We start from the raw sequence: 57,671 nt of genomic DNA on the forward strand, positions 1-57,671 counted from the left end.
ACATTAGAAATTCTAAAACACTCGTATTATTGGTAAGCCCTTCCCCGCCAACTTGCAGCAATACTCTTGATGCTTCTGCCTTATTTACCTCAAAGGAATACCATTTCAAAGCAAGAATGACTGGTAGTAAAACCATCAACCCAACAAGTATTTGACTACTCTTAATTTTAATGCTCATCATTCTGGATCACTAAACGCCGGATTGGTAATAAAACTACTATCGGTTAAACAATGTAAAAATGCTTTTAGTGCCTCTTTTTCGTATTCGTCGAGTTGCACACCGCCTTGGAAAGCAAACTCTATCATAGGATCAAGTGTTGGACTTTGTTGAATACCTGTGGAATAATGGTTTATGACCTCATCTAAGGTCGCAAATCTGCCGTCGTGCATGTAAGGTGCTGTAAGCGCTATATTTCTTAGGGTTGGAACTTTGAATTTTCCTTCATCACTGGCATCTCCAGTAACCTCAGCTCTCCCTAAATCTGTAAAAGTGGCATCTAAACCATTGTTTCGGAGGCCTTCTATTTGCGCCATAGGTCCGCTATGACAATGTATACAATCGGCTCCATTCAAACTTTTAAACAGCTCGTACCCTTCCAATTCCTGATTGGTTATGGCATTGAAACGAGCTGCTTCGGTATCTGTTAAGACTATTCCATTTTCAACTTTATAGAGCAAGTCATATTCAGAATCTCCAGAAATCAAAGTTCTAATAAATTGCGCCATGGCTTTAGCCACGTGCGTTGAATCATAATCTGTAGTTCCGAATGCCTCAAAGAACATGGCATTGTAATTCACATCATCTTTGAGTTTCAACACAGCATTAGACCATGACTCATGCATTTCTATAGGATTGGATACAGGCTCTAAAATTTGTTCTTCCAAAGTCTTGGATCTTCCATCCCAAAAGAAAAAGTGTTGATAACCTAGGTTTACCAAAGCCATAGAATTTCTATTCCCCGCTATGCCATCTATACCTGTAGAAGTTACTTCTCCATCAGAAAAAGATAAATTTAATGCGTGACAAGAAGCACAGCTCATGGAATTATCTCCACTCAATTTTTCTTCATAAAAAAGATATCGGCCCAACTTCACCCCCTCCTTGGTCATAGGGTTATCGGCAGGAATTTCCATATCAGGAAAATGACTGGGTTCATTCAAAACATAAGGTGTAGGCGAATAACTCACCACTTCCTCCTTACAGGAAAACAAAAGAACTGAACTAAAAAAAAGAAAAAGAATTTGCTTCATTACTTGGTTAATGCACTGTTAAAATTTTCCACTGTTTTTTGTGCCAATGCTTCAAATTGACCACCTTCGTGAATAGAGTTCTCACTGTTCACGTGTATAGTATCTGTTGCGCCGAAAAAGAAAGTATGCATGTCTAGATATAAATATGCGCAATGCGTTGTATCATTAAGGGCTACGGTTTCTACATTTTCAAATTGATGCAAACGACCATTCCCATCCTTTCCAACATGATAAACAAACGAGTGGTCAAAATTGTCTTGTCCATCCGCAATCGTATCGGCCTTTCCTTCAATAGCAATAAAAATATATCCTGGATCCCATCCCCAGTGTAAACCATCGACATTAGCAATATTTAGGGCATGATTATTTCCAAAAATTGTAGGATCTGTGTGATTAAATTGGGAAGTTACCCCCGTATGAAAATCAAGTGTTTTCACTTCATTTACCAGACTTTTTGTATTAAACAAATACTCATTCTTACCCATATTAAACAAGGAAGCCTCCTTCATTAAACCGTAATTATTTACAGATAAGTTTGTCGTAAAAAAGGCGATTCTCTCAAATTTAAATGCATTACCATCTGCTCCCGTGTAAGGCACATTCAACTCCATTTCCTGTCCATTAAAAAGGGGAACAACTTTGAGTTGACAGTAATAATTCTTTGTGGTATTTACTTTGTCTTTACACCCCGCTAAAAGCACTATTCCGATTACGATAAGGGTAAATATTTTTGATTTCATGGCTTCCATTTATAGAATAACGATTAAAGATAACATTTCGTTCCCTAAGCTTGTTTATATTTAGGTCAAACCTTGGAAATATTTCAAATGGAGCAAGCATTAAAGTCAGCAGATTTAAAAATACTAAGTGCCTCAGCAGGTAGTGGTAAGACCTTTAATTTGGTACAAGAATTTTTAAAACTCACTCTCACGTATGGTGAAAAGGGTAAATTCTCAAGTATCATTGCCATGACTTTTACCAACAAAGCTTCCCTGGAAATGAAGGAGCGTATTATAGACGCTCTGGATTTACTTTCCAATGTTTACTCCACCGATTCCAATTTGCAGAAAAAGCGTCAATTATTATTGGAAACAACGGTAAACAATACCCAACTTAAAAAGGAGGAAATTGAAAATCGTGCGCGCTTGGTCTTGAAAGAAATCTTACATCATTTCGAAGAGTTCAACGTGTTGACCATAGACAAATTCAGCTTGCGTTTGATTAGAACTTTTGCCAGAGATTTGGATATACAGCAAGATTTCAAAGTGGTTTTAGAGGAAAAGAAACTGCTCGAACAAGTTGTTGATGAACTCCTTTCTAAAATAGGAACGGAAGACAATAAAAGGTTAACTTCACTTGCTGTTCGCTACGCCAAAGCCAATTTAGATGAAGGAGAAAAATGGAACTTTAGAAAAAATCTAATTGATTTCAGCTCTGTACTGATTAAGGAATCCAACCAAGCCTTTGTGGAGAAAGTTTTGGAAAAAGAGTACACTTCAGAAGAATACGACAGCATCAACGCGCATTTGAAGCACATTAAGTTAGAATTTGAAAATAAAATCACTTCTTGGATAGAACATTTTAATTCTTATGGCTTGAGCAAAGGTGATTTGCCCGGAGGTGTTAACGGAGTACTGGGTTTACCTGATAAATTGAATAAAATACTTGGAAGCTCTCCGCAACGTTTAAAAACATACAAAGCCGTTGAGGAAGCCATAGCAGGAACAAATTTAAAAGCTTCTCATGTTTTTCCAGACGCTTTAAAACAATCCATTATTGGACTTTACACGGACACCAATAAACTCGCAGATGAATATTTCTGCTACAATTTATTACGTAAAAACTTCTACAACTTGGCGCTTTTGAAATATGTAGGAGAACAATTGCAAAACATACGTAAAGACGAGAGTATCATTCGAATATCTGAGTTCAATGCAATGATCTCAAAATTGATATCGGAAGAAAACGCACCCTACATCTATGAACGATTGGGCACTAAATTCAGTCATTATCTATTAGACGAATTTCAAGATACTTCGCGTTTGCAGTGGCTAAATTTAATTCCACTTCTACACGAATCTATTTCTCAAGGTCATTTTAACTTAATAGTAGGTGACCCCAAACAAGCCATTTACAGGTTTAGAAATGGATTGGTAGAACAGTTTATAGAACTGCCTGAAATTTACAATCCAGATCAAGATCCAAAACTGGGTACCATTTCTCAGCAATTCAAAGTCCAAGGAGAGAAACTTCCATTGGAAGACAACTGGAGATCTTACAAAAACATCGTTGAATTCAACAACGCCTTTTTCCCAGAATTCATTGTACCCTTGCACGAAGATATGCAGGCTGCCTATCACGATGTAATTCAAAACCCAAAAGGAAAGGATGGCGGTTATGTTTATTTCAATCACTTCACAGAAAAGATGAACAATGCTGAATATGAAGAATTGGAATTACACAGCATACATCAATGGATAAGAGAATGTGAAGCAGACGGATTTAAGCGTGGTGACATTTGTTTATTGGCCAGAAATGCCAGTGACGGGAGACGTTGGGCGCAATACCTCACCAAACAAGAAGAAAACTACAAGGTTGTTAGCTCTGACAGTTTGGCCATAGGTGCTGATAAAACGATACAATTATTTATTGACTATTTAAACCTGAGAAGGAACTATAACAACCACACCAAACAAACTCAATTTGCAGTGAGTTTCATTACGCGTCAGCAACTAGACCCTTTGGAAGAACTACAAAGTTTCTGGGATGGTAGAGTAGGAAAGTTGAACATGGAAATGTTTGTTCAACACTATTTCGAAAGCAAGGAAAAACTCATTTTTAATTATGATAACCTCTACGATTTAGGTCAGCAATTTGCGCGACTTTTTAAAGTAGATGAACTCAACAACCCTTACCTCCATCACCTCATGGAAATGCTCCAAGACTTTGACGTAAATGAAGGTCCGGACATTCGTGCATTTTTAGATTATTGGCTTACTGGAGGAAGCACACAAACCGTCCAAATCCCAGAAAACGATGAAGCTATCAAAATAATGACGGTTCACAAATCGAAAGGATTAGAATTCCCGGTAGTAATGCTTCCCAATCTAGGATGGAAAATAAAAATGGATGAAAAAGTCTTTGTAGAAGATGACAAGGAAGTATACTATACTGCTCTGAAAAAGAAAGATGCTCCAGATTTTATCATGGACCATTACGAGGAGGAGAATTACAAGAAACTCATGGATGAGTTCAACTTACTCTACGTAGCCATGACCCGACCGGTTCAGCGTATGTACGCAAATGTCCGAAAAAATGCAGAAGGATACGTGGAAGATTTTGTCGCCAAACAACTGGGGGACATGCAACATTCTAAACTTGTGAAAAATGAGGAAGAGGGTATTATTCAATACAGCTTTGGTGAAAAGTCGTTAAACACAAGCTCTGAAGAAGAACAAACCAACCTCTTTCAACCCGAAGCGCTAAAAGATTATCTCTGGTTCCCTGAAATTAGCTTACAAGACAAGGAAGCTTTGGAGGAAGAAGATTTGAGTCGCGAAAGACGCTATGGTAATCAGTTACACTATTTATTATCAAAAGTCAACCAACTCGAAGATCTCCCAAAAAAACTCCGTGCGCTCAAAATACAAGGTCGACTAGAACAAGACATGCTTGACGAGCTTGAAAAAGATGCTACCAAAGCATTAACAAATTCAGATTACTTGACCCTCATGCAACAGGCAACAAAAATCATGAATGAGCAAGAAATTATTTTGGATAAAGATGATATCAGAAGACCTGACAAGTTGATTTTAACGGAAAACGGTGTAATTCTGGTGGATTATAAAACAGGGAAAAAGCAAAAGAAAGATGAAGCGCAGGTGAAGAATTATGCCTTTGCGTTAAGAGAGTTAGGCTTTGCTGTGGTTGAGGGGTATTTGTTTTATTTGAAGGAGAATGAGGTGAAAAAAGTTTGTTAAGATATCAGCTTGAATATCCGCTATTTTATCAGTCTTTAAACATTAGTATTTACGGGACTTAGAGGAGTTTTTACAAACTGTATAAGATAACTTTTCTACAAAACATGTGAGAAAAGCTTCTTCTATTTACTTCATAGCCCTGTTTTTGTTGACTTTCAACAACAGATAGAATAGCGGATATTCAAAATGGATTATTTTAAATCTACTTTAAACTTTAAGTAAGTCACAATAGGCAAATGATCTGACAAATCCCTAAATCCCTCCAAACCGTCACAAGTCTTTACCTCATCTAAAACAACTCCATTTTTCACCTTCATCTCACTACCCTTCCAAAAAAAGTTATCAAACTCATGATTTAAATACACACCATCCTTACACCTCATCTTTAAACTCGTAGGTTGATCATCCAGTACATTCTTGAAACCTTTATTGTAGAGCGGATGCCAAGCCACATCATCTTCATCTAAGTTAAAATCGCCGCAAATGAGAAGGTTTTGAATCTTTGTACTATCGGCAATCAAGAGTAGATGAACGACTTCTAATTCAGGTTTCTTTTTCTCACTTACTGCATGAAAAGTACTAATAGCGAAAGTATCTCGACCGTTTGTTAGGGTGAATACTCCCTGATAAGGTTCTCTATCACAAGCTTCATCGAGGTAAGGTAAAAGTCTTGGAGTACCAATTAAATCCAAGGTGTTGGATCTCCAAATAAAAACGTAACGTTCTGAAGCATATACAGAGCTACTGTTTGTTTTCTCACTCAAGGCAAATTGAAATTGTTGGCTGTCATTATTCAGAATAGACATCAATCTATGAACCGCGTCTACTCCACCTTCACCGGCAACAACTTCTTGAATAGCGATTAAATCGTGCGGCTTTAAAATGGCGGTTATTCGAGTTAATTCTTCTTCATTTTTGGTTTGACCCAAATCTTGAATATTCCAGGATAGAACAGAGATAGAGTCGTAAATGACAGGAGTCTCGACCCTTATGAAAGGAGACGAAACTTTACGAATTGCACAGGTATTGAGTAAAAACCCCACTACCAAAACAATGCTTATTCTCACGAAATACTTCATAGCCAAGGATGAAAATAATCAATTAACTAAATCTATAATCGGAGCGGTTGAGAAATTTTCTAACAGAGACAGAATACCTATTAATTAAGAATTAAGAAGGAAGAATTAAGAATGGAATTGTAGTATTTATATCAATCCTCTAAACAACACTTCAAACAGGGATAGTACTGGCAGCGCCTGCCGGCGTTTTACATTAAAGCTTGTGTTGGGTTGGGCGACCTAAGAAGCCTGACCTAACGCTTAGCTGAAACGAAAAACGACAAAGGACTAAAAGGGATAGCCCGACCCCAAGCTTCTTGGGGCGTTTGCCTTAAAACAAAAAAATCCGTGACCAACTGAATGATCACGGACTGCTGTAGGTTTAACTACAATTATTTTAAAGCTTCTAGCTTCTCTTCCAAAATTTTGATCTTTCCAAGAGCGTCTGCTTCTTTTTTCTTTTCACTCGCTACAACTTGCTCAGGAGCGTTGTTTACGAATCTTTCATTTCCTAATTTCTTTTGCACAGAAGTCAAGAAACCTTTCGTATAATTCAACTCCTCTTCCAATTTTTGAATCTCTGCTTCCACGTCGATATCATCTCCAAAAGGAACGTAAAATTCGTTACCATCTACGATGAAAGAGTAAGCATTTGCCAATTTCTCCTCAGAAAAAGTTAAAGTTGCCAAACCTCCCATTTTCACAATAACAGCGTCTAAAGCATCGCTTGCATTGTTATTTTTCTTGATCGATAGATCTAACTTGATCTTATTGGCGATGTTATTTTGCTTTCTGATGTTTCTCAACCCTCCGATTACTTCGAAGGCTACGTTGAAATCATTCAACAAGTCTTCATTTACAGTTTCTAAAGTTGGCCATTGTGCCAAAATGATGTCATCACCTTCTGCTCTTTCTCTCAACAAATGCCAAATTTCTTCGGCTACGAAAGGCGTAAATGGCTGCATCACTTTCAAGATTTGCTCAAAGAATGTTTTTGTAGCTTCTAATGTTGCTGCATCAATTGGCTGTTGGTAACCTGGTTTGATCATCTCTAAATACCAAGAACAGAAGTCATCCCATACCAACTTGTAAGTTCCCATCAAAGCATCAGAAATTCTGAACTTGTCATACTGATCATTGATGTAAGCCAAACGGCTGTTGAACTTCGCTTGGAACCACTCAATTGCTTTCTTAGAAGCCTCTGGCTGCTCCATGTCTTTAACCTCCCAAGAACTTACCAAACGGAAGGCATTCCATACTTTGTTTGTAAAGTTACGTCCTTGCTCACATTGACTAGAATCGAACGGTAAATCGTTACCTGCAGGAGAGCTTAATAACATTCCTACACGTACACCATCTGCTCCAAATTTCTCGATTAAACCGATAGGATCTGGAGAGTTACCCAATGACTTAGACATCTTTCTTCCTAACTTATCTCTAACGATACCTGTGTAGTATACGTTTTTGAAAGGAATTTGTCCGCCCATGTATTCTTTACCCGCAATGATCATACGCGCTACCCAGAAGAACATAATTTCTGGTGCCGTTACTAAATCATTGGTTGGGTAGTAATAGTTAATTTCTTCGTTATTTGGCTGCGTTAAACCGTTGAATACAGAGATAGGCCACAACCAGCTCGAGAACCATGTATCTAATACATCTTCGTCTTGCTTAAGATCTGCCTCAGTGATCGTTCTTCCACTTTTCTCTGTAGCTAACTTTAACGCTTCCTCTAACTCTTTTGCAACCACAAAATCATCCGCTCCCTCACCGTAGTACCAAGCTGGAATTCTGTGTCCCCACCACAACTGGCGAGAAATACACCAATCTTTGATGTTTTCCATCCAGTGCTTGTAGGTATTTTTCATGTTGTCTGGGTGGAATTTAATTTCTCCATCCATTACCGCATCCAATGCTGGCTTAGACAACTCTTTCATATCTACGAACCACTGTAAAGAGATTCTTGGTTCAATTACCGCGTCTGTTCTTTCAGAGAAACCAACTTTGTTAATGTAGTCTTCTACCTTAACCATGTAACCTTTCTCTTCCAATTCTTTGGCAATCTCTTTTCTTACCTCAAATCTATCTTTACCTGCGTAGTGCAACCCGTTTTCATTTAAGGTTCCGTTCGCATTTAAAATATCTATTGTTTCTAGGTTGTGTTTCTTCCCTAAATCGTAGTCGTTAACATCGTGAGCAGGAGTAATTTTCAAACATCCTGTACCGAATTCCATATCTACATACTCATCTGCAATTATAGGAATACTTCTGTTCGCGATAGGAACAATAACTTTCTTCCCGTGTAAGTTTGCAAAACGCGCATCGTTAGGGTTTACACAAATCGCAACGTCACCCAAAATTGTTTCTGGACGCGTAGTAGCAATCGTCAACCAATCGTCTTCTGTACCTTCTATCTTATAACGTACGTTGAACAACTTAGAGTTTACTTCTTTGTGAATTACCTCTTCGTCAGACAAAGCCGTTTGCGCTTCAGGATCCCAGTTAATCATACGCGCTCCACGGTAAATCTTTCCTTTTTGGAAAAGATCAATGAATACGTTGATTACCGACTCAGAATACTCCTCGTCCATGGTAAAGCTTGTTCTTTCCCAATCGCAAGAAGCTCCTAATTTCTTTAACTGATCTAAAATGATTCCTCCATGCTTGTCTTTCCATTCGTAAGCATGCTCCATAAACTCATCGCGTGTCAGGTCAGACTTCTTAATCCCTTCCTGACGCAACTTGTTTACCACCTTAGCCTCTGTAGCAATAGAAGCGTGATCGGTACCTGGTACCCAACAAGCATTCTTTCCTTGCATACGTGCACGGCGGACTAAGACATCCTGAATAGTATTGTTCAACATGTGTCCCATATGTAGGACCCCTGTTACGTTGGGTGGTGGAATTACCACAGTATAAGCCTCTCTATCATCTGGCGTACTGTGAAAATACCCTTTGTTCATCCAATGTGAATACCATTTTTCTTCTGCCTTGGTAGGCTCGTATGTCTTAGGAATTTCCATTTGTTAAAATATTTGCGGGCAAAGATAATTAAATTAAGGCAGAGAAGCCTATGGATTTCTGGTCAATATTAAAGCCCTTTTAAATAAAGTAAGATTCGAATGTTTTGGAGGCAAACGGCCGCGCTTTCCGCTGTAGTCCTTGTTGGTGTTTTTGTTCTTGTAAAGATTTGCCTTTTTAGCTTCCGGTGGTCGCTTAAAACGCAAATACAAGAAGTCTAAAAACACCCCCTGCGGGCTGTCGCTTCTATCGCTGTTTGATAAACACTAAGACTTCTTCTTAGATTTCTTCTGCGGAACAGGATCCTCTCCAAATCCACCCCAGGGATGACAACTTAATATTCTTTTAGCAGCTAGATACGAACCTTTAAAAGGTCCCCATATCTTTAAGGCCTCTACGGCATAAGAAGAGCAAGTCGGATTATAACGACATGCTGCTGGCGTAAGTGGCGAAATGAGGTTTTGGTAGAGTTTCACCAGGAGAATGAGGGGGGCAATTGCTATTTTTTTGAGAATATTCACAGTGTGGTAAAGATAGTGGGAATTTGAATTAAAAATTAGGGTTTGGTGAAAAAGTGAATCTGAATATCCGCTATTGTATCGGTGCCGACTTCCCCCTATATTACATTAAACCGGATAAAAAAAGTAGATAAAAATCCACTTGAATGAAAAAACTCATATCTAATTCTAGCCACATCCCATTAACAACACCTTCAAAACAAGGTTTTGTGGAAACGATAAAAAAGCGGATATTCAAAATTGACTTTTATTTTTCTTTTTTTCATCGTAACTTACATCCAATCAACCCCAAAACCTAATTATCATGACCAACCAAGAGTTCTACTCCACTTTCTGTTCTGAAGAAAAATGTGTCGATTACATCAAATCTTTTTACCAAGAACAGCTCACCCATTGTCCGAAATGTAAGCACAGCAACCTAACATGGAAAGCAAAATACAAAGCTTGGCGCTGTGCTTCTTGCTCTACCAAGACCTCCCTTAAATCCATTTCCTTCATGCGTGATAGCAATAAAAGTTTTTTCGAATGGTTAGAAATCATTCACATGTTATGCCATACAAAAAAAGCCAGTTCTATAGCTGAGATACACAGACATTCCAAACAAACTCGCTACGAAACAGTTTATCACATGGTTCAGAAAGTTCGAGCCGAAATGGGAAGGATTAATTTAAAAATGACTTTTCATTATCAAACGAAAGTCAGAGGACTCAAGGCTGTATTAGAGCAAAAGATTAATTTTCTTCATTTGCATATTCGTAAAACAGCGAATTCTTCCAATGATTTAATTCACTTGGAGTTGCCCGTAACAAGAGCTCTTTGTATAAAAAAACTTGATAAGAAAAGACGTTTAAACTATCCCTATTCAAAATTAATTGCCTTTTCTTTAAGCAGAAATCCTCCTCTGGTAACGAAAACTTTAAAAATTCAAGGCAAACACAAAAGATGGTTGAGGGTTTTGGCGGAGAACATGCAAAAACAACTCCGAGGAATTTTTCATTATTGCTCCGACCGTCATATACAAGCTGTATTAGATGAATATACCTTTAAGTATAACCACCGACTCAGTTTAGATCATACTATGCATCATTTCTTGGAGGAAAGTGGAGAAAACTTACCGACATAAAAGATTTTAGAATAGCACTTCAGCTATCCCTCAAAAAAACTTTTCTTCTAAATTTCTCTTTATCAAAGAAAAGGTCTATCTTTGCGGGCTCAAATAAAATGTTTAATTATGAATAACTACGAAACTGTTTTCATTTTAACTCCCGTTTTGTCTGAAGATCAGGCAAAGGAAGCAGTAAAAAAGTACGAAGAGGAAATTAAAGCTCTTGGTGGAAACGTTACTCACTCTGAGTCTTGGGGACTTAAGAAGTTGGCTTACCCTATCCAGAAGAAAACAACTGGATTCTACTTCATGTTAGAATTTGAAGGAGAAGGTAAAGAGATCGCTGATTTAGAATTGGCTTTCAAGCGTGACGAAAGAGTAATGCGCTTTTTAACTACTAAAATGGACAAGCACCACAAAGCGTGGGCTGACAAAAGAAGAGCTAGAAAATCTGCTAAGGCGGAAGCTTAATTTATTAATCGTATAAAAAGAGAATCATGGCACAAAATGATATCAGATATTTGACTCCGATTAACATCGAAATCAATAAAGACAAGTACTGTCGTTTTCAAAAAAGTGGAATTAAGTTTGTTGACCACAAAGACGCAGATTTCTTATTAAAACTAGTTAACGAGCAAGGTAAAATTTTACCAAGAAGAGTTACTGGTACTTCTGCAAAATTCCAGAAAAGAGTAAACAAAGCAATTAAAAGAGCGCGTCACTTAGCTATCTTACCATACGTTGGTGATCAGTTAAAATAAGACCCGGTTATTGTTGAATTTTTAAAAATATTGAACGATGGAAATCATTTTAAAGAAAAACGTTGATAACTTAGGGTACAAAGACGAAATCGTAACTGTAAAGAACGGATACGCTCGTAACTTTTTGATCCCTCAAGGATACGCTATCATGGCTTCTGCTTCTGCTGTTAAGGCACACAACGAAGTTTTAAGACAGCGTTCTCACAAAGAAGAGAAAATTAAAGAAGAAGCTGCTGATCTAGCTGCTAAATTAGAAGGTGTTAAAGTTTCTATTGGAGCAAAAGTTGGTGAAAACGGTAAAATCTTCGGATCTGTTAATACTTTACAATTGGCTGAAGCATTAAAAGCTGCTGGTGTAGAGATTGACCGTAAATCATTGAAAATTAAAGACGAGCCTATTAAAGAGGTTGGTTCTTACGAAGCTGAAGCTAACTTACACAAAGAAGTTAAGCAAGCTTTCACTTTCGAAGTTGTTGGTGAGTAATTCACTACTAGATGATATAAAAAAGGCTGTTCAATAGAACAGCCTTTTTTTTTGCCTTTAAACTTTTCCTATACAAAGAAATAGCCCTACCTAGACTAAACATCACACCTTGCCAACCTCTTCCTTTCTTTTTTCTATATGCCTATTTAGAATATAACACCCTCTCATTTTTCATTTGTAATGTGCACACCCTAATTACATTCACCACCGAGTTCTACTTATCCTCCAGGTAATCGATAACTAGGCTTTCATCTAATACCATCCTAACCTAAGTTAAAAACACCACTCTATCTCGAACCTATTCATTTGCTAACCAGAGAGAAAAAAGCCTAATAAAGCATGAAGAGAACCTCCTTTCACTCTATAGATTTCCTTTGCCCCATACATCATTCTATCCTATACCTAAGAATCAACATTCTTAGAAAGTATAAACACAAAAAAAAGGACAGCTTTCACTGTCCTTCGATTCTAAATTTCTTCTTCTTTTAAGAATTTACGATTTCATCATATTGATCTTGGAAGATTTGATCATCCTCGTACCAAGGTGCAATTTTATCCATCAATTCTTTTGCTTTCGCATTTTGACGCATTTGAACATAAATCTTTGCTGTTTCTACTATACCTATGCGCAGCATATCAAAATCTTCTTTCAACCAGCTATCTGTAGATTCTATATTTGCTAACAACTCATCCGCTTCTTTCCACTTATTTCTTGCTGTTGTTTTATCACCTCTGTGGTAACGTATAGCACCTTCCAAGTAATTCGCTCCGATTTCTTCTCTATCGAATTTGTACATTTTAATTACCCAAGCAAATGCTCCACGGTAAGAACCTACCTCAATTTCATTGGCTATCATTTCTACTAAGTACTGCTTTACTTCAGAAAAGAATTCTCTATGTTTTTCAAATACAGTTCCATCTTTATCCTTACGCATAAACTTACCTATATAAGACAAAGCGTCTTTAAATGCGTTTTCGTACTCTTCTCCTCTATCTGAAATAAAAGAAATATTGTAATAAGCCAAGGCTACATAATAATACGGTTCTGCATCATTTTTTGTATCGTCCTTTTCCGTATACTTTATTCCCTGTTTGATTAATTTCTCCCAGTTTTTATCGGCTTTGAGTATTAATAAATCTTCGTAAGTCTCTTGTGCAAATGTGCCAAAACCAATTGTTAATAATAATAGTGTCAATAATTTCTTCATGATACTTGTGTTTTCAACCAATATATTCAAATATTATGCCCTCCAAAGTGGACAGTCGGATTTTAACAAATCCTTAACAGCTTCTTTTTACGTAGAAAAGAGGCCTCAGTTTCAATTTATACTACTTTAATTGTAAATATTTTAACTTTTCCATTGAGAGAAGTTCCGTAAAGCTTCCCCTCCCACAAAGTTAATGTAAATGCGGCTTCTTTTGTCAATGATTTCCAATGCTTTCCTCCATCTTGCGAATAATCTATTCCGTTTCTTCCAGAACAATATAAAACCTCATTTGCTGCGTCGTAAACAACACACGACCTGTATCCCTTTGGCATTTTATCAGCCGGCTCCCAGGTTTTGCCCAAATCATTGGTCACATAACAAGACTTTTTTCCATTTCCCGGATTTGTATAATTACCACCTACTACAACATAATTACTGTCCGAAATTTGCACCATAGAAAAAGCACCACTCCCCTCTCCTTGCTCAAAAGGCATTTGAGTAGAACTGTAGCTCAGCTTCACATACTCCCCTTTTGTAAAGTTTACTTTATAAAAAACGCTTTTTGAGCCGCCGGTTACAAAAACAAAACTCGTGTCATTTAACATCTTCAAAGTACTCCCACTAGCTGCATAACCAAATTCACCTTCAGGGGCAGGTATCATATATTTCATACTTGACCAAGACTTACCGTAATCATGTGTACAATACAAGCTAAAATAGCCTCCAACTGGATCACCCATCATTACCCCAATTCCATGAGCGCTAATATCTAAAACATCTAGAAAAACAGAATCTAAGATAAAGGTATCTATGTAGTTAACGGCACCTCGTTGTACAGACATTAAACGTCCTGTAGCACCAGATTTCATCGTTATCATACCTTGTTCTGATCGATGTAAATCTCTAATTTCTGCCATTTCATCTTTCCCAAACTCCTGTATTAACTGCTTTTTCATTAAGTCATAAACATAGAGTCTACCATTGGATGATCCCATATACAATCCTGTGCTATCGACATGTAAGGCTCTGGCATAACAAGTATCTGCGCCCACCTGAATTTCTTCCATTGAAAGTAATTTTACTTGTGATTGCGCATTACCAAAACAAGTAAAAAGTAGTAAACTGAGTAGTAATAATTTTCTCATTTATATTTCGCTAATAGGTGATGAAATTTCTCTTTTTGCTTCATTTTTAAAGCTTCCAAATTGTCGGGAATAGTTCTTTTCCATCGCTTATGTGACCATATCCAAAACTCAGGATGTTCAAGGATGGTTGCTTCCATTTCGCGTGCATGCTTTTCCGTAATCTCTCCCCAATGCGTAGTTCGGGGTTCTTTTTCTAGAACTTTTAAAGACAAAGTATAAAATCCTCTCTTAGTTCTTTTCATTTCATAATAAACCACTGCCGTATTATAGCTTACCGCCAAATATTCTGGCCCATACAAAACAGGTGTTAAAGTACCTAGAAATTGCATCCAGTAACTTTTTAAACTATCACCAGGTGATTGATCGGCCAACAATAAGACTGCAGCTGGGTGATCCGAGTTTAAGTATTTCTCAAAACAAGCTTTCAATGCCTTATTATTGGTCACCGTCATTCCAAATCGCTCTCTTCTGGCATTCATTTTAACATTTAAAAAACCATTAGACAAAGGTTTACCAACACCGATCGCTTTATGAGAAAACAAAACATCTTGAATTAAAATAAGCCATTCCCAATTGTTGTAATGTCCGCCTACAAAAAGTACATCTTTACCTTCCTTATACAGGACTTCCATTACTTCTGGGTTTTCTACACTTACCCTTTTGAGAAGCGAAGATTTAGAAATCGAAAGCCCCTTCACCGATTCCATTAACAAATTTGAAAAGTAACGGTAAAACTTTCGACGCAGCTTGCTTTTTTCACGCTGAGACATCTGAGGAAAAGCCCTATCAATATTCGCATTGATTACTTTCTTACGATACGGCAAAACCGTTAGTAATAAAAGGTAAAGCAAATCTCCGATTCCATATAACAACCACAAGGGTAAAAATGAAAAGGGTAGAATAATTATATAATATGCAATTTTTGAGATCATAACCAGCTCCAAATGTAAAGAAATAAGCCTAAATCACTTTCTGTAGAAAGCTTTACTTTTTTCTTTTATAGCTCCGCTCATTTATTACTTTTGAAAGTGTGAAAAGTTTACTCAAAATATTCATCCCCCTAGGTTGGTTATACGGCACAGTAATGGCCATTCGTAACATCTTTTTCAACCTAGGCATATTTAAGGTCTATACCTCTAAGATACCTACACTTTCTGTTGGGAATTTAAGTATGGGCGGAACGGGAAAAACACCACACGTAGATTTTATCATTTCTCGTTTAAAAAACAAATACGACATCGCTGTTTTATCCCGTGGCTATGGAAGGCGTACCAAGGGATACTTGAAAGTAACTGAACACTCTTCTGCTGAAACTGTTGGCGATGAACCCTTGCTCTACAAACTCAAACACAAGGAGGAGATAGAAGTAGCCGTTTGTGAAGACAGAACTTCTGGAGCTCAAAAATTAGAAAAAGGTAATTATTCTCTATTGGTTTTAGATGATGCTTATCAGCACAGGAAATTGGGAAGAGATTGCAATATACTCATTACAACGTTTGAAGATCCATATTACAAAGACTATGTGGTCCCTGCAGGAAGACTCAGGGAATTTAGAAGAGGAAAAAAAAGAGCTCATATACTTATAATTAGCAAATGTCCGACAGACATTACACCTGCTCAGAAGAAGATGATTATTGACAAAGTAAAACCATCTTCTAAACAAAGTGTATTCTTTTCTCATATACAATACGGACCTATTTTACCGGTGGGGAATCAAGAAAATTGGACGGGTGAAAATTTCCCAGAAGAAGTGCTTTTGGTTACTGGAATTGCCAATCCTTTACCGCTCCAAAAAGAGCTCGAAAAGAAATTTAAGGTAGAATTAATGTCCTTTCCAGACCATCACAATTTCACGGTGAATGATCTAAACAAAATTCACACTATTTTTGATACCTTTGTGGGTCAAAAAAAGGCGATCATTACCACGGAAAAGGACATGATGCGATTGAAACAACCTCAATTGTTAAAAATAATCGAAACGCGTCCTTGGTTTTACCAAAGTATTACGATAGGCCTTGATGAAGAAACAAACTTTTTAAAGCAAATAGAAAAACATGTTAGCGCAAATAAATGAAGCGGTTAGCTTCCTTCAAAATAAAGTAGATATCCAACCTGAATTTGGAATTATATTAGGAACTGGATTAGGTGGATTAGTGAAAGAAATCAATATTTCGCACGAGGTATCTTACGAAGATATTCCTCACTTCCCTGTATCTACAGTAGAAAGTCACTCTGGAAAATTAATTTTTGGTGAACTTGGAGGTAAAAAAGTAGTAGCTATGCAAGGTCGTTTTCACTTCTATGAAGGATACACGATGCAAGAGGTTACTTTCCCAGTTCGTGTGTTAAAACAATTGGGTATACAACGTTTATTTGTTAGCAACGCATCGGGTGGAGTTAACCCTGATTTTGAGGTAGGTGAAATCATGATCTTAAATGATCACATCGATTTCTTCCCTGGAAATCCATTAATTGGTAAAAACATTGATGAATTAGGTCCTCGTTTCCCAGACATGTCTGAGGTATACGACAAAGAAATGATAGCGAAGGCGCAAGAAGTTGCTGCAGAAGAAGGAATTAAAGTTTCTACTGGTGTTTACCTTGGTTTAACAGGACCAACCTTAGAAACTCCGGCAGAATACAGAATGATTAGAACTTTAGGGGCTGATGCGGTAGGAATGTCAACCGTTCCAGAAATCATAGTTGCGCGTCACATGGATTTACCGTGTTTTGCGATTTCTATCATTACGGATTTAGGAGTTCCTGGAAAAATTAAAAAGGTAAGTGTTGCAGACGTAATAGCTGTAGCCAGCCGTCAGGAACCGAAGATGACAACTATCTTAAAAGAATTAATTACAAAATTATAAATCACTTATACTTTACGAGGTGAGAGAGAATTACGAAGCAGTTATAGGTTTAGAGGTTCACGCCCAAATGCTAACGAAAACGAAGGCATATTCTAACGACGTGAACGAATACGGGGCGATGCCCAATACGAACATTAGTGCAATTACTTTAGGTCATCCAGGAACTTTACCTGTAATGAACAAAAAGACAATTGAATACGCCATCAAATTAGGATTAGCGCTAAATTGTAACATTGCCGAAGACCAATACTTTGCTAGAAAAAATTACTTCTACCCTGATTTACCTAAAGGTTACCAGATTACGCAGGATAAAACTCCAATTTGTACGGGAGGTTCTGTTAAAATCAAAACTAAAGATGGTGTAGAAAAAGAAATAGGTATAACGCGTATTCACATGGAAGAGGATGCGGGGAAAAGTATTCACGATGTGGATATGTATGATACCTTGGTTGACCTTAACCGTGCGGGAACTCCTCTTTTAGAGATAGTAACCGAGCCAGATTTAAGATCTTCTGATGAAGCGTATGCTTACTTACAAGAAGTAAGAAAATTATTGAGATACTTGGAGATTTGTGACGGTAACATGGAAGAAGGTTCTATGCGTTGTGACGCCAACATCTCGGTAATGAAAAAAGGGAGCAAAGTGTTTGGTACCAAAGTAGAGGTGAAAAACATGAACTCTATGCGTAACGTTCAACGTGCTATTGAATTTGAAATTAATCGTCAAATTGAAGCCTTGGAAAATGGAGAAGAATTGTTCCAAGAAACACGTTCTTTCGATGCCTTAAACAACAGCACCATTTCTATGCGTTCGAAAGAGGCTGCCAACGATTACCGTTACTTCCCCGAGCCAGATTTACAACCTATACGTGTTACTGAAGATCAAATCAATGGAGTAAAAGCTGAAATGCCAGCTCTACCCAATGATTTGTTTGAAAAATACACAAAGGAGTATAAATTATCTGAGTACGACGCTTCCAACTTAATTGAGGCAAAACCTATTGCTTTGTTCTACAATGAGGTAACTGCTCACACAAAGAACTACAAGGCAGCTGCAAACTGGATAATGGGAGACGTTAAATCTTTCTTAAACCAAAGAGGTTTAGAAATGAAGGATTTCCCAATTTCGGCAGAGCAGATTGCGAAACTCATTGGTATTATAGATGAAGGCAAAGTAAGTTCAACTGTGGCTTCACAATCTATATTCCCAGCAATGTTAGAGGCTCCAGAAAAAGATCCTTTAGCTATTGCTCAAGAATTGAACTTAATTCAAGAATCAGACGAAGACAGTATCAAAAATTACATTTCACAAGTTATCGCACAACATCCGAGTGAAGTAGAGCGTTACAGAAATGGTGAAAAACAGCTTACTGGTTTCTTTATGGGACAATTAATGCGCCTTTCGAAAGGAAAAGCCGACCCAAAAGCTGCCAACAAGTTAATGCGAGAAATGTTAGAACAATAATGAAGAAAATAAATAGATTATTTCCTATTATCTGTACAGCTGTAATTCTTACAGCTTGTGCAGATGAAACTTCCAATACTGTTGATGCGGATACAAGCGCTCAAACGGAACAAGATTCAAAAGTTTCTACTCCAGCGGCAACGAACTCTGAAAACCTAGAACAGAATTTTGTGGTTTCAGGTAAAGTTGAAAACGGTATACATGCAGAAATGATAGTTGAAACAACCACTCCAAGAGGAGTCATTGTTTTAGGTAAATCATATGCCGACGAAGAAGGAAACTTTAAAATTACCGGAAACATTCCAGCTTTAGGCTTGTACCAATTGCGTTTGAATGAAACACAACCGAATTCACAAAAGGTAGTTCCTTTAAGTTTGGTGCCAGAAGATTCTGTTCACGTTGAGGTTAATTTTGATGATTTCAATAGTACACCAAAATACTCAGGTACTGAATGGGCGCCTGTATTGAATGAATATTTCGAACACTTATTTGGCTTTCTATCTTTCCAAAGAAACTTGAAAAACCCGCAACAATATTCAGAAGATGAATTATTAAAAATGGTGGTTAAGGAAAGTAAACCTATGGATGATTTTTGTGTAAATTCTATTCTAAAGGATAGTGATAACCCAGCCAACATCATTTTAATTCAGCAGGTTTACCCGAAAGAATATTTAGGTGGTTTTCAAAACTGGGACCCTAAAAACTTAGATGTTTTGAAAGCGATGCAAGATGGATTCATGAAATCTTACCCGCAAAACCCATTGTCTTCTGCTATTGGTCAACAAGTAAATCAAATTGAAAGTGGTTATAACGAGTACCTTTCTTTTGAAAAGATGAAGGTTGCTCCAGAGATCGCTATGCCAGACCCTAATGGAATAGAGAGAAGACTTTCTGATTTAAGAGGAAAATATGTATTGATAGACTTCTGGGCATCATGGTGTGGTCCGTGTAGAAAGGAAAACCCAAATGTTGTTCGACTTTACAACAAATACAAAGACAAAGGATTTGATATATTTAGTGTTTCACTTGACAAAGATGCTGAAGCGTGGAAAAGAGCCATTAAAGCAGACAACCTTAGTTGGGATAATCACGTCAGTGAATTGAACTATTGGAATTCTTCAGTGATACAGACCTATAAGTTTCAAGGTATACCTTTCACGGTTTTAGTAGACAAAAACGGTGAGATTATTGCTAAAGGTTTGAGAGGTCAAGCCCTAGAAAATAAACTGAAAGAACTTTTGGATTAATAACTTAATAAAACGATTACATCAGAATGACTAAAGTATTTATCGCATTTTTACTCTTCGCAACAACTCTTGTTAATGCTCAAAACACGGGAGCACAAGCTTCGAACATACACATTGAGTTAAGTGGTTCAATTTTTAATTTACCACATGACACCCTCTATATATCTCAATTTATGGGAAGAGGATACCATGATTATGACAAAGCAGTTGCAGACAAAAATGGAAACTTTAGTTTTTCAACGGATTTACCCAATCCTGATTACTACGTTTTACGTATTGGAAACACTTCGCATCTGAACATTATCTTTAAAGATAACGACTCTTTAAAAGTTTATGGTGACGGTAAAAACATTCTATTTTACTCTAACATCATAGGCTCTCCAGAAAGTACACACATGAATGAATTTTTGCGTACGTATGAAATATGGAAAAGAGATAAGGATAGTGCAGCGATGCTCATACAACAGTTTCCTCAACAGAGAAATGTTATTCAAGAACAATTGAATCAAAGGTATTTACAGTTCACTGCAGAAAGATCTAGATTCACGGCGAACCACAGAAAATCTCCAGCCTTAATAGCTGTTATCAATACCTATCAAATCCCAGACGAATTCAAAACCTATGAAGCTGTTGCCAAAGACTTGCTTGAAGGTTTTCCAGAAAGTAAGGTAGTACAGAGTATAGTACCTCAAATGGCGCAATACAAAGCCAAATACGAGTCTTCTCAGTTATTAGCTACAGGTAAACCCGCTCCAGAAATTGCGCTTCCAGGTATAAATGGAGATACCCTTCGATTATCAGATTTAAAAGGAAATGTAGTATTGATTGATTTCTGGGCCTCTTGGTGTGGACCCTGTAGAAGGGAAAATCCGAATGTAGTTCGACTTTACAATAAATATCACGCCGATGGATTTGAAGTATACAGTGTATCTTTGGATAAGGCAAAAGCGAATTGGTTAGCCGCTATAGAAGCTGATAACTTGATATGGTCTAATCACGTTAGTGAACTTAAACACTGGAACAGTACGGCTGGAAAAACCTATGGTGTAAGTGGAATTCCATTTACCGTGCTTGTAGACAAGGAAGGAAATATTATCTCAACAAATCTTAGAGGAATGGCACTTGAAAGTGCTTTATCAAGTATATTTGGACACTAAGATGTCACAACACCATAAGAAAAAGGTTTATTTCGCTTCCGATTTTCACTTGGGAGCTCCAAACAAGGAATTAAGTTTAATTCGTGAGAAACGCATTGTAAAATGGTTAGACACCATTGAAGAGGATGCGCTAGAAATATTCTTAGTTGGCGATATTTTCGATTTTTGGTTTGAATACAAAGAGGCAATTCCTAAAGGTTTTGTTCGACTACAAGGTAAAATAGCTCAACTTACTGATAAAGGAATTCCAGTACATATATTCACCGGTAATCACGACATGTGGATTTTTGATTATTTACCGGAAGAACTCGGCGTCCAATTACACAGAGAACCCATTGAAAGAACTTTTTACGGTAAAAAATTCTACATAGGTCATGGAGATGGTTTAGGTCCAGGTGACAAAGGTTATAAAATGATTAAAAAGGTGTTTAGCAATTCATTTTTCCAATGGTGTTTTGCACGTTTACACCCCAATTTCGGTATAGGTGTGGCCAATTATTCATCGCGAAAATCGAGAGCCAAAACTGGTAATGATGATGATAAATACCTTGGAGAAGACAGAGAATGGCTCGTGCATCATTGTAAAGACATCCTGAAAGAAGAACATTTCGATTATTTCATTTTTGGACATAGACATTTGCCTTTGAACATTTCATTAAATGAGAAAAGTAAGTACTTAAACCTAGGTGATTGGATAAAATATTATACCTATGGAGTATTTGACGGCAGCGAGCTTATACTCATGCAAAATACGGTGGAAAACATTAAAGGTAAACCTTATACTTTTTCACATCAAAACAAAAAGGTTAGCTAAGCGCTAACCTTTTTTCATTGTACTTATAAGATCTAACTCCTTCTTGATACTTGCTTTATTTTCCTTGTATCGGATTTTCTCGTATTTAATTGCTTCCTTTTCCTTTGAAAACAACCCACATGGCGCTTTTGTCAAGTCCTTATGTCTTCCACACATATTCGCCCTTAATTGACCATTCTTTACAGATCCGAAGATGTACCATACATCTCCCTTTGAAATACTTAATCCGCAGGCTGCCGAACTAATAGGTGTTGTTACAATAACCTCCTTTGTTTCCGCTCCCTTTATCTCCTTTTTCACTTTGAAGGTTATTGCGATTACATTTTGCTCTAGCAAGGTATCCACTCGAATCGCTTTACCGATAAAAATATCAGCGGCTTCCTCGTACTCCTTCTGTGTAAGTGTATCAATGGGTAAGCAACTACATGCTATTACTTGAATACTCGCTAACAAACCTATAAATGCACCAATAAATTTCTTCATCTTATAATATTTCTTTTAATGTTTCTAATCCTATTCCTCGAGAACCTTTTAATAATATATGTTTTTGTTTAAGTTCTTTATTTTCTAAATATTTTACAGCTTCTTCCTTACTTATGAAAGAATCTATACTTGTTTCTAAGGCATTATAAATAGGTCCAACAAAATAAGCCTCTATACCTAAGGCTTTAACTTGATCAACGATTTTCTGATGTTCCACATTGCTCTCCTCACCCAGTTCTAGCATATCCCCTAGAATAATCACCTTACCTTTACCATTACTTTGCATTTTGGCAAAACTCTGTAAGGCAGAACTTACACTGCTTGGATTCGCATTATACGCATCTAAAATCAATGTATTATCGCGCTCTGTTTGTACAACTTGTGACCTGTTATTACTCGGTATATAATTCATTAAAGCTGCCTGTATGGCTTCATCATTTACACCAAAATAATTTCCTATCGCCGCCGCACAAAGTAAATTCAGATAGTTGTATTCTCCGATTATTTTAGTTTTAATTTGTGGAGAAGTATACCCGTCATAACTATAGTTCATCTCAACAAAGGGAGTTAAACCTAATAACTCACCCTTTACATCACCCCCATTATAATAAACAACAGGTAAATCACTTGGCAATTTGTCCCTTAAGATATCATTGTTAAAATCACAAAATAAAACACTGTCTTCCTTTCTATTCTTTGCGATATACCTATACATCTCTGTCTTGGTATTTATCACACCTTGTAAAGATCCGAAGCCTTCCAAATGGGCCCTTCCTATGTTACTAATAATTCCATAGTTAGGTTCTGCAATTTCACACAACTCTTGAATATCTCCGGGTTTATTGGCTCCCATTTCAACCACAGCAAATTCGTGTTGCTCTTTAATCTTAAGTAGGGTTAAAGGGACACCTATATGGTTATTAAGATTTCCTTCCGTAGCAATAGCATTGTACTTCTGAGAAAGGGTAGTATACACCAATTCTTTGGTTGTAGTTTTACCATTTGACCCCGTAATTCCTAAAACAGGTATCCCCATTTTACGTCTATGATTGGTTGCTAATGCTTGTAAAAATTTCAGACCATTCTCAACATAAAATATTTCTTTACCATTGGCAAATTCTGCTTCGTCAACTATCGCATATTTTGCACCATTCTCTATGGCTTGAGCTGCATAATTATTACCATTGAAATTTTCGCCTTTTAGTGCTATATACATAACACCTTTTTCCAACTTACGTGTATCTATACTCACACCCGTACAAGTATAGAATAGTTCAAATAAATTTTCCATATATAAAAAAGCCCCGACAAACGAATGTCAGGGCCTAATAATTTTATTTTGAATTACTTCTGATCTTGGTATCCAATTCCTACTGGAGAACCTACTCTATCCATCGCACATCTAAATCCGATGTAATCTGTAGCTTGCCCTTCATCTAAGAATCTTCTGTTACCACCAACTAACCAGTAAGCTCTATCTCTCCAAGAACCTCCTTTGTAAACTCTTGACTTGTCAGAGATTAATGTTGTTGGCCAAGATGCCGTGTTTGCACCACCCGCTTTAACTTTTTGTCCCGTTAAGTTGTACTCTTCGTAAGTATTCTGGTACATGATTAAATCTGGGTTTCTCTTCGCCTGGTTAATATCATTCTTACGCTCTTCATTGTCATAGAAAATAGAGCTTTCAATATCACCATCTAAGTAATCAATGTAATCATCTCTTCTGTAGTTCAATCTACCGATGTTCTCTTCTTCCGTAACATTTCTGTATCTCAATCTTCCAGGTACATCTTCAATAAACTCTCTAAAACCGTCTCTTAAGATAGAAATGATTTCGAAAGCGTAAACTTCTCCGTCTGGTCCTTCTCTTAATTCATCAGCAAAGATTTCATCGAAAATTCTTTCTTGAACGATCATAGAAGCTTCAATGTCGTACTTTCTATTTTTTCTATCAACAGCGATATCTAATACCTCGTTAATTTGACGAATGATAGATAACTCAATTGAATCCTTCACAAATCCTTGAGATACGTAGAATGGATCTGGAGCATAACCACTTTTCACTGGGAACTCAGACTCGTTTGTTTTGTTGATCCCAACTGGAATCACAGTATCTTCTGGATTGTGTAAATCTGCAGAAACTCTTTGGAAACGTACTCTTTCGAATTCGTTTAAGTATTCCTTCATACCGTGAACATCATACATTACCTGTTGGTTCTTAGCATCAACTACACCTTCGTTGTTCAACAATTTCGTTTTGAATACATTTCCTCTAAAAGGTCTGAATTCATCAAAATCTTCAGATGATAAAGGTCTGTAAACGTCTAATACCCATTCTGCAACGTTACCTGCCATGTTGTATAAACCGTAGTCATTTGGCCAGTAAGCCGTAACTGGAGCTGTAACATCTGCAGCATCATTTAAGTTACCAGCTACCCCCATGTAATCTCCTCTACCTCTTACGAAGTTAGCTCTAATAGCTCCTGTAAATTCTTCATTGTCTTGACGAACCCAGTGACCATTCCATGGATATTGCTTTCTCTCTGTAATTAACTCAGCATTTTCGTTTTGTAAGTTTCCAATTAAACCGTAGTAAGCAAATTCCCACTCCGCTTCAGTTGGTAGTCTGTAACGCGGCAATAAAATTCCATCTTCCATTCTCACTTTACGTTTTCCTGGCTTATTTCCTTTTCTACCCGTTAAGTTATTTGGGTTGTAGTCATCTAATTGATCTTCTTCAATTACACCTTCGTCATACTGATCTGCCAAGTAAGACTCTGTGTTAAATGTTTCTCCATCTGCTTGGTCTGGAACAAATTCCAATAAACCTTCGCGGATCAAAATCCACTCGTTTACACGGTCTGTTCTCCACTTACAGTATTCGTTGGCTTGTAACCAAGAAACACCTACTACAGGGTAATCTCTGTAGGCTGGGTGACGTAAGTAATACTCAACGTACTTCTCGTTAAATGCTAATGGAGATCTCCATACCAACGTATCTGGCAAAGCATTTTTATAAATCATTGGGTACGTTTCGTAAGCACGTTTTGTCCAATACAAATATTCTAACCAGTGGAAGTTTGTCACCTCCGTTTGGTCCATGTAAAAAGAAGAAACTGTAACTCTTCTCGGACGGTTATTCCAATCCTTCATTACATCATCCTCTACTCTACCCATAGTAAAAGTACCACCTTCAACTAGTACTAAACCTGGACCTTGTTCTTGTTCTTCAAAAGGCGCTTTCTCAAATCCACCCATCTCTGGGTTATTGTATTCCCATCCAGTAGCTGAAGAGGAATCATTCACCTTACATGAAACTACCAAAGCAACTAAGGCCGCTGCTCCGAACATATATTTTAGAATTCTCATATCTATAGTTTCTAATTTAATTCTTGCAAATTTACTTTCAATAACGATTATTCAAATAAACGTTACACTATTTTTTTATTAAAATGAAGGACAACTAATTGTTCTAAATCTTTGTGGCTTTTTAGTACAGTTGATATTCAACCCTAAAGACACCTCGTGTGCACCTCCTGATGTACCGTTGTTCAATTGAGAAACGGTAACATCGTAGCTGTATCCAATTTTAAAATTATCAGATTCTAACCCTACACTTAAAATAAAGGCATCTCTATTTCTTAACCAAGCTCCAGCTGTAAATACTCCGTACTTCACGTAAGTACCAATGTTTAGTTCAACAAAACCTTGCTGGTATTGGAAAATAACGTTGGGCATTATAGTGGTTACGTTTCTGTACTGCGATTTAGAACCTAAAGGAATTTTTGCTCCAACGTGGGCGTTGTAACGAATCGGCATTTTACTTTCTCCCACGATAACAGATTCATTTGGTCTGTTTAAATGGTGAGCTGAAGCTCCAAAGAAAAATGTCTCCGTATAACCTACAAATCCAGCAGACGCATCAAAAAATCCTACTGAACCTCCACGAGGAACATCATTTGTACCGTAGATAAAACCTCTACGCTGATCTATCATGTCTCCAAAAGTTAACCTACTCCAATCTAAAAATTTCTGATTCCAAGTAGCTTTTGCACCAAAAAGCATAGTAAATTTTCTATTCACTTTTAGGTGGTAAGAATAAATCAAACTCAAGGTAGAGTGTTGTATAGTTCCTTGACCTTGTTGATCATGTGTTGCTAAAACACCAAAACCACCATTAATATTATCGAAATACTGATCGTAAGATGCTGAATAAGTAACGTAATTCCCTGATAAACTTGGCCATTGATTACGGTAGTTTGCAGCTACTCTCGGACAACCATTTGTTCCTGCAAAAGCAGGATTCAAATAAATAGGGTTCGCATAGAACTGTGAGAACTGTGGATCCTGAGCATTTGCATTCACCGTCACTAACGTGAACAGTAGGAAAAACAAGCCTTTTTTAATTATTTTAATAGTCATTTGCACGTTTTGATGCGTTAACATAGCGTTTAAAACCTCCAATGTTACAAAAAAAATTCAGAATTGAGGTAATTTGAATTATCAAATTATAATATCCCTAACAATTTATCGTTTTACTGTTGTTAAATTAGCATATTCGCTTTTCTTGCACTACAATTACTTAATAAATCGCTTTAAGGACACATGATGATACGACAGTTTTTGCTTTGGGTTACAGTTCTTTTCTTCGGAACTAATCTTTGGAGTCAAAGAGAAATTACAATTACAGTTGACTGGAACACAGACGACCCGTCTTTACTTGCACAAAATATCACATATAAAGACCAAGATGTCTTCTACGAATGGAAGATGAAAAAATCATCAAAAAGCTGGGCGCTGCAATTCATTAGCTATACAAGTGTGCCTGCCAGTACCTCCGAAATAAAAGAGCTCAATGAAAGAAACATAAATATTCCGGATGCCTTTGTTTTTAAAAGAAACACTACTGATAACAGAGAACAGCTTTTTGAAAGTGTAAAACTATCTCCTTATATAAAGGTAAACAGCAACATTCGTAAAATCACATCTGTTACGGCTACTGAAAACCCTAATTATTTCGCCCCTGCAAAAAACAGAGACTTTAAAGCTCACTCGGCTCTTCAGCCTGGATCTGGAGATTGGTACAAAATAAAAGTTACCCAAGATGGTGTTCATGTTATCACCTATGATTTTTTGCAATCTATTGGAGTTAATGTAAACAACCTGAATCCTGATCATATCAATATTTTCGGTAACGGCTTTGGAGAACTTCCTTATGAAAATTATTTGTACAGACCAGACGACATTATAAAAAATGCCATTGAGGTAATTGGAGGAAACGATGGTTCTTTTGACCCAGGAGATAAAATTCTATTTTATGGAAAAGGACCAAATCGATGGCAAAGGTTAGGATCTATTGGTTTCGAACGTATTCAAAATCACTATTCTGATTATAGCGCCTACTTTATAAACATTAATGCTTCAGAAACACCTCTTCGTATTTCAAACGCGCAAACAACAACAGCTGCCGCGACACATACGGTTACAAGTTTTAATGATTTTGCGCGTCATGAAAAAGAAGAAGTAAATCTTATTCACTCGGGTAGAAGATGGTACGGCGAAAAATTCGATGTTGAATTATCTCAAAATTTTAGTTTCAACCTACCCAACGTAGACCCTAATGCTCCTGCAGCTTTGCGATATGCCATAGCTTATAATAGTGGTGACAATACCAGTACTTTTGACGTTAACTACAATGGAAATACAATTTCGAGTAATACAATAAATTCATGGACAGGTGGTGAAACTGCCTTCGGTAGAAAAGTGGTAAGTGTTACCAACGGAGATTTCATTCCGACTTCTGGAAACATCACCCTGAATTGTATCCTGAACAGAAATCTACCTTCTATGTACGCCTATCTCGATTTCCTAGAAGTCAATGTAAAAAGACAACTTAAACTAGTTGAAAATCAGATGGACTTTAGAGATATACAAAGTGTCGGGAACGGAAACATTGCTAATTTCCAAATCAGCAACTATAGTTCTGCTTACAAAATTTGGGAAGTAACAGATAATACCCAACCCTCTCTAGTAAATGGCAATGTAAATGGGAATACCTACTCCTTCTCTGTCAATGCAGACAGTTTAAGAGAGTTCATTGCGTTTAACGGCAATTACCTCACTCCTTCATTTATTGAAAAAGTAAACAACCAAGATTTACATGGTTTAGGATATGCAGACTATTTAATCATAACTCACCCCTTGTTTAAGGCTCAAGCTTTACGTTTAGCAAAATTACATGAGTCTGAAGGTCTATCTTATCACTTGGTAGACATCAATGATATATACAACGAATTTTCTGGTGGAGCACCCGATATTACTGCGATCAGAATGTTTGCAAAAATGTTTTACGACAGAGCAAATGGTGACCCAAACCTTATGCCCAAATACATGTGTTTATTTGGTGATGGTACTTACGACCCTAAAAACAGAGTTGAAGACAATAATAACATGATTCCTACCTATCAAGCTTTAAATTCCGAACACCACATCACTTCTCAAGTATCTGATGATTACTTTGGATTATTGGGCGATAATGAAGGTATGAGCAGCTCGGATGATTTAGATATAGCTATAGGAAGATTGATTGTAACTACTGAACTACAAGCCAAACAAATGGTAGATAAGATTGAACATTACATGAAAAATGGCTCCAATTTGTTTGCAACAAGCTCTAGTAATACTGACGCCAACGGATACTCATCTACACAAGGTTCATGGAGATTGAACTATGCTTTAATTGCAGATGACATGGACAAAACAAGTGACAACTTTCTAACCGGAGATATAGAACCTTTCTTCAATTATGTTGAAACGAATCACCCTATGATGAATGCGAACAAAATTTACTTGGATGCATTTACCCAAAAAACATCAGCGGCAGGTGAAAGATATCCCGAAGTGAATGAAATGATCAATAGAAATTTCGCAAGTGGTAATTTGGTAATGACCTATATCGGTCACGGTGGTGAGGCTGGACTTGCCCAAGAGAGAATTCTGACTAATAACCAAATCAATGCGTTGACAAATATTGATAGACTCCCCTTATTTGTGAGTGCAACTTGTGAGTTCACACGATTTGACAACAACAAAGTCATTTCTGCTGGGGAATACCTTTACCTTAACCCAAAAGGAGGAGCAATAGCCTTAATGACAACTACAAGATCTGTCTATATTGATGTAAACTCTATTATCAACATTGCTTTTTACCAGAATGTGTTTAAGCCAGATAACAATGGAAACCCTCAAACCCTTGGTGAAATTATTCGATTAACGAAAAACCAAGCGGCAACTACAGGCAACAAAAGATGTTTCACTTTAATTGGTGACCCAGCTTTAAGACTTGCACTGCCTAGACATAAAGTTGTGATTGACTCTATCAATGGCTACAACATCAATACCTATGCAGATACATTAAGAGCCTTATCTACAGCACGTGTTAGCGGTCATTTAGAAGATATCAATGGAAATCCTTTCTCTTACAATGGAGTTATTGAGAATACTATTTTCGATAAGAAAAAAGATTATTTAACCCTAGGAAATGATTTAGCATCTCCTACCTTATACCAACAACAAGTCAACAAACTATACAAAGGAAAAAGCACTGTTACTGATGGTAAATTCTCCTACGAATTCATCGTTCCTAAAGACATCAATTACAACTTCGGTTTTGGAAAGGCGAGTGATTACTTCTACAATTCAACCCAGTCGGCCGGTGGAGAAAATCAATTATTCTATGTAGGAGGTATAGACACCAATGGAATTGACGATAATATAGGTCCTGAAATTGAAGTTTTCTTGAACGACGAATCTTTTGTAAATGGAGGTTTAAGTGATGAGACACCTATTCTTAAAGCTACCCTATTTGACGAAAGTGGAATCAACACTGTAGGAAACGGTATAGGTCACAACATCACAGTTATCATTGATGAAAAATCAGAGGAACTCATCGTCTTAAACGATTTTTACGAAGCCGATTTAGACACCTATAAGAGTGGTACATTGAGTTATCAATTAAACAGGTTAGAACCCGGTAGACATACCCTTACCTTCAAAGCGTGGGATGTAAACAATAATTCTAGCGAAAAAACCATAGAATTTATCGTTCAAGAAAAAGAGGAAATAGCATTAAAGCACGTCTTGAATTATCCCAACCCTTTTACTACCAGCACAGAATTCTTTTTTGAACACAACCAAGTAAGCACCTCTTTGGAAACACAAATTGAAATTTACACTGTAAGTGGAATCTTAGTTAAGACCATTAATAAAGAGGTTCTAACAGACGGTTTTAGATCGGAGGGTATTAAATGGGATGGATTAGATGAATTCGGAGATCAACTTGCGAAAGGACTTTATATCTATAAAATAAAGGTTAGAACAGCAGACGGCAAGGAGACAAGTGTGATAGAAAAATTATATCTTTTATAAGCCCCACACAATAAAGGTTGGGTAAATCCGTATATTTGTCCAAGCTCATTTGAATGCAAAAAATAATGACAAAAAAATATTTAGCTTTTATAGCCACATCGCTTTTCATTTCAGGAAGTGTTTTCTCTCAAGGAGATAACGGAGGTCAAAATGTAAAAACTGAAGACGACCTTCAATTAAATACGATAACTTCAGCTGTACCTTTTTTACAAATCGTTACAGACTCAAGATCTGGAGCTATGGGAGACGCTGGTACAGCACTCTCTCCTACTTACGCTTCAACTTTTTGGAACACCTCTATGCTTTCATTCTCAGAAGACGACGGAGCTATAGGACTTTCCTACTCCCCTTGGTTAAGAAGTATTACCAATGATGTAAGTATCTCAACTTTGTCGGGTTACAAACAACTCAACGGTAGAAGTACAGTAGGTGGATCTTTACGTTATTTCAACTTAGGAGAAATAACCTTCACCGATGAAAACGCTATGGAAACGCGTACACACGTTCCTCAAGAATTCGAAATTTTAGGTGCGTACGCTTTTAAATTAAACGAAGAGTTCTCTTTAGGTTTAAATGGTAAGTTTATTTACTCAAATTTAACGGCCGGACAATCTGCTCCAGGTTCAATAACTACACCGGGTATTGCAGGTGCAGCAGACCTTTCGTTTTCTTACTTTAATCAAAACGTAAAATACGGTAGCACCAACGGAGCCTTGGCTTTTGGTTTAACAGTAAATAACTTAGGAAACAAAATACAGTACACAACAGAAAACGACAGAGATTTCTTGCCAACTAATTTAAAATTAGGTGCTGCTTTAACCTTTGACATTGACAAATTCAACACCATTACTTGGAATACAGACATCTCTAAATTGTTAATTCCAACACCTCCAACTTACGTAAATCTAGAAGGTGGCTCGCAAGTTCTAGCTTCAGGAATGGATCCTAACGTTGGGGTTATTGCTGGTATTCTTCAATCTTTCTATGATGCACCAGGGGTATTGGCAACCGACGAAAACGGAGACTTCATTGTAAACGATGCAGGTGAATACGAAACTGTAAAAGGAACGCGTTTGAAAGAAGAACTTGCAGAGATCATGATAGGAACAGGTGGTGAATGGTGGTACAATGATGTATTCGCTGCACGTGCCGGATTCTTCTATGAAAACTTAAACAAAGGTTCTCGTCAGCACTTTACATTTGGAGTTGGTTTGAAATACAACACCTTGAAGTTTGACTTCTCTTACCTGGTATCCTTACGTCAACAAAGTCCACTTTCAAATACTCTACGTTTCTCTTTAGCCTGGGCTTTCGGAAACAGTTACGGAGCAAAAGGAGAAATTACAGACTAAAAGTATGAAGATTAAAATAGGTTTTGGTGTAGATGTACACCAGCTTAGAGAAGGATACGATTTATTTATTGGAGGAGTTCAACTAGACGCAGACTTTGGAGCTGTTGGTCACTCCGATGCAGATGCCCTACTCCACGCCATTTGCGATGCTATGTTGGGTGCGCTTAATCTTAGAGACATTGGTTTTCACTTCTCAGATACAGATCCCAAGTACAAAGGCATAGACTCGAAAATCCTTTTGAAAGACACCTATGCACTTATTAAGGAAAAAGGATTCCAAATCGGAAACCTGGATTGTACAGTCATCCTTGAAAACCCAAAGGTAAATCCGCATATAGAAAAAATGCAAAAAGTAATTGCCGAGATCTTAGAAACTGAAGTTGAAAATATCTCCATCAAAGCAACTACCCACGAAAAGGTAGATTCTTTCGGACGCAGTGAAGCTATCAAATGCTATGCTGTTTGTTTATTAGAAAAACATTAATAAGGCCGATTCCCCCCAAGCTTACTTGGGGGGCAAGCTATCCGCTATAGTTCACGCATCCTCGCCCTTTTCATCACATCGTAAACAAAGCTTCACAAGGTCGCTTTCTTTCCTTCAGCATTCAATAGGGATCAGCTGTGCAAAGCTACCGCTCCTATCTTTAACGGATAAGTTCAGATAAAAATTAAGAGCACAAAAAAAAGTGTAAATCATAGACTCACACTTTTATAAATATCAAGCTTACTTCTTTATTCTCTTTTCAACTCACCTGCTTTCCAAGCTTTAACAAAATTACTCCAAGCCACAGGGTTCAACAAGTTATTTGGTTGCGCCATTCCCATATCTCTGTAAAGTCTGGTTTGCTGCGCTTGTTGCTCTATATTATAACTCAAACTGGCATCCGTTGGTAATTTAGCGGCTACAAAAGCCAAAGCTTCTCCAGACAATTGTCGCTGTGCTTTCTTCAGGGCATCATCATAGGGATCCATCTCCACAAAGGCTCTTGCAAAATCTTCACGAGAAGGCCAAGGGTAAATATCAACGGGAGCAAATTCTATAGTATCCGGATTCATAATATGTATCATATTATAATTGTCCATCGTTAAGGTATCTGGTACTATATACGCTGAGGTTTTAAATCCATAAACCGAAAACAAAAGTGTATCTCCTGGTCGGGTTACTGTGCTAAAAAAACCGTAATAATCAGAAATCACACCTCTATCCGTAGTTTTATTATAGATAGCTGCGTAGGCAATATTCTCCAAACTATCCCAAGAAACAACTATACCCGATAGCTGAACCAAATGTTCTGTTGTATCTTTCGGAGTGGTTGTTTTAGTGGTATCACTACTTGCTTGGCCCCATACAGAAGCAGTGGCTACCAAGCAAAATATTAGTATAAAATGTCGCATATTATAAAGGTAAGGAATAATTCAATCTCCTAAAATCCTCTAGCCTTTTTTAACAGAAAACAACACTTAAAAACTTGCCTGTAACTCGTCCTTCAAATATTTGATTGTAATATCTGTCGGTAACTCTCCTATTTCTGCAACCAATTCTAAAACCTTTGCACTCAAATCCATTCCGGTAGCAGTTTCTGGTAAATTTTGTCCGGCAATATTGATAATTTTTATGCACTCTTCTTTACTATCCTTCACCATCTCCCAGGCTTTGGTAGTAATAAAAATCTGCTGCGCAACGTTGTGATCAAACTCTTCGCGTATAGATTCTAAAAATTTACTTTGCAAGGCTTTGGCTGGTAAGCCTGGATTATGTAATCGCATTACCAAGTTACTTGGAGAAATTCGTTCGAGCAAAAGTACAGCCCTTTGGTAAGCTTCAATTTTCGAGGGCAAAAAATGCTCCTGTCTCTCTTTTTTCAACTCGAGGTTCAACAACCTCATTTCTCGTTCACCCGACTTTTGTAAAAAAAGGTAAACAACCACAACCATTCCTGCTGCCGCCAATAAGGCAATTAAAAAAGGGATAAAAGCTTCCATATATAGTTTTAGATAATAACTGTAATTTCTGCTAAAGTAACAGAAGATTTTATTTTTTTCCACTTCCTGTTAAATTAGTAGTTATTTCACCCTTTTTTACGCTTAATTTTCAACGAAAAAAGAATGTTTTCTACCTTTTTGATTTTAAGGTCTAAAACTTCCCTTTTTCTTGTACCCTTTGCAATACTTATTTTTTAGATTTGCATTTTTAAAATACATCGAAATGATAAATTTATCGGATAGACTATTGGCAATGGAAGAATCTGCAACCATTGCAATGTCACGTAAAAGTAGAGAACTAAAGGCTGAAGGTAAAGATGTAATCTCTTTAAGTTTAGGAGAACCTGACTTCAACACGCCTGATTTCATTAAAGCTGCAGCCATTGAAGGGATGGAGCAAAACTACACCAAATATACTCCGGTACCAGGTTACGATGATTTATTAGAGGCTATCTGTAATAAGTTGAAGCGAGACAATGGTTTATCATACGATAAAAATCAAATCGTTGTATCTACAGGTGCAAAACAATCTATTGCCAATGTTATTATGGCATTGATTAACCCTGGAGACGAAGTAATTATTCCTGCACCATACTGGGTTTCTTATGTAGAAATCGTTAAAGTGGCTGGAGGTATTCCTGTAATCGTAAGTGCAGATATCGATGCTGATTTTAAAATTACAGGCAAACAATTAGAAGAGCACATCACGCCTAAAACAAAATTGATGATGTTCTCTACTCCTTGTAACCCTACAGGGTCTGTTTACAGTAAAGAAGAATTAAAGGATATTGCAGATACTTTAGCCAAATACCCAAACATTGCTGCAATTAGTGATGAGATTTACGAACACATCAACTTTGTGGGACAACACGAGAGTTTGGCACAATTCGACAATGTTAAAGACCAAGTAATTACGATTAATGGTGTTTCTAAAGCTTGGGCCATGACAGGTTGGAGAATTGGTTACATCGCTGCACCAGTTCATATTGCGGCGGCATGTACGAAGGTTCAAGGTCAATTTACAAGTGGTACCAACAGTATTGCACAACGTGCTACCATTGCAGCTTTAAATGCAGATGTTGCAGTATTAGATGATATGAAAACGGCTTTTAAAGCGCGACGTAAATTAGTATTAGAAGCCTTAACAGCTATGCCTGGCGTAAAGGTAAATGAGCCAGAAGGAGCCTTTTATTTCTTCCCAGACATTTCATCTTTCTTCGGAAAGAGCTACGGTAAATACACTATAAATACAGCCAGCGATTTAAGTTTATACTTGCTAGAAGAGGCACTTGTTGCCCTTGTAACCGGAGAAGCTTTTGGAGATCCTAATTGTATTAGAATTTCATACGCAACTTCTGAAGAAGTATTAACAGAAGCGATGAATAGAATTGCAAACGCATTAGAAAAATTGGCATAAATGGAGGTAGATAGTTTACTACAATCTTTTACAGAAAAAAGAATACTGGTTATAGGTGATATGATGATAGACGCTTACTTAAAGGGAAGCGTTACACGTGTGAGTCCGGAAGCACCAGTACCCATAGTAAATTTCCAAGCCAAAGAAGATAGATTGGGCGGAGCAGCTAATGTTGCGCTCAATTTGCGAGCTCTTGGAGCTCAAGCTATTTTGTGTGCCGTAATAGGTACAGATGAGAATAGTGTTCGCATGACTCAAATCATGGAAGAACACGAACTTTCTACTGAAGGAATTATTCATTCAGAAAGTAGAATGACTACCGTAAAAACAAGAGTTATTGGAAATAACCAACAACTTTTACGCATAGACAGTGAGGACAGTTCTGACATTAATGTCAGCGAAGAAAATGCTTTAATCGCCCGTATAGAAAACCTCTTAAACACCCAATCTGTAGATGCTATCATTTTAGAGGACTACAATAAAGGTGTTTTAACAGAACAAGTAATACGTAAAACCGTAGAACTTGCCAACCAAAAAAACATTCCTACTACGGTAGACCCTAAGAAAAAGAACTTTTTTGCTTACGAAAACGTTACTTTGTTCAAACCCAACCTCAAAGAATTAAAAGAAGGCTTGGACGTTCAATTTAACTTTAGCGAACGAGATAAATTCGAAAGTGCTGTTAACGCACTAAGAGAAAAATTGAATTGCGATAAAACTTTCATTACCTTATCGGAGAATGGAGTATTTATTCAGGAGAACGGAGATAAAACTTACGTTGCAGCACACAAAAGAAACATTACCGATGTAAGCGGTGCAGGAGACACAGTAATTAGCGTAGCTACCTTGTGTTTGGCAGCGGGTTGTAACAACAAACAAATCGCCGAAATTGCAAACCTAGCTGGTGGTTTGGTTTGCGAACACATTGGTGTGGTCTCTATAGATAAGGAAAGATTGCATCAAGAGCTTACAAAATTGTACTGAGATGTTTAGAAAACTAAGAGAGAAAATAAACTTATACCTCTACGATTCACGTGCTATCGTATTATCGATTTTCTCTTCTATACACGTAATTGTTTCCATTGCCATGATAGGCGTGTTAATCTATTACTATGGTTTTCCCCATTCAGAAGAAAGTAAAGCCCACCTCATTAACTTTATAGAATACAGTTTTGCCTTTTATATACTTAGGTATTTGGTTAAAATTGTATACGACTACAACCCCTTGGTTTTTATACGGAAAACCTGGTTCGAAGCTTCCTTGGTGATTCTACTTTTGGTTGAAGGTATTTCCCTGAATGTTTTTGGTCAACTTCTAATACCTACCATATTTGAAAGCGTAGGTTTTGAAGGATTTGCGGATGTATCTAACATTTTCATCCAACTCTTCTTCATGCTCTATGTGGTCAATGAAATTTTCAAAAACAGAAATTTTAGACCTTGGCTTAAGGTACACCCCGGACTACTCTTTACCATATCCATACTGATGATTATGTTCATGGGAGCTGGTTTGCTAATGCTTCCAGAAATGAGTGTTATTCCAGGTGGAATGTCCTTTACAGACGCCCTATTCATGTCAACCTCTTCGACTTCTGTAACGGGTTTGTCTACAGTAGACATTTCAACATTACTTACGTTTAAAGGACAAATTGTTGTTCTCTTCATTATAAAAATAGGAGGGTTAAACACCATAGCCTTTGCAGCACTTTACATCTTGATTGCCAAATTTGGTGTAGGTTTAAAACAACACGAGGTTATCGAAGATTTCGTAAACAAAGATTCCTTGCTGAATACGAATTCTATGTTTGGTAAAATCGTTTTATGGAGTACAGGTATAGAAATTATCGGTACATTCTTGATTTTCATTTTACTTGAACCTGTAGGGATGTTTGCAGACACGGGAGATAGACTTTTCCACAGTGTATTCCATGCTGTATCTGGATTTAACAACGCAGGTTTAACCATTATTCCTGGTGGGTTAATGAATCCGCTAACCGCAGACAACTTCTTATTACACGGTGTCATCATGTTGCTTTTCTTCCTCGGTGGTTTTGGTATGATCTATCTCTTTGATTTATTCGAAATCAAACGTCTAAGAGAACGTATGAAAATGCCGTGGAAAACCATCAATTTTGGAACAAAGATAAGTTTGTACTTTACCCTTGGATTAATTGTAGCGGGTGCTCTCGTTTTCTTAATATTTGAATACAACAACACCTTAGAAAACACCAATTTCTTCGGTTCTTTTGTAACCGCAATTTTCGAGTCACTCACTACACGTAATGCCGGTTTTAATACAGTGGCAACTGAAGCCCTTTCCTTACCGGTTACCATATTCTTTTTATTCTTAATGTTTGTGGGTGCCAGTTCAGGATCAGCCGGTGGGGGTATACGTACTTCAACCTTTGCAGTTATCTGTGCTTCTGTTGTATCTACCATCAAAGGAAAACCCAATACAGAACTTTTTAAACGTAGTATAAATAACGATGTGGTATTAAAAGCCTACTCAATTTTCGTTTTCTTCGTTTTAGGAAATATAGTTGGTACATTTGCACTTGCAATTACAGAACAAGAAGCATTAGCAGCTGGAAAGTTCACCTTTTTAGACATTGTTTTCGAACATGTTTCTGCAGCCAGTACCGTTGGATTATCTCGCGGAATAACGGCAGATTTAACGGTAGGTGGAAAATATGTGCTAATTGTTGCCATGTTTATTGGAAGGGTTGGAACATTAACCCTTGCTTATTTGTTTGGGAAAGAGGTATTGAGTAAGAAATATAAATATCCATCTGGTCATACGATGGTAGGTTAAGTTATGAGCGAAAAGAAAGTGGTTAAGCCTTACAACGAGGAAAACAAATCAAAGAAGGAAGAAGTAGCAGAAATGTTCAACAACATCTCAGCGAAATACGATTTTTTAAATCACTTCTTATCTCTTGGTATTGATAAGCTTTGGAGAAAAAAAGCAATTAAAAAGTTAGGTGCTATACAACCTAAACGCATTTTAGATTTAGCTACAGGTACGGGTGATTTTGCCATTGCTGCTTTAAAATTAAATCCAGAAAAAATAGTTGGGGTTGATTTATCTCCAGGTATGCTTGAGGTAGGTAAACAAAAGATGAAAAAGAAAGGTGTAGACCACATCATTTCTATGGAACAAGGAGATTCTGAAAACCTTCCTTTTGACGATAATTACTTTGACGGATTAACCGTTGGTTTTGGGGTTAGAAACTACGAAAACTTAGAGAAAGGATTATCTGAAATGTTGCGTGTTATTCGCAAAGATGGTATGGCAGTTATTTTAGAGTTTAGCAAACCTAAAAAATTCCCTGTTAAGCAATCTTTCAATTTCTATTCAAAAAACATCATTCCTTTGTTAGGAAAATCTATCTCAAAAGATAGCAGTGCTTATACCTACTTACCGGAGTCTGTAGAAGCATTTCCTGAAGGTCAAGATTTTATAAACATCCTAGAAAAAGTAGGATACAAAGATGTTACTTCTACTTTGGTAAGTGGAGGAATCGCTACAATTTATGTAGGTAGAAAATAATTTTTCTGACCTGCTTTCGTTTGTAAATTATGATGAATATAAAAAACACAGTATTTATTCTACTATGCTTTGTGAGCATGGGTGCTTTTGCACAGCGTAAAGAAAAACCAAAGAACTATAGAAAGTTTGATGAAAAATCGCTTCACTTTGGTTTTATGCTCGGTGTAAATACTGCTGATTTTTCTTTAACACCCAAAACAAATCTCCTGCAAAATTACGATTTGCTTTATGTACAAAACCGTAAACAACCAGGTTTTCAATTGGGAATCATTACAAGTTTAAAATTAGGTCATCCTACCCTGAGACTGAGGTTTATTCCCTCACTTTCATTTCAGGAACGTTTGCTGACTTACCAATTCAGAGATCCAGCAGACAGTACACTCTTTTTACCGGAAGAATCAGAGCGTGTGGAATCTACAAACCTTGATTTCCCCCTGCTTTTGAAATACAGAACACTGCGCTACAATAATTTCGCTGCCTATATAGTTGGTGGTGCGCAGTATACCTTAGACTTACAAACCAAGGCAAACTCTTCACAGAGTATTAAAGATCCATTTATAAAAATCAATCAACACGATTTTCAAGGACAAATTGGTGCCGGAGTTGATTTCTTTCTACCTTATTTCAAATTTGGTCTAGAACTAAAAATGAGTCATAGCTTTGGTAATGTTCTCATCCAAGACAACACCTATATCTCAAGCCCAATTGACAGATTACAGAACCGCGTTTGGTGGTTAAGTATTACCTTTGAAGGATAATGAATACACTTGTTCAAATTACAGTACTTCCGCGCCAGCAGGAAGACGATGCGCTTATATTAAGATTAGCCCAAGAAAAGGCAAAAATTAAAGCCAAAGATTTTGAAGGATGGCGCGTGCGCAAACGTTCCATTGACGCGCGAAGAAAACCTGTAAAAATTAACTTACAAGTTGAGTTTTGGACAAAGGGTAATGCACCTACTTTGGTGAATCATTTCACTCCTGCAAAAGAGAAAATAAACAAAGAGATACATATCATTGGCGCTGGTCCTGCCGGACTCTATGCTGCTTTAAGAGCTATAGAGGCAGGTGCTAAACCCATTCTTTTCGAACGCGGAAAAGATGTGAGAGCTCGTAGAAGAGATTTGGCAAAAATCAATAAAGAACAAGTCGTTAACCCCGAATCTAATTACTGTTTTGGAGAAGGTGGTGCCGGAACTTATTCTGATGGAAAACTCTACACCCGTTCTAAGAAAAGGGGAAATGTATTGAAAGGTATGGAATGGTTGGTCCACTTTGGTGCCGATGAAAACATCCTTATTGATGCTCATCCACACATTGGAACCAATAAGCTTCCTCAAATTATTACGGCCATTCGCGAATGTATACTTGAAAATGGTGGTGAAGTACACTTTGAGTCTAAATTGACAGACATAGAAGTTGAAAACAATGCCCTGAAATCCATAACAATTAATGGAACTGATATACATCCTTGTGAAAATCTTGTGCTAGCAACCGGACATTCTGCTCGTGATATTTTTGAGCTCCTTCACAAGAGAAATATAAAAATTGAAGCCAAGCCTTTTGCCCTAGGTGTTCGCGTAGAACATCAACAGGAATTGATAGACGAAATCCAATACCACGGCGAGAAAACAGACGACAACCTCCCCCCTGCTTCTTACAGTTTAGTTGAACAAGTTGATGGAATGGGAGTATATTCTTTCTGTATGTGTCCGGGTGGAATTATTGCACCATGTGCTACAGATAAAGAAGAAGTTGTAACCAACGGATGGAGTCCGAGTAAGCGAAACAACCCTTATTCAAACTCTGGAATAGTAGTAAGTGTTGAGCCCCAAGATCTCCCGAATTATTCTCCTGAAAATCCTTTTGTTGCCTTAGATTTCCAGAAAAAAGTAGAAAGAGATTGTTGGATAGCTGCAGGTAAAACACAACGCGTCCCTGCACAACGCATGATAGATTTTGTGGAAGGAAAAGTTTCTGAAGACTTTCCAAAAACCTCTTACCAACCCGGAATAGTTAGTGTCGATTTAAACAAAGTTCTCCCCGCTATTATTGCCAATCGTTTACGTGAGGCCTTTAAAGAGTTTGGGAAAAAGATGAATGGATATTACACCAATGAAGCTGTATTACACGCTCCTGAGTCTAGAACCTCATCTCCAATTTCTATACCTAGAGACCCTCAAACTTTAGAGCATGTTGAGGTGGCTGGACTTTACCCTTGCGGTGAAGGTGCTGGATATGCAGGTGGAATTATGTCGGCTGCTATAGACGGAATAAATTGCGTAGATAAAATTATAGAGAAGTTCGTCTAGCAAATTCAGACAAGAGAACAGCACTTGCTATCGAGACATTTAAAGACTCACCTTCGCCCATTTTCGGAATGGTAACTGGATGAGTAATGCATGTTATTATTTCAGGAGTAATTCCTTTACCTTCATTCCCCATAATGAGAATTCCTTCTGCATTTAAATCTGCCGTATACACATTTTCACCCTCTAAAAGCGCTCCATATATTGGCAAAGAACTCGTTTCTAAATAGGCTTTTAAATCGACATAATTGATAGCCACTCTAAATATAGACCCCATGGCCGCTTGTACTACTTTCGGATTATACACATCCACCGTTTCCTTAGAACAAATTATTTCTTTCACCCCAAACCACTCAGCAGAACGTATAATTGTTCCTAAATTACCAGGGTCTTGAATGTTATCTAAAACCAAGGTCAACCCCTTTGTTTTAGGCGAAATCTCTAAAAACTGAGCAACGGCAAGCACCCCTTGAGGACTCTTTAAATTGGAAATTCCTTTTAAATCCTTTTCACTCACTTCTAAAAGCGCAACGTGAGCAGGAACCAGTGCTCTATCAAAGTTAGCTTGAGGAGTAAGATATACCTTTTCAACTTTTTGAGGAGCGTGAATTAACAATTCTTCAACAGGTTTTACACCTTCTACAACGAATTGTTCTTCACTTTGTCTGTACTTTTTAATTGCCAACGCATTGACTGCCTTTTTCTCGGCTTTAGAAATTGAATGCATACAGCAAAAATAGTAGAACTTACAAGAAGAAAAATGGCTTAGAAATAAAATTTAACCCTTCGTCAAGATTAGGCTTAGAGTTATTTCTAATTATATTATTTTCGTTAAACATTAAGTGTATCGATGACTGGACGTATTTTACTTTCTATTTTCTTCTTTTTGAGTTTGGCCTACGGTCTAAATTCGTGCAGACAAAGTAAACACGTTCCTGAAGGATCTTACCTTCTTAAAAAAAACAAAGTCATTGTTAGCGACAGTATAGACAGCTACGATATAGAAGAAGTAATCAAACAAAAGCCCAACCATAAATCGTTGGTATTCTTCAAGCTTAAACTACATGTATTTAACGCAATAGACTCCACTAAAGTAGCCAACAAGCGAGAAAAGAAAAACGAGAAACTTCACCAAAAAAACAAAGAACTTAAGGCGAAAAATATACGCATTAACAAAGCCCGAATGCGCAAAGCCCTAGAAGCTGGAGATTCTTTATATACACCTAAAAAACTCGTACTAAAAGACACTTTAGAACCCCGAAAGTTCTTTAGAGAATGGCTAAAGTACGAAGTAGGTGAGCCTCCTGTAGTATTTGACTCCAACCTAATGCACAGATCTGTAGACCAGATAAAAAAGTACATGCATGCTCGAGGTTATTATGACGCCAAAGTAAGTGATTCAACCAAATTAAAATGGGGTCGAAAAATCAATGTGATATATGAAATCCATGCCGGAAAACCTTACATCGTTGATAGTGTTTATATAGTTGGCGACAACCCATCTGTGCTTTCAACTTTTGAAAGGTTTAAAAAAGACCCTGCCTATCAACTTGAACCTCCGTTTGTTTTTGACACCGATCTTTTGGATGATCAAAGAGAATTAATAGCCAAACACCAACGAGACGATGCCAAGTATGGTTTTGTAAAATCCTACGTTACTTTCGAAGCGGATACAACGATAAATGACCACAAGGTACGTTTGGGAATAGTCTTCAACGAGCGCTATGTAAAAGACCCTGAGAATGAAGAAAATAAAATCCTTAAAAAATTCGGAACCACCTATGTATCCAAGGTTGTGTTCCACATCATAGACACCAGCTATTTAGAAAAAAACTACTCGTACTACACGGATCTATATGGAGTTTCACCAAAAAATGATGGGTATTTACAAACCTTTGACACTTTGCGATTCGACCAATATCACCCCATAGAAAAGAAGAGCGATAGCATATTTAGAATAGCAGAATTTTACTACAACGGTAAGTTGATTGTTGATCCTATGCTAATTGAATATTGTAATTTCTTAGAAAATGCTAATTACTACAAAGAATATTACCTAACCCGCAGTTACTCGCGTTTGGTAGAGTTGGGAATTTTCCAGAGCATCAAACCGCAACTCATAGAATTACCGGGCAAAAATCAAGTTGAGGTACACTACTACCTTGTGCCAGCTAAAAAACAATCGTTTGGTTATGAAACCAAAGCCACAAACTCCAATGGCTTCCTCGGTTTGGCAGCATCAGTTAATTATAAAAACAAAAATCTTTTTGGTGGAGGAGAGAAATTTACTTTGAGCTTTGGGGGTGGATTTGAATCTCAACCAACTGTCTTTTCTGACGCCTTGGACGGAAGTGATCAAAACAACGGAAGATCATTAAACACCTTTGAATTTGGTCCAACCGCCAAATTAGAAATCCCAGGAATAAGACCCTTTTTGCACTATAAAAAACTATCCAAAAGACACTATCCTCAAACCATTATTTCAACCGCCTACAGTATACAGCAGAGGGAAGATTTCAACCGACAACTTTTGCAGTTGAACTACGGTTTTAAATTCAATGTATTGCAAAAGCAAGTGGTACAATTAGGGTTCCCTCTCCTCTCTTCTATTCAGTATGTTAACTTGGATAAGACAAGTGAATTTCAGCAACGTTTAGACGACCTCAATGATTTATTCTTGTTGAATACCTACAGCGATCAATTCATTTGGAAAGACTTTAGAGCTACTTATGAACTCACCAATAAAACAGTAACTAAAGGCAATTTCATCTACTACTACGATGCTGAATTTGATATTGCGGGGATGGTTTTAAGAGCTTTAACTCAAAATAAACCCGTGAATGCAGATGGCTATAAGGAATTTGTAGGCGTGCGATATTCTGAATTCATTCGCTTGGATAACGAATTAAAAATTTACCAAACCTTTAAAAACAAAAGAAGCTTAAACTTCAAGGTGAATTTTGGAGCCGGACTTCCCTTGAAAAACAATGGTACCTCTCTCCCGTTTGACTACAGTTTCTTTGGTGGAGGAGCCAATGACAACAGAGGTTGGAGAGCAAGATCTCTAGGTCCGGGAACCTACAAATACTACATAGACTCTACGCGAACTGCAACCCAAGCTGGTGATATACGCATAGGGGGAAGTGCTGAATATAGATTTCCCTTGGGTAGTTCTTTGAGGGGAGCGTTATTTGTAGACGCAGGTAACATTTGGACCATCAATGAAGACACCAACCGAGTTGGTAGTCAATTCACGGCAGACTGGTATAATCAGATGGGGATAGCTGGAGGTTTTGGTCTACGTTTAGATTTAGATTTCTTTGTAATACGCTTCGATATGGGTATCCCTCTTCGAAATCCTGCCCTACCCAAAGAAGCCCGATGGATATGGCAATCCAGAGAACCTTTCTTTGATGAATTGAAGGATTATTACGGCGAGGATTTCATCTCAAAGTACCCGTGGCCTTTTCTCCCCCATTTCCACCTAGGAATAGGTTATCCATTCTAGTTAAAAACTTAAAAAAGCCCACTGCTTTCTGAGGAGATTAATTATCTTTAACCCCTTGGGCAAACAAGTATAATTTTAGTTCAAAACTTGCGTTAAACTTTGGTATTCATCAAGAGCTTTTCGAGCCTAAGAAGTTGAACACTTCGTTAAACAAACATGCAATGAAGAAAATACAAATGGTTGATCTCGTTACACAGTACGAGAACATTAAAGAAGAAGTACAAACTTCAATCAACAGCATACTAGAGAAAGCACAATTTATCAACGGTCCAGACGTACACGCTTTCAAAGAAGAATTAGAACAATATTTAGGCGTAAAGCACGTCATTCCATGTGCAAATGGAACAGATGCCTTACAAATCGCTATGATGGCTTTAGATCTTAAGCCAGGCGATGAAGTTATAACACCTTCATATACCTACATTGCAACTACAGAGGTAATGGGATTGTTGCGTTTAAAACCAATTTTTGTTGATTGTGATCCTCATACCTTCAACATAGACCCAGAAGCTATACGAAAAGCAATTACCCCAAATACTAAAGCCATAGTACCTGTTCACCTTTACGGTCAGGCATGTAACATGGAAGAAATTAGAGCCATTGCAAAAGAGCACAACTTATTTGTAATTGAAGACAATGCCCAAGCCATAGGAAGTGATTATACTTTCGCTGATGGAAGCAAGGTTAAAACTGGTACCATTGGAGACATAGGTTGTACCTCTTTCTTCCCTTCAAAGAACTTAGGTTGTTACGGAGATGGAGGAGCCTTGTGCACCAATAACGACGAATTGGCAGAAAAAATTAAAATGATCGCCAATCACGGTCAAAGCAAACGTTACTACCACGACAGAGTAGGATGTAACAGTAGGCTAGATACCATCCAAGCCGCAGTGTTGCGCATCAAGTTGAGAAAATTAGACGAATATATTGCAGCAAGAAGAAAAGCAGCAGCTTACTACGATAACTTCTTCGCTGAATTTGATCAAGTAAAAACGCCATTTAGAGACGAAAAAACAAACCACGTATTTCACCAATACACGTTACAATTAGAGGGTGTAGATAGAGATGGATTGGTAGAACACCTAGCAGCGAAAGATATTCCAGCTATGATTTACTACCCTGTCCCAGCTCACCGTCAAAAAATGTTTGCAGAACTAGAAACTGAATGTGGAGATTTAACCACGACAGACTGGTTAACTTCTCGCGTAATATCTCTCCCTATGCATACTGAATTAGAGGAAGAACAATTGGCGTACATCTGTAACAGTGTTAAAGAATTTATTAAGTAATGAAAAAAATTGCAGTAGTAGGTACGGGTTATGTTGGACTGGTAACGGGAACATGTTTTGCCGAAACAGGGAACAATGTAACTTGTGTTGACATAGATGAAAGAAAAGTAGAACAAATGAGGCAAGGTGTAGTTCCTATTTATGAACCACACTTAGATGTTATTTTCGAACGTAACATCAAAGCCAATAGAATAAAATTTACCACCAACCTAGAAGAAGCCGTTGAAGAAGCTGAAATCATTTTCTTGGCCTTACCCACTCCTCCAGGAGAAGATGGTAGTGCTGATTTGAGTTATGTATTAGGCGTTGCTGAAACTTTGGGAAAAATCATTAAGGAATACAAGGTTATCGTAGACAAGTCTACAGTACCAGTAGGAACAGCCGAATTGGTTACTGAAGCCGTTGCAAAACATGCCAATGTACCTTTTGCAGTTGTTTCTAATCCAGAGTTCTTGCGCGAAGGATTTGCCGTAGATGATTTCTTAAACCCAGATAGAGTGGTGATTGGAACAGAGGATGAGAAGGCCAAGCAAATCATGACAGAATTGTACAAGCCCTTCATCAGAGATGGTCACCCATTAATCATCATGGATGAAAAATCTGCAGAACTTACCAAGTATGCAGCCAACTCATTCCTTGCTACAAAAATTACCTTCATGAATGAAATTTCTAATTTCTGTGAGAAGGTAGGTGCAGATGTGGATATGGTTAGAAAAGGAATAGGTTCTGATTCTCGTATTGGACATAAATTTTTATATCCAGGAATAGGTTTTGGTGGAAGTTGTTTTCCTAAAGATGTATCCGCTTTATTAAAATCAGGTAAGGCGGTAGATTACCACTTCGAAATCATCGATGCTGTTTTACGTGTAAACGAAGGTCAGAAAACTTCTACTGTAGATAAACTAGTGAGTTATTACGGAGATCTATCCGGTTATACCTTTGCCTTATGGGGATTGGCATTTAAACCAGATACCGACGATATTCGCGAAGCTCCGGCTTTGTATATCATAGAAAAATTACTTCAACAAAGAGCTAAAATAAAGGCATACGATCCTGAAGCTATGGAAAACGTAAAAGCCTTGTTGGGAGATAAAATAGAATTTGTAGACAATCAATACGACGCCTTAGAAGGGGCTGAAGCCTTATTGATAGCTACAGAATGGGGTGCTTTTAGAAATCCTGATTTTGATAAAATGAAGGAATTACTAGCTACTCCTACCATTTTTGATGGAAGAAATATTTTTGAATTGGACAGAATGGAAACGGAAGGATTCTACTACAGCTCTATGGGTAGAAAAACTATAGTTCCAAGACCAGTTACTAAAGAAGCTTAAGATGGCGAGAAAAAGAATTTTAATTACAGGTGCTGCCGGATTTTTAGGCTCTCATTTGTGCGATCGTTTTATTGCAGATGATTACCACGTAATCGGAATGGATAATCTGATTACAGGGTCGCTGGAAAACATTGAACATCTTTTCAAATTAGAGAATTTTGAATTCTACCACCACGATGTATCCAAATTTATACACGTGGCAGGAGAATTAGATTACATCCTGCACTTTGCTTCACCGGCCTCTCCTATCGATTACTTAAAAATTCCAATTCAAACCTTAAAAGTTGGATCTTTGGGTATTCACAATTGTTTAGGCTTGGCAAGAGTAAAAAAGGCACGTGTACTTATTGCTTCTACTTCTGAAGTTTATGGTGATCCAGAAGTACATCCTCAAACGGAAGAATACTGGGGAAATGTTAACCCTATTGGTCCGAGAGGAGTGTATGATGAAGCCAAACGTTTCCAAGAAGCCATCACTATGGCTTACCATACTTTTCACGGTATAGAAACGCGTATTGTTCGTATTTTTAATACCTACGGACCAAGAATGCGTTTGAATGATGGTCGTGTTTTACCTGCATTTATTGGACAAGCTTTGCGTGGTGAGGATTTAACTGTTTTTGGTGATGGTTCTCAAACTCGATCTTTTTGTTACGTAGATGATTTAGTGGAAGGAATTGTTCGTTTACTACATTCTGACTACGCACAGCCGGTAAACATTGGTAATCCTGACGAAATTACGATAGGCGAATTTGCTGAAGAAATAATTCAATTGACAGGTACAACCCAAAAGGTTATCTACAAGGAATTACCCGTAAATGACCCCAAACAACGTCAGCCAGAAATAAGTAAAGCGAAAGAGCTTTTAAACTGGTCACCAAAAATTGATCGTTCTGAGGGATTGAAAAGAACTTACGAGTATTTCAAGAATCTTCCCGAAGAAAAGTTATACAAGAAAGAGCATAACAATTTTGAAAAATACATCAATTAATATGGATTATTTCGCACACGAAACGGCAGTAATCGATGAAGGCGCTGTGATAGGAAAAGGCACAAAGATTTGGCACTTTTCACACATCATGAACAATGCTACCTTAGGTGAAGGCTGTAATATAGGACAAAACGTTGTGGTATCGCCAGACGTTACTTTGGGCAAAAACTGTAAGGTGCAAAACAACGTTTCCATCTACTCTGGCGTTATTTGCGAAGAAGATGTTTTTTTAGGTCCCTCTATGGTTTTCACCAATGTTACTAATCCAAGAAGTGCCGTTAACAGAAGAGGTCAATACGAAAGAACAAGGGTAAAACGCGGGGCTTCAATTGGAGCAAATGCGACCATAGTTTGCGGTCATGACATAGGCGAATTTGCATTTATTGGAGCTGGAGCTGTGGTTACCAAGCACATTCCTGCTTACGCTTTAGTTGTGGGAAATCCGGCCAAACAAATTGGATGGATGAGCGAGTACGGACACCGTTTAGAATTTGATAATGACGGAATTGCTATTTGTCCAGAAAGTCAAGAAAAATATAAAATAGATAATCAAACTGTTACTAAAATAAATGAGTAAGGAAATAATAAAATTCGCAGTTGTTGGTGCAGGGCACATCGGAAAACGCCATGCAGAAATGATTAGACGAAACGAGGAGGCTGAGTTAGTTGCATTGGTAGACGTTAGAGATCAAAAAGCCTGTGATGCAGAGCATTTTGACGTTCCTTTCTTCTCGTCTATAGACGAATTATTAGCAGCAGATTTAGAGATAGATGTTGTAAACATTTGTACACCAAACGGTTTACACGCAGAACAATCTATCAAAGCCCTAGAGCACAAATACCACGTGGTTTGTGAAAAACCTATGGGCTTGAGTAAAGACAATTGTGAGAAGATCATCTTCAAATCCTTACAGATGTCTAAACAAGTATTCTGTGTGATGCAAAACAGATATTCTCCACCCTCAGAATGGATCAAGCATGTTGTTTCTGAAGGAATTTTAGGAGATATACACATGGTACAATTGAACTGTTACTGGAACAGAGATGAGCGCTACTACAAAGCAGGTGGTTGGAAAGGAACCAAAGACCTAGACGGAGGTACACTTTTCACGCAGTTCTCTCATTTCATTGATATCATGTATTGGCTGTTTGGAGATATAGAAAATATTCAAGGAAAATTTGCTGATTTCACCCACCAAGATTCTACAGATTTTGAAGATTCAGGATTTGTAAGTTTTGATTTCATCAATGGTGGTATGGGATCTTTAAACTATTCAACCGCTGTTGCCAACCAGAACTTAGAAAGTTCTATGACTATTATAGGTTCTAAGGGATCTGTTAAAATAGGTGGGCAATATATGAACGAAGTTGAAGTTTGTAATATAGCAGGGTATGAAATGCCTGAATTGGCACCAACAAACCCAGGGAATGATTACGGTGCGTACAAAGGTTCTGCAGCGAATCACCACTACATTATTAACAACGTTGTGGATACATTAAAAGGTAGAACTACTGCAACTACAAATGCATTAGAAGGATTAAAAGTTGTAGAAATCATAGAACGCATTTACGAAAAGCGTAACGAACAAATGTCTTTCGATAAATAAATGGAATACAAGAAAAAAATATTAGTAACAGGTGGAGCTGGTTTTATCGGCTCTCACCTTGTGCGAAGATTAGTAAAGCACTATCCAGAATACCACATCATCAATTTTGATAGTTTAACCTATGCGGGAAACTTGAACAATTTGGTAGATGTTGAACACGAAGAGAATTATACCTTCGTAAAAGGTGATATTTGCAATGTAGCAGATATAGAAAGCGTTTTTGCTAAATACTTCATTACTGATATTATCCATTTGGCCGCTGAATCTCATGTAGATAGAAGTATTTCCGGACCTATGGCTTTTGTGATGACAAATGTTGTTGGAACGGTAAACCTACTCAATGTAGCCAAAGACAAATGGGCTGGTGCCACAGATCGCTTGTTCTACCATGTTTCAACAGATGAAGTTTACGGATCGCTAGGAGAAGAAGGTTTATTTAGCGAAACCACGGCCTATGATCCTAGAAGCCCTTACTCTTCTTCCAAAGCATCATCGGATCATTTTGTAATGGCTTACCATCACACCTATGGTTTGCCGGTTAAAATATCGAATTGTTCTAACAATTACGGTAGTCACCAATTCCCAGAGAAATTAATTCCTTTAATGATCAATAACATTGTTCAAGAAAAGGATTTACCTATATATGGGAAGGGAGATAACATAAGAGACTGGTTATGGGTGGAAGATCACGTTGCCGCCATAGACACCATTTTTCATAAAGGAAGATTGGGAGAAACCTACAATATTGGTGGATTGAACGAATGGACGAACATAGATTTGGTGCATGCTTTAATTGCCATTGTTGATCAAAAGCTTGGAAGAGCAGAAGGAACTTCTAAACAACTTATAAAATTTGTTACCGATAGAGCGGGACACGATAAACGCTATGCTATAGACGCCTCTAAGCTAGAAAACGAACTGGGCTGGACACCAAGTATTCAGTTCGAAGAAGGTTTGGAAAAAACAGTAGAATGGTATTTAAATAATCGTGCTTGGACAGAAAATATCATCTCTGGTGATTACCAAGAATACTACGCCAATCAATACGAATCCTAGCTACTTTAAAAATTGAATTATGTTTTCATTATTTAAAAAGAAAGAAGCAAAAGTACCGGTAGATTTATCTCGTTTAGGGATAGATGTACACAGTCATTTAATTCCCGGAATAGACGATGGAGCTCAGAATGTTGACGCATCTATTGGAATGTTGACAAAATTCAAAGCTTTAGGATACAATAGAATTATTACTACGCCTCACGTTTATTCTGATTTATATCCGAATACAACCAAAAGCATTACCGATGCTTACAATGTTTTACTAGATGAACTAGAAAAAACAAAGTTGGATATACAGGTAGAGGTTGCCGCAGAATATTTCTTCGACGAAACATTTTTGGAGAAGATAGAGAATGACGATGTGTTGTCATGGGCAGGAAACCACGTTTTATTTGAATTTAGTTTTACCAATGAGCCTATGGGTATTGATGGTTTGATCTTTCAATTACAAACAAAAGGATACATTCCTGTTTTAGCCCATTTCGAGCGCTACTTGTATTATCATGGATCCGTTGAGAAAGCAAGAGAATTAAGAGATAAAGGGGTACTGATACAAGTTAACCTAAACTCTTTAACGGGGCATTATGGTCCGCACATTAAAAAGCAAGCTGAATTATTGATTGATAACAAACTTGTAGACTTAGCCGGTACAGACTGTCACCGAATTGAACATTTACAACTTCTAGAAAGTCATTTAAAAAGAAGTTATTTCCACAAATTACTCGATTTAGATTTGTTGAACTACAGGATATAAAAAAAGGCGATGGAATTCCATCGCCTTTTTAGTTTTAATAACTATCCTTAGATTGCAGCACTAGAAGTAGGGAATTTTCTATCTACTTTCTTGAACAATCCTTGTAATACTTTACCAGGACCAACTTCAACGATTTCCTCGCATCCATCGGCTATCATTTGTTGCATCGTTTGCGTCCAACGAACTGGAGCAGTTAACTGCGCTATTAAGTTTTCTTTAATCTCATCTGGATTAGAAACTGCATTAGCCGTAACGTTTTGGTATACCGGACAAATAGGCGTTGAGAATTCAGTTGCCGCAATTGCTTTTGCTAATTCTTCTCTTGCAGGCTCCATTAATGGTGAATGGAATGCACCACCTACTGGTAATTTCAAAGCTCTTTTTGCGCCCTTTTCTGTAGCTAATTCACAAGCTTTATCAATTGCTTCTACCGCTCCAGAAATAACCAATTGTCCCGGGCAGTTATAGTTTGCTGCAACAACAACACCGTCAACCTCTTCACAAATTGCTTCTACAACATCATCTTCTAATCCTAAAATAGCTGCCATAGTAGATGGTTCTTTTTCACATGCTTCTTGCATGGCAAGTGCACGTTTGTAAACCAATTTCAATCCGTCTTCGAAGGCTAAAGTTTTGTTAGCAACCAAGGCAGATAATTCACCTAAAGAGTGTCCTGCTACCATATCCGGTTGGAAAGCATCTCCTAATACCGCCGCTAAAATTGTAGAGTGTAAGAAAATAGCTGGTTGAGTTACTTTCGTTTGTTTTAACTCCTCGTCTGTTCCTTCGAACATAATTTTAGTGATATCAAATCCTAAAATCTCGTTGGCTTTATTAAAAAGTTCTTTTGCTTTTTCTGAGTTATCGTAAAGGTCTTTACCCATTCCTGAGAATTGAGCTCCTTGACCAGGAAATACATATCCTTTCATAATTTCTATGTAATCGGTTTAGGCGCAAAAATAAATAAATGCGCGAAGTATGAAACAAAAAAATACCCCAGATTGCTCTGGGGTATCTTTAAAAAATAGCTGTGAAATTATTTTTTAACTACCAATTTCTTTGTAATTACTGATTCACCAGCAACGAAGTTACAGAAGTAAACTCCGTTTGTTAATTCACTTGTAGAAAGAACAGTTGTGTGCTCACCTGCTCCTAAGTTTCCTACTGCATTTGTATAAACTACTTTTCCTGAGATATCTGTTACATTTACCGTTACGTCAGTTTGAGTAGCCAATGTAAAGTCGATGTTTACATTATCTGTTGCTGGGTTAGGGTAAACACTTAAGTTAAAGTTAGCTTCAACCTCATCAACACCTACTGCAGATTCTAAAAGTCTCACTTTGATAGCTTCTGGATCTGTTAAGTTGTAGATATCACCTGCAACTGAAGTAGGGTCTATACCTAACACTGTTCCTTGCTCAACACTTTGTGCCATTCCGAAACGTACTGGCTCAGTACCACCACTGTTGTTTACAGTTGCAATGAATGCAGTTCCCGCAGGAATTGTTGCTACACCATTACCATCCATTTTGATAGAAATCCAGCTGTTCATATCTGCATCAGATAAAACGTAAATTTCTGTAGTAGCAGCTAATGTAGCTGTTCCATCTCCGTTCAATGTGTAAATAGCCCCGTATACCTCTTGCCCAATGTAAGGCGTGTTATCCGTTGCTCCAACAATGTACATTTTCATCATACCGATGTTTACATCATCAAAAGCTTCCATGAAGTTACCAATCGTTAAAGCTTGACCACTTAATGTTCCAGCTAAACCTCCGATTGCTCCAGACAATGACTCGTCATCACGTGCAAAAATATTTCCACCGTAGTATGATTCTTTAATGATAGTATCATTTGATAAAACAGCATCTGTTGCAGAACCTAAATCTGGTGTACCAATGAATTGGTAAGTACCAACACCTGCACTTACAATATCAAACAAAGTTGAAACCTCGAATGTATCTGTTTCTTGTGCTGCTAATGCTTGTGTTGTACCTACTTGAGAATAAGTTTGACCAACAACATCCATTTTCAAAGCAGCTGCAGTTTGATCCATCGCTCCTAAGTTCGTGAAAGAAGCTTGTCCTGAGAATCCAGGGAAAGAAGATTGAGTTGTTGGAATGTATGTGTAATCCAAAGGAATATTCTGGTTTGGATCATTTCCTGCAACTGGTCTAAAGAAGTTTGTAGATAAATCGTGAGCATATGTCTCAAAAATTAAAATATCATCTACTCCCCAGAACCAATCCCACTGTCCTTCGTATTTCAAACGAATTCTAGTTGTAGCTGTCCATCCACCTGCTGGAGTTGGAAGAGAAAGTACATTTCTTAATACTCCTAAATCGTTAGAGTTTACGTTTACTCCAAAATCATTTACCAAGTAATCTGTCCAAGTTGTTCCACCATCTGTAGAAATACCAACGTAGTTAGCATCTAAGAAGTGACGGAAAATTTGGTACCAGCTAATAGAAAGAGCTGTATTTGAGTATGCTGATAAATCAATATCAGATTGTAATTCGAAGTAAGCATCTTGTGTTGCAGAACCTCCAGCCGCATCAGAGTTGATGAAAGCGAAAGTACCACCATTAACATCTCCTGTTGGAGAGTTCATTTCAGTAGGGAAACCATAAGTAGGTTCCTGACTCACGATAGAAGCTGGTACTGCACTTACAATTTGCCAATCACCATCTGTATGAGAAGGTCCGTCTACGTGATCCCAATCTGAAGCTGTTGAGAAATCGTTTGTCCAAACTGTATCTCCTTCAGCTCTATTTTGAAATTGCTCAATTCCGTGATATGCTGGTCTAGATTTAAACACATCCGTTTTTTGAGCTTCATTAGAATAAGTTGGAGCAACTTGTGCATTGATTCCAAGAGAACCAACCAAAGCACCCGCTAATAAGTAAATTTTCTTCATAGTTCATTAAATTTCGTTCGTAAAAATAATTATTTAAAAATAATTTCACACCCATAAAACGTTTGATCAACTAAGAAGGTTGGATGAAATAAAGTTAAACTTGTGACATTCTGTTACTTTTGACAAAAAGTGAATTCAACCAAAGAAATCTTCACTGTATAGAAAGAATGATAAAGAAACGGAAACTAAATCAATTCACTGAAGCTCAACTTATAGAGACAGCTAAGCAGAGTGAGAAAGCATTTGGAGAATTGTACAGAAGAAATTTTGACAAAGTATTCAGGTTTGCTTTCAAGCGTTTAGGTGGGAATGATGCCTTAGCTTCAGATATCACGCAACAAACCTTTATTAAAGCCTTTGCTGCCATTGGGAAGTACGAGGATAAGGGCTATGCCTTTAGTACCTGGTTAATTCGCATTGCCCAAAATGAAATCAATCAATTCTTTAGAAAAAACAACAAGATTTACACAGTTGAAGTGGAAGAAAAACACGTAATGAATTTCATGGATTTCATGGAAATTGATGAACGTGAGAACCAGGACAAACAAGAAAAGTTAATACAGATACTCAACAACTTAAAGCAAGAATATCTAGACTTGATAGAGTTGCGGTTTTTCCAACAAAAATCTTTTCGCGAAATTGCAGCTATCTATGCCATAAGCGAAGCCAACGCTAAAATGCGTTTATACAGAATCATTGAAAAAATTAAGAAAGAGGTATACTAGAAATAATGAGAAAATTTAAAATCAATAGAAACTCTGAAATTGAACCTTCTGAAGAACAATTGAAAAGGTACAAAGACTTTGCTACGGTTTCTCATGGCTACAAAAAACTTACCAAGCGCCCGAAAAAGCCGTTGTATAGAGACCCTAAATTATTCTTAATCCTTTTCCTATTGGGATTAATCGCTTTTTTAGTCTTCTTAGAAAACGAAGAGGAAGCTACTACCAATGAAACACAAGTGGAGGAATCTTATGAGTGAAAATCACATGACTCTCCTCCTCTTCCAACACCTCGTAGAGTTCTTTTTTGTTCATGGTAAAACTTCTTGATCGCTTCCCTACCCTAATTTCCATTTGGTCGAAATAAAACAAACACATTTGTTGATCACCAACACCTATGTTTTGCATCCCCTTTGCCGCCACCTTTATTCCGGAGCTAAAACTCATATTCAAGGCATCGGTTAATTTATCATAGCTAACCGAAGTAAGTATCACCTCTTGATCTACCACTTTTTCCCCAGCCAGGTAAAGCATTCCTTTTTCTTTAGAAAAATTCTCCTGAAAGTTATGGGGATCAATGTAAATAAGATCGTTTTCTATCTCTGGCAAATCCGTTTCCACTACCTTCACCTTTTCTGTTGCCTTGCGCATAGATCTTTTGTAAATTCCCATAGCGAGTAAAAGGGATAGTAGAACCAAGAAAAACACAAAAATTAAGGCTGGCGTACTTTGAAAAAAAGCATAAATGGCGACTCCTATGACCAATACCCCTAAGATGGGTAAGCTCGCCAAAATAATAGATTTGATCTTTTGCATAGTGGATGTATTGCGGCTAATAATACATAAAAAAAGAATATCCGGGCTTGATAAACTTTCATCGAATAAATATTTTGCGACCAATACCCGCATTAATTCTAAAGAAATGAGTTGCGAATAGGATTAAATTTATTTTTGTAATTAGATGTTACATTACGATAAACAAACATACAAGGATTTAGAGTTTGATTTCCTCATTGAAAAGATGAGTGAATTTTGCGTGGGAGATACTGCCCTGCAACGCATACTCAATTTAGCACCCGTTAAAAGTAATACCAAACTGTTGGCAGATTTAAATAATGCCAACGAATACAAACAAATTAGAACGGAAGGCGAACAATTTCCGCGCATAGATTTTGAAGAATTAAAGACAGAAATTCGCATGCTTCCCATTGCCAATTCTGCCTTACAAAAGGAAAGTTTCGGTCGATTATTGCGCGCTACCCTACTGTGCAACACCCTTGTTTACTTTTTTAACAAAAGAGAAGAAGACTATCCTCATTTAAGTTCGTTGCTAGCGGATGTATATTTCACCAAAGAGATAGCAGACCCGATTAATGAAGTATTCGACAAATCTGGAGAGATCAAAGACGATGCTTCAGAAGAATTATTTCAGATCCGTCAACAAATAAAAAGTACGCGTATACAGATCAATAAAAACTTTGATAGAGAATTGCGTAAATTAATGAAGGACGGATTGGTAAGCGATACACGCGAAGCTTTCTTAGATGAACGTAGAGTATTATCTGTCATTTCATCTCATAAAAGAAAAGTTAGTGGTAATGTGGTGGGGTCTTCAAAAACAGGTGGACTCACCTATATAGAACCTCAAGTAAACGTTCCCTTAAACAACGAGTTAGAACTTTTATTGGATGATGAACGCAAGGAAATTTTTAAAATACTAAAAGCACTTACCAAAGAACTATCTGTACATCTACCCTTGATAAAAGCGTATCAAGAATTGCTTACGGAGTTTGATTTTATTCAAGCTAAAGTAAGGCTAGCACTGATGTTTGATGGTGTTCTTCCTGCCATACAAGAAAATACGGAACTGGAGTTGATAGAAGCCTATCACC

General features: G+C 37.4%; 50 protein-coding genes (2 of these 50 cut by a window edge). 31 read left to right on the plus strand and 19 right to left on the minus strand.

Features of this window, described 5'->3' with window-relative positions; all coding sequences use genetic code 11:
- The 3 genes in view from BM327_RS11055 to BM327_RS11065 are tightly spaced (each overlapping or abutting the next) and all read right to left on the minus strand, a layout consistent with a single transcriptional unit that may run on beyond the window.
- Positions 1-181, minus strand: partial view of a hypothetical protein gene (locus tag BM327_RS11055; protein WP_090249483.1) — the start only. The gene continues 188 nt to the left of window position 1, outside the view; 181 of the gene's 369 nt are visible here — the first part of the coding sequence; the start codon lies at positions 179-181; its stop codon lies beyond the left edge, outside the window.
- Positions 178-1,251, minus strand: a complete 1,074-nt coding sequence (locus tag BM327_RS11060) for a cytochrome-c peroxidase (protein ID WP_090249485.1) — start codon at positions 1,249-1,251, stop codon at positions 178-180. The genes BM327_RS11055 and BM327_RS11060 overlap by 4 nt, the downstream gene beginning before the upstream one ends.
- Positions 1,251-1,991: an MbnP family protein gene (locus tag BM327_RS11065; protein WP_139230344.1), complete on the minus strand. Its 741-nt coding sequence runs from the start codon at positions 1,989-1,991 to the stop codon at positions 1,251-1,253. The genes BM327_RS11060 and BM327_RS11065 overlap by 1 nt, the downstream gene beginning before the upstream one ends.
- An 87-nt stretch (positions 1,992-2,078) precedes the next feature.
- Between BM327_RS11065 and BM327_RS11070 the strand changes: the two genes are divergently transcribed.
- Complete coding sequence (locus BM327_RS11070) at positions 2,079-5,231, plus strand: UvrD-helicase domain-containing protein (protein ID WP_090249493.1); 3,153 nt, start codon at positions 2,079-2,081, stop codon at positions 5,229-5,231.
- A gap of 191 nt (positions 5,232-5,422) precedes the next feature.
- Here BM327_RS11070 and BM327_RS11075 read toward each other — a convergent pair whose 3' ends face one another.
- The 3 genes from BM327_RS11075 to yidD all read right to left on the minus strand — a co-directional run bounded on the left by BM327_RS11075 (position 5,423) and on the right by yidD (position 9,831).
- A complete protein-coding gene (locus BM327_RS11075; protein ID WP_090249496.1) occupies positions 5,423-6,310 on the minus strand; it encodes an endonuclease/exonuclease/phosphatase family protein in 888 nt (295 codons plus the stop codon).
- A 371-nt stretch (positions 6,311-6,681) separates the two neighbouring features.
- Positions 6,682-9,312: a valine--tRNA ligase gene (locus BM327_RS11080; RefSeq protein WP_090249501.1), complete on the minus strand. Its 2,631-nt coding sequence runs from the start codon at positions 9,310-9,312 to the stop codon at positions 6,682-6,684.
- Positions 9,313-9,576: 264 nt separating this feature from the next.
- On the minus strand, positions 9,577-9,831 hold the full coding sequence (gene yidD / locus BM327_RS11085; protein WP_396442388.1) for a membrane protein insertion efficiency factor YidD: 255 nt from the start codon (positions 9,829-9,831) through the stop codon (positions 9,577-9,579).
- 301 nt (positions 9,832-10,132) lie between these two features.
- On the opposite strand from yidD, the gene BM327_RS11090 reads away from it, so the two are divergent.
- From BM327_RS11090 to rplI, 4 genes are all read left to right on the plus strand, one after another.
- Complete coding sequence (locus tag BM327_RS11090) at positions 10,133-10,951, plus strand: hypothetical protein (RefSeq protein WP_090249505.1); 819 nt, start codon at positions 10,133-10,135, stop codon at positions 10,949-10,951.
- 108 nt (positions 10,952-11,059) lie between these two features.
- Positions 11,060-11,404, plus strand: coding sequence for a 30S ribosomal protein S6 (rpsF, locus tag BM327_RS11095; RefSeq protein ID WP_090249510.1), 345 nt, complete (start codon positions 11,060-11,062; stop codon positions 11,402-11,404).
- Positions 11,405-11,430: 26 nt separating this feature from the next.
- The gene (gene rpsR, locus BM327_RS11100) at positions 11,431-11,694 is read left to right on the plus strand and encodes a 30S ribosomal protein S18 (RefSeq protein ID WP_090249513.1); all 264 of its coding nucleotides are present in this window, start codon (positions 11,431-11,433) and stop codon (positions 11,692-11,694) included.
- A gap of 37 nt (positions 11,695-11,731) precedes the next feature.
- Entirely contained in the window at positions 11,732-12,178 is a 447-nt protein-coding gene (gene rplI / locus BM327_RS11105; protein WP_090249516.1) for a 50S ribosomal protein L9, read from the plus strand.
- A gap of 485 nt (positions 12,179-12,663) precedes the next feature.
- Here rplI and BM327_RS11110 read toward each other — a convergent pair whose 3' ends face one another.
- From BM327_RS11110 to BM327_RS11120, 3 genes are all read right to left on the minus strand, one after another.
- Complete coding sequence (locus tag BM327_RS11110; protein WP_090249518.1) at positions 12,664-13,386, minus strand: hypothetical protein; 723 nt, start codon at positions 13,384-13,386, stop codon at positions 12,664-12,666.
- Positions 13,387-13,502: 116 nt separating this feature from the next.
- Positions 13,503-14,453 carry a WD40/YVTN/BNR-like repeat-containing protein gene (locus BM327_RS11115; RefSeq protein WP_139230345.1) on the minus strand — a complete coding sequence of 317 codons (951 nt, stop codon included), beginning with the start codon at positions 14,451-14,453 and terminating at the stop codon, positions 13,503-13,505.
- A 74-nt stretch (positions 14,454-14,527) separates the two neighbouring features.
- Entirely contained in the window at positions 14,528-15,463 is a 936-nt protein-coding gene (locus BM327_RS11120) for a lysophospholipid acyltransferase family protein (protein WP_090249525.1), read from the minus strand.
- Positions 15,464-15,561: 98 nt separating this feature from the next.
- Between BM327_RS11120 and lpxK the strand changes: the two genes are divergently transcribed.
- The 6 genes from lpxK to BM327_RS11150 are packed head-to-tail and all read left to right on the plus strand — an operon-like array spanning position 15,562 to position 22,081.
- Positions 15,562-16,605 carry a tetraacyldisaccharide 4'-kinase gene (lpxK, locus tag BM327_RS11125; protein WP_090249528.1) on the plus strand — a complete coding sequence of 348 codons (1,044 nt, stop codon included), beginning with the start codon at positions 15,562-15,564 and terminating at the stop codon, positions 16,603-16,605.
- Positions 16,586-17,398: a purine-nucleoside phosphorylase gene (locus BM327_RS11130; protein ID WP_090249530.1), complete on the plus strand. Its 813-nt coding sequence runs from the start codon at positions 16,586-16,588 to the stop codon at positions 17,396-17,398. Before lpxK ends, BM327_RS11130 begins: the two co-directional genes overlap by 20 nt.
- 19 nt (positions 17,399-17,417) lie before the next feature.
- Positions 17,418-18,863: an Asp-tRNA(Asn)/Glu-tRNA(Gln) amidotransferase subunit GatB gene (gene gatB / locus BM327_RS11135; protein ID WP_244526217.1), complete on the plus strand. Its 1,446-nt coding sequence runs from the start codon at positions 17,418-17,420 to the stop codon at positions 18,861-18,863.
- Positions 18,863-20,110 carry a TlpA family protein disulfide reductase gene (locus BM327_RS15945; protein WP_244526218.1) on the plus strand — a complete coding sequence of 416 codons (1,248 nt, stop codon included), beginning with the start codon at positions 18,863-18,865 and terminating at the stop codon, positions 20,108-20,110. The genes gatB and BM327_RS15945 overlap by 1 nt, the downstream gene beginning before the upstream one ends.
- Positions 20,111-20,136: 26 nt before the next feature.
- Positions 20,137-21,267, plus strand: a complete 1,131-nt coding sequence (locus tag BM327_RS11145) for a TlpA disulfide reductase family protein (RefSeq protein WP_090249533.1) — start codon at positions 20,137-20,139, stop codon at positions 21,265-21,267.
- 1 nt (position 21,268) lies between these two features.
- Complete coding sequence (locus BM327_RS11150) at positions 21,269-22,081, plus strand: UDP-2,3-diacylglucosamine diphosphatase (protein ID WP_090249536.1); 813 nt, start codon at positions 21,269-21,271, stop codon at positions 22,079-22,081.
- Between the two features lie 3 nt (positions 22,082-22,084).
- On the opposite strand, the gene BM327_RS11155 is transcribed toward BM327_RS11150, so the two are convergent.
- The 4 genes from BM327_RS11155 to BM327_RS11170 form a co-directional block, all read right to left on the minus strand.
- A complete protein-coding gene (locus BM327_RS11155; protein ID WP_090249538.1) occupies positions 22,085-22,564 on the minus strand; it encodes a hypothetical protein in 480 nt (159 codons plus the stop codon).
- Position 22,565: 1 nt separating this feature from the next.
- The gene (locus tag BM327_RS11160) at positions 22,566-23,855 is read right to left on the minus strand and encodes a UDP-N-acetylmuramoyl-tripeptide--D-alanyl-D-alanine ligase (protein ID WP_090249541.1); all 1,290 of its coding nucleotides are present in this window, start codon (positions 23,853-23,855) and stop codon (positions 22,566-22,568) included.
- Positions 23,856-23,908: 53 nt separating this feature from the next.
- Positions 23,909-25,933, minus strand: coding sequence for an SUMF1/EgtB/PvdO family nonheme iron enzyme (locus tag BM327_RS15910; RefSeq protein ID WP_211664735.1), 2,025 nt, complete (start codon positions 25,931-25,933; stop codon positions 23,909-23,911).
- Positions 25,934-26,011: 78 nt separating this feature from the next.
- Positions 26,012-26,986, minus strand: coding sequence for a PorP/SprF family type IX secretion system membrane protein (locus tag BM327_RS11170; RefSeq protein ID WP_170853744.1), 975 nt, complete (start codon positions 26,984-26,986; stop codon positions 26,012-26,014).
- Between the two features lie 183 nt (positions 26,987-27,169).
- Here BM327_RS11170 and porU point away from each other — a divergent pair, with 183 nt between their 5' ends.
- The 3 genes from porU (at position 27,170) to ispF (ending at position 32,827) form a co-directional block, all read left to right on the plus strand.
- Entirely contained in the window at positions 27,170-30,991 is a 3,822-nt protein-coding gene (gene porU, locus BM327_RS11175; protein WP_090249551.1) for a type IX secretion system sortase PorU, read from the plus strand.
- A 65-nt stretch (positions 30,992-31,056) separates the two neighbouring features.
- Positions 31,057-32,343, plus strand: a complete 1,287-nt coding sequence (gene porV / locus BM327_RS11180; RefSeq protein WP_090249555.1) for a type IX secretion system outer membrane channel protein PorV — start codon at positions 31,057-31,059, stop codon at positions 32,341-32,343.
- A 4-nt stretch (positions 32,344-32,347) separates the two neighbouring features.
- Positions 32,348-32,827 (plus strand): 2-C-methyl-D-erythritol 2,4-cyclodiphosphate synthase, encoded by a 480-nt coding sequence (ispF, locus tag BM327_RS11185; RefSeq protein WP_090249558.1) that lies wholly within the window; start codon positions 32,348-32,350, stop codon positions 32,825-32,827.
- A 248-nt stretch (positions 32,828-33,075) separates the two neighbouring features.
- Here ispF and BM327_RS11190 read toward each other — a convergent pair whose 3' ends face one another.
- Together BM327_RS11190 and BM327_RS11195 are read right to left on the minus strand one after the other, a co-directional pair.
- Positions 33,076-33,738, minus strand: coding sequence for a hypothetical protein (locus BM327_RS11190; RefSeq protein ID WP_139230347.1), 663 nt, complete (start codon positions 33,736-33,738; stop codon positions 33,076-33,078).
- A gap of 66 nt (positions 33,739-33,804) precedes the next feature.
- Positions 33,805-34,326, minus strand: coding sequence for a DUF7935 family protein (locus tag BM327_RS11195; protein ID WP_090249567.1), 522 nt, complete (start codon positions 34,324-34,326; stop codon positions 33,805-33,807).
- 223 nt (positions 34,327-34,549) lie between these two features.
- Here BM327_RS11195 and BM327_RS11200 point away from each other — a divergent pair, with 223 nt between their 5' ends.
- The 6 genes from BM327_RS11200 to BM327_RS11225 are packed head-to-tail and all read left to right on the plus strand — an operon-like array spanning position 34,550 to position 41,604.
- A complete protein-coding gene (locus BM327_RS11200) occupies positions 34,550-35,743 on the plus strand; it encodes a pyridoxal phosphate-dependent aminotransferase (RefSeq protein ID WP_170853745.1) in 1,194 nt (397 codons plus the stop codon).
- Positions 35,744-36,727: a bifunctional heptose 7-phosphate kinase/heptose 1-phosphate adenyltransferase gene (locus BM327_RS11205; RefSeq protein WP_090249570.1), complete on the plus strand. Its 984-nt coding sequence runs from the start codon at positions 35,744-35,746 to the stop codon at positions 36,725-36,727.
- 1 nt (position 36,728) lies between these two features.
- Positions 36,729-38,555 carry a TrkH family potassium uptake protein gene (locus tag BM327_RS11210; RefSeq protein WP_090249575.1) on the plus strand — a complete coding sequence of 609 codons (1,827 nt, stop codon included), beginning with the start codon at positions 36,729-36,731 and terminating at the stop codon, positions 38,553-38,555.
- A gap of 3 nt (positions 38,556-38,558) precedes the next feature.
- Positions 38,559-39,293, plus strand: a complete 735-nt coding sequence (gene ubiE, locus BM327_RS11215; protein ID WP_090249579.1) for a bifunctional demethylmenaquinone methyltransferase/2-methoxy-6-polyprenyl-1,4-benzoquinol methylase UbiE — start codon at positions 38,559-38,561, stop codon at positions 39,291-39,293.
- Between the two features lie 29 nt (positions 39,294-39,322).
- Positions 39,323-40,051 carry a type IX secretion/gliding motility protein PorT/SprT gene (gene porT, locus BM327_RS11220; RefSeq protein WP_090249583.1) on the plus strand — a complete coding sequence of 243 codons (729 nt, stop codon included), beginning with the start codon at positions 39,323-39,325 and terminating at the stop codon, positions 40,049-40,051.
- Positions 40,051-41,604, plus strand: a complete 1,554-nt coding sequence (locus tag BM327_RS11225; protein WP_090249586.1) for an NAD(P)/FAD-dependent oxidoreductase — start codon at positions 40,051-40,053, stop codon at positions 41,602-41,604. Before porT ends, BM327_RS11225 begins: the two co-directional genes overlap by 1 nt.
- On the opposite strand, the gene BM327_RS11230 is transcribed toward BM327_RS11225, so the two are convergent.
- Positions 41,585-42,328: a TrmH family RNA methyltransferase gene (locus BM327_RS11230; RefSeq protein WP_090249590.1), complete on the minus strand. Its 744-nt coding sequence runs from the start codon at positions 42,326-42,328 to the stop codon at positions 41,585-41,587. The two genes, BM327_RS11225 and BM327_RS11230, sit on opposite strands and share 20 nt — an antisense overlap.
- Before the next feature lie 123 nt (positions 42,329-42,451).
- On the opposite strand from BM327_RS11230, the gene tamL reads away from it, so the two are divergent.
- The 8 genes from tamL (at position 42,452) to BM327_RS11270 (ending at position 52,140) form a co-directional block, all read left to right on the plus strand.
- On the plus strand, positions 42,452-45,109 hold the full coding sequence (gene tamL, locus BM327_RS11235; RefSeq protein ID WP_090249595.1) for a translocation and assembly module lipoprotein TamL: 2,658 nt from the start codon (positions 42,452-42,454) through the stop codon (positions 45,107-45,109).
- Positions 45,110-45,270: 161 nt separating this feature from the next.
- The gene (locus BM327_RS11240; protein WP_090249934.1) at positions 45,271-46,398 is read left to right on the plus strand and encodes a DegT/DnrJ/EryC1/StrS family aminotransferase; all 1,128 of its coding nucleotides are present in this window, start codon (positions 45,271-45,273) and stop codon (positions 46,396-46,398) included.
- Positions 46,398-47,732 carry a UDP-glucose dehydrogenase family protein gene (locus BM327_RS11245; protein WP_090249598.1) on the plus strand — a complete coding sequence of 445 codons (1,335 nt, stop codon included), beginning with the start codon at positions 46,398-46,400 and terminating at the stop codon, positions 47,730-47,732. The genes BM327_RS11240 and BM327_RS11245 overlap by 1 nt, the downstream gene beginning before the upstream one ends.
- A gap of 1 nt (position 47,733) precedes the next feature.
- Positions 47,734-48,723: a UDP-glucuronic acid decarboxylase family protein gene (locus BM327_RS11250; RefSeq protein WP_090249603.1), complete on the plus strand. Its 990-nt coding sequence runs from the start codon at positions 47,734-47,736 to the stop codon at positions 48,721-48,723.
- Position 48,724: 1 nt separating this feature from the next.
- Entirely contained in the window at positions 48,725-49,300 is a 576-nt protein-coding gene (locus BM327_RS11255) for an acyltransferase (protein ID WP_090249610.1), read from the plus strand.
- Positions 49,293-50,330 (plus strand): Gfo/Idh/MocA family protein, encoded by a 1,038-nt coding sequence (locus BM327_RS11260; RefSeq protein ID WP_090249616.1) that lies wholly within the window; start codon positions 49,293-49,295, stop codon positions 50,328-50,330. The genes BM327_RS11255 and BM327_RS11260 overlap by 8 nt, the downstream gene beginning before the upstream one ends.
- The gene (gene rfbB / locus BM327_RS11265) at positions 50,331-51,386 is read left to right on the plus strand and encodes a dTDP-glucose 4,6-dehydratase (protein ID WP_090249619.1); all 1,056 of its coding nucleotides are present in this window, start codon (positions 50,331-50,333) and stop codon (positions 51,384-51,386) included.
- A 19-nt stretch (positions 51,387-51,405) separates the two neighbouring features.
- A complete protein-coding gene (locus tag BM327_RS11270; protein WP_090249624.1) occupies positions 51,406-52,140 on the plus strand; it encodes a tyrosine-protein phosphatase in 735 nt (244 codons plus the stop codon).
- A 47-nt stretch (positions 52,141-52,187) separates the two neighbouring features.
- Here the strand turns inward: BM327_RS11270 and fabD are convergent, their stop codons facing one another.
- Together fabD and BM327_RS11280 are read right to left on the minus strand one after the other, a co-directional pair.
- Positions 52,188-53,069, minus strand: coding sequence for an ACP S-malonyltransferase (fabD, locus tag BM327_RS11275; RefSeq protein ID WP_090249628.1), 882 nt, complete (start codon positions 53,067-53,069; stop codon positions 52,188-52,190).
- A gap of 107 nt (positions 53,070-53,176) precedes the next feature.
- Positions 53,177-55,057, minus strand: a complete 1,881-nt coding sequence (locus BM327_RS11280) for a T9SS type A sorting domain-containing protein (RefSeq protein ID WP_090249631.1) — start codon at positions 55,055-55,057, stop codon at positions 53,177-53,179.
- Between the two features lie 167 nt (positions 55,058-55,224).
- Here BM327_RS11280 and BM327_RS11285 point away from each other — a divergent pair, with 167 nt between their 5' ends.
- Both BM327_RS11285 and BM327_RS11290 read left to right on the plus strand, forming a co-directional pair.
- The gene (locus BM327_RS11285; protein WP_139230348.1) at positions 55,225-55,782 is read left to right on the plus strand and encodes an RNA polymerase sigma factor; all 558 of its coding nucleotides are present in this window, start codon (positions 55,225-55,227) and stop codon (positions 55,780-55,782) included.
- Between the two features lie 5 nt (positions 55,783-55,787).
- Positions 55,788-56,039: a hypothetical protein gene (locus BM327_RS11290; protein ID WP_090249638.1), complete on the plus strand. Its 252-nt coding sequence runs from the start codon at positions 55,788-55,790 to the stop codon at positions 56,037-56,039.
- Here BM327_RS11290 and BM327_RS11295 read toward each other — a convergent pair.
- The gene (locus tag BM327_RS11295) at positions 56,002-56,595 is read right to left on the minus strand and encodes a hypothetical protein (RefSeq protein WP_090249641.1); all 594 of its coding nucleotides are present in this window, start codon (positions 56,593-56,595) and stop codon (positions 56,002-56,004) included. The two genes, BM327_RS11290 and BM327_RS11295, sit on opposite strands and share 38 nt — an antisense overlap.
- Positions 56,596-56,740: 145 nt before the next feature.
- On the opposite strand from BM327_RS11295, the gene BM327_RS11300 reads away from it, so the two are divergent.
- A protein-coding gene (locus tag BM327_RS11300; RefSeq protein WP_090249646.1) for an endonuclease MutS2 crosses the window boundary here: on the plus strand, positions 56,741-57,671 show its beginning. 1,196 nt of this gene lie beyond the right edge of the window; 931 of the gene's 2,127 nt are visible here — the first part of the coding sequence; it begins with the start codon at positions 56,741-56,743; the stop codon falls past the right edge of the window.

Source organism: Lishizhenia tianjinensis (assembly GCF_900116425.1).
GTDB lineage: Bacteria > Bacteroidota > Bacteroidia > Flavobacteriales_D > Crocinitomicaceae > Lishizhenia > Lishizhenia tianjinensis.

Excerpts from the sequence above, each read along its gene's own strand:
- BM327_RS11075 (WP_090249496.1), bottom strand. The coding sequence starts at position 6,310 with ATGAAGTATTTCGTGAGAATAAGCATTGTTTTGGTAGTGGGGTTTTTA.
- rpsR (WP_090249513.1), top strand. The coding sequence starts at position 11,431 with ATGGCACAAAATGATATCAGATATTTGACTCCGATTAACATCGAAATC.
- BM327_RS11155 (WP_090249538.1), bottom strand. The coding sequence starts at position 22,564 with ATGAAGAAATTTATTGGTGCATTTATAGGTTTGTTAGCGAGTATTCAA.
- BM327_RS11245 (WP_090249598.1), top strand. The coding sequence starts at position 46,398 with ATGAAAAAAATTGCAGTAGTAGGTACGGGTTATGTTGGACTGGTAACG.
- BM327_RS11170 (WP_170853744.1), bottom strand. The coding sequence starts at position 26,986 with ATGACTATTAAAATAATTAAAAAAGGCTTGTTTTTCCTACTGTTCACG.
- porU (WP_090249551.1), top strand. The coding sequence starts at position 27,170 with ATGATGATACGACAGTTTTTGCTTTGGGTTACAGTTCTTTTCTTCGGA.
- ubiE (WP_090249579.1), top strand. The coding sequence starts at position 38,559 with ATGAGCGAAAAGAAAGTGGTTAAGCCTTACAACGAGGAAAACAAATCA.
- BM327_RS11250 (WP_090249603.1), top strand. The coding sequence starts at position 47,734 with ATGGCGAGAAAAAGAATTTTAATTACAGGTGCTGCCGGATTTTTAGGC.
- porV (WP_090249555.1), top strand. The coding sequence starts at position 31,057 with ATGACAAAAAAATATTTAGCTTTTATAGCCACATCGCTTTTCATTTCA.
- porT (WP_090249583.1), top strand. The coding sequence starts at position 39,323 with ATGATGAATATAAAAAACACAGTATTTATTCTACTATGCTTTGTGAGC.
- BM327_RS15945 (WP_244526218.1), top strand. The coding sequence starts at position 18,863 with ATGAAGAAAATAAATAGATTATTTCCTATTATCTGTACAGCTGTAATT.
- BM327_RS11065 (WP_139230344.1), bottom strand. The coding sequence starts at position 1,991 with ATGAAATCAAAAATATTTACCCTTATCGTAATCGGAATAGTGCTTTTA.
- BM327_RS11090 (WP_090249505.1), top strand. The coding sequence starts at position 10,133 with ATGACCAACCAAGAGTTCTACTCCACTTTCTGTTCTGAAGAAAAATGT.
- BM327_RS11110 (WP_090249518.1), bottom strand. The coding sequence starts at position 13,386 with ATGAAGAAATTATTGACACTATTATTATTAACAATTGGTTTTGGCACA.
- BM327_RS15910 (WP_211664735.1), bottom strand. The coding sequence starts at position 25,933 with ATGAGAATTCTAAAATATATGTTCGGAGCAGCGGCCTTAGTTGCTTTG.
- BM327_RS11285 (WP_139230348.1), top strand. The coding sequence starts at position 55,225 with ATGATAAAGAAACGGAAACTAAATCAATTCACTGAAGCTCAACTTATA.
- ispF (WP_090249558.1), top strand. The coding sequence starts at position 32,348 with ATGAAGATTAAAATAGGTTTTGGTGTAGATGTACACCAGCTTAGAGAA.
- BM327_RS11255 (WP_090249610.1), top strand. The coding sequence starts at position 48,725 with ATGGATTATTTCGCACACGAAACGGCAGTAATCGATGAAGGCGCTGTG.
- BM327_RS11120 (WP_090249525.1), bottom strand. The coding sequence starts at position 15,463 with ATGATCTCAAAAATTGCATATTATATAATTATTCTACCCTTTTCATTT.
- BM327_RS11290 (WP_090249638.1), top strand. The coding sequence starts at position 55,788 with ATGAGAAAATTTAAAATCAATAGAAACTCTGAAATTGAACCTTCTGAA.
- BM327_RS11225 (WP_090249586.1), top strand. The coding sequence starts at position 40,051 with ATGAATACACTTGTTCAAATTACAGTACTTCCGCGCCAGCAGGAAGAC.
- BM327_RS11195 (WP_090249567.1), bottom strand. The coding sequence starts at position 34,326 with ATGGAAGCTTTTATCCCTTTTTTAATTGCCTTATTGGCGGCAGCAGGA.
- BM327_RS11230 (WP_090249590.1), bottom strand. The coding sequence starts at position 42,328 with ATGCATTCAATTTCTAAAGCCGAGAAAAAGGCAGTCAATGCGTTGGCA.
- rfbB (WP_090249619.1), top strand. The coding sequence starts at position 50,331 with ATGGAATACAAGAAAAAAATATTAGTAACAGGTGGAGCTGGTTTTATC.
- BM327_RS11150 (WP_090249536.1), top strand. The coding sequence starts at position 21,269 with ATGTCACAACACCATAAGAAAAAGGTTTATTTCGCTTCCGATTTTCAC.
- fabD (WP_090249628.1), bottom strand. The coding sequence starts at position 53,069 with ATGAAAGGATATGTATTTCCTGGTCAAGGAGCTCAATTCTCAGGAATG.
- tamL (WP_090249595.1), top strand. The coding sequence starts at position 42,452 with ATGACTGGACGTATTTTACTTTCTATTTTCTTCTTTTTGAGTTTGGCC.
- rpsF (WP_090249510.1), top strand. The coding sequence starts at position 11,060 with ATGAATAACTACGAAACTGTTTTCATTTTAACTCCCGTTTTGTCTGAA.
- BM327_RS11160 (WP_090249541.1), bottom strand. The coding sequence starts at position 23,855 with ATGGAAAATTTATTTGAACTATTCTATACTTGTACGGGTGTGAGTATA.
- BM327_RS11270 (WP_090249624.1), top strand. The coding sequence starts at position 51,406 with ATGTTTTCATTATTTAAAAAGAAAGAAGCAAAAGTACCGGTAGATTTA.
- BM327_RS11260 (WP_090249616.1), top strand. The coding sequence starts at position 49,293 with ATGAGTAAGGAAATAATAAAATTCGCAGTTGTTGGTGCAGGGCACATC.
- BM327_RS11210 (WP_090249575.1), top strand. The coding sequence starts at position 36,729 with ATGTTTAGAAAACTAAGAGAGAAAATAAACTTATACCTCTACGATTCA.
- BM327_RS11200 (WP_170853745.1), top strand. The coding sequence starts at position 34,550 with ATGATAAATTTATCGGATAGACTATTGGCAATGGAAGAATCTGCAACC.
- BM327_RS11205 (WP_090249570.1), top strand. The coding sequence starts at position 35,744 with ATGGAGGTAGATAGTTTACTACAATCTTTTACAGAAAAAAGAATACTG.
- BM327_RS11240 (WP_090249934.1), top strand. The coding sequence starts at position 45,271 with ATGAAGAAAATACAAATGGTTGATCTCGTTACACAGTACGAGAACATT.
- BM327_RS11130 (WP_090249530.1), top strand. The coding sequence starts at position 16,586 with ATGTTAGCGCAAATAAATGAAGCGGTTAGCTTCCTTCAAAATAAAGTA.
- BM327_RS11080 (WP_090249501.1), bottom strand. The coding sequence starts at position 9,312 with ATGGAAATTCCTAAGACATACGAGCCTACCAAGGCAGAAGAAAAATGG.
- BM327_RS11115 (WP_139230345.1), bottom strand. The coding sequence starts at position 14,453 with ATGGAAGAAATTCAGGTGGGCGCAGATACTTGTTATGCCAGAGCCTTA.
- BM327_RS11190 (WP_139230347.1), bottom strand. The coding sequence starts at position 33,738 with ATGCGACATTTTATACTAATATTTTGCTTGGTAGCCACTGCTTCTGTA.
- BM327_RS11295 (WP_090249641.1), bottom strand. The coding sequence starts at position 56,595 with ATGCAAAAGATCAAATCTATTATTTTGGCGAGCTTACCCATCTTAGGG.
- BM327_RS11070 (WP_090249493.1), top strand. The coding sequence starts at position 2,079 with ATGGAGCAAGCATTAAAGTCAGCAGATTTAAAAATACTAAGTGCCTCA.
- BM327_RS11145 (WP_090249533.1), top strand. The coding sequence starts at position 20,137 with ATGACTAAAGTATTTATCGCATTTTTACTCTTCGCAACAACTCTTGTT.
- rplI (WP_090249516.1), top strand. The coding sequence starts at position 11,732 with ATGGAAATCATTTTAAAGAAAAACGTTGATAACTTAGGGTACAAAGAC.
- BM327_RS11280 (WP_090249631.1), bottom strand. The coding sequence starts at position 55,057 with ATGAAGAAAATTTACTTATTAGCGGGTGCTTTGGTTGGTTCTCTTGGA.
- BM327_RS11060 (WP_090249485.1), bottom strand. The coding sequence starts at position 1,251 with ATGAAGCAAATTCTTTTTCTTTTTTTTAGTTCAGTTCTTTTGTTTTCC.